Raw genomic sequence first — 56,160 nt, forward strand, 5'->3', positions numbered from 1 at the left:
GTGGGTCGGTGCGGTGCTGCAGGCCTACCTCAAGCGCACCGAGCAGGACTGCCGCGAGCTGTCCGGCCCGGGGTCGCGCGTGCGGCTGTGCAAGGGCGCCTACGCGGAGCCTTCGTCGGTGGCGTTCGAGGACAAGGCCGAGGTCGACACGTCCTACGTGCGCTGCCTGCGCGTGCTGATGGCGGGCGAGGGCTACCCCATGGTGGCCTCGCACGACCCGCGGATGATCGCCATCGCGAAGAAGCTGGCCGCCGACAACGGCCGCAAGCCCGGCGACCACGAGTTCCAGATGCTCTACGGCATCCGCCCGGAGGAGCAGAAGAACCTCGCGGCCGAGGGGCGCACGATGCGCGTGTACGTGCCGTGCGGCGACGAGTGGTACGGCTACTTCATGCGCCGGCTCGCCGAGCGTCCGGCCAACCTGGCGTTCTTCCTGCGCGGGCTCGTCACCCGCTCCTGAGGACCTGCGAAGGCCCCCTCCACCACGTCATCCGTGGTTGAGGGGGCCTTCGTCGTTCGTGACCCCTTGCTCGGGGGTGGTGCGTCAGGCCTGCTCCTGGGCGGCCTGCTCGGCCTGCTCTGCGGCGGCCTTCTTGACCTCGTCCATGTCGACCTCGCGGGCCTGGCGGATGAGGTCCTCCAGCGCCGGCTCCGGCAGCGAGCCCGGCTGCGCGTAGATCAGCGTCTTGTCGCGGATCACGGCCAGCGTCGGGATCGACCGGATGTCGAACGCGGCGGCCAGCTGCTGCTCGGCCTCCGTGTCGACCTTGGCGAAGACGATGTCGGAGTGCTTCTCCGACGACTTGTCATACACCGGCGCGAACTGGCGACACGGCCCGCACCAGCTCGCCCAGAAGTCGATCAGGACGAAGTCGTTGTCGGTCACGGTCTGGTCGAAGTTGGCGGTGGTCAGCTCAACGGTGCTCATGATGGGGTCAACGGACGGCGCCGGGCGGGAATTCCCCGGCGGCGGGTAGCGTCATGGGCCGGTTAGTACGAGGTGAGGAGGACCACCCATGGCGAACGGCGAGATCCTGGGCCGCATCGACGAGCTCATCGCGGAAGAGCACCAGCTGCGGTCGCGTTCGGTCGGTACCGGGCTGTCCGGTGACGACCAGACGAAGCTGACGAAGGTGGAGCAGGAGCTCGACCAGTGCTGGGACCTGTTGAGGCAGCGGCGCGCTCGGACGGAGTTCCACGAGAACCCGGATGAGGCGTCGGTGCGGTCTGTGGGTGAGGTTGAGGGGTATCGGCAGTAGGTTTTTGGGTGCCGGCTCGGCGTGCGGAGCGCACCATTGCCGGATATAAGGGTGTGTGGGTGGGCACCCCGATTATTAATTGTCACTACGGTCTGGGTCGGTTTGTCAAGGCGGGAAAGAGTACCTTGACAAACCGACCCAGGCCGTGTTGTGGAAAAGAATCGGGGGGCCGGCCGGGGGAAGGTTGCGGGGAGGGGATAGGTGGGCTGGTGGGTTGCGCTGCCGGGTGGTGGTTGACTGGGGGCAAGAGCGGCGCAATTCGGGTGGTGTGGTTGCCTTTGAAATCGCGCGCAGTTATGCGGCCCCGGTTCGCTCAATTCTGAGTATTTTCGCCGCTTCCGGCTGGCGATGCGCCCTTCGGCTAGCCGGACGTCTAGCGCCGAAACGCTGAGTCCCAGTCCCAGCCCATACCCTGCGCCCCGCCTGTCACCCGCCTGCACCGCACCTACCTCGGCGGCTTTTGCGACCTCTCAGTTCCCGGCCGCACATAGAACCCGCCACCCCCTCAATCCTGCGGGCTCTGGCCTCTACCCGCCTGCCTCGCGGCCGCGCGACTCACCCTCCACCCAAGCTCCCCTCGCTCTTGCCTCTACTCACCCTCAGCCCGGCGACGCAACTCACCGCCTACCTGACCTCCCCGCGTTCTTGCCTCTACCCAACCCCCACCCGGCAACGCAAACGAAGCTCTCCCAACCCCTCCCCGCAACCTTCCCCCGCCCGGCCCCCCGATCTCTACCGTAGTGACGATCAAAAATCGGGGTGCCCATCTCCGCCCCCGATATCCGGCAATGGTGCGCTCCGCGCCGAGCCGTCCCTACTTGGCTTTCCGAGAAACCATCTCCGCAATCCAGACCGGCGCATACGGCGACGTACAATTCGCCGGCGTCGGATAATCCTTCAAAACCCCCAACCGCTCCCCAATCCCCACCGCGCGACCCCTCAAACCCGGATGCTCAATCCCAATCTCCGCAAGACAATGATTCATCGCCCACTGCAACCGCTCGGGCGAATCCTTCATCTCACCCTCGATAACATCCAGCAACCCACCAAGATCCAGCCCATCAGGAGCCTTCGCCACAAGATCGGTAGTCAACGCCCACCCAGCACTGGCCACCACCGGATCCGAATCACCGAACCACGCAACCCGCAGCTCCTCAACATGAGGACTCTTCTTCACGACATACCCCACCAGCCAGTCATGCACCTTCGGCGTCCGAGCCCCGCGCAGCATCGCGTCCAACTCAACAAGCTCAAACGACTTCGGCCGGCAAATCAGCAGTGCCACCAGCCTCGCAGCACTGTCCCCAGTAGCCCAAAGCTCAACAGCAAGCTCATGCTGCGTCTTCAACCTCTTGGCCAGCGCACGCAACTTACCGAGATTCACCCCATGGTCATCACCATGTTTCTCGTTCACCGCACGAGATCTCGGGTCCTCGAGGGTGGCCAATTCGGCCAGCACCTCGGCCACAGTGCTGTCGGTCACGGTGAACCCCCTGTCAAGCCGGGCACAGAGTCCCGTCAGTCGGAACCTTCCCATCGATCAAAAACGCCTGAACAGCCGATGTCACACACGGCGACTGCCCGACCGCCCCATGCCCAGCGCCCTGCCACGAAATGGTCACCGCACTCGGCATCTGATCCGCAGCCCGCGTGGTCCCGATCTCCGGCGTCACCGGGTCAGCAGCCGTCGCAGCGACCAAAATCGGCGGCGCGCCAGGTGCCCCGGCAGCAGGCAACGGCTCCCGACGCACCGGCCACGCCCCACACCACGCGAGCTCCTGCGCAACAGCCGACCCGAACTGCGGATACTTGGCCCGCATGCCCTCGTCGACCTTGTTGATCTGATCAGCAGGCAGCCGGGTAGCCGCGTCGTTGCACCGAGTCGCCATCACGCCGCCGATCCGCGACGTACGCCCCTGCGCATCGACGATCACCGGGTCCGCGAACGACTCCAGCGCAGTCACGTCGCCGGACTTGGCCGCAGCCAGCGCATCGGCAAGCGCAGGCCACCGCGTGCGGTCAGCCAACCCGAGATACACGGCGTAAGTCGCGATACCGGGAGTCACCGTGACCCCGTCCGGAGTCGTCTCCGGCGCCGCGCGCAAGCGGTCGGTCACGGCCTTCAACGCCGCCTTCGGATCCCCCATCGAACACCCACGAGCCGCGCAATCAGCCCCGAACGCATCCAACGTCGCCTGCGCACCCGCCGCGACAGCGTCCAGCACCGCAGCACGATCCTGTCCAGGATCCGGCAGGCCGTCCAGAACCATCCGCCCCACCTGCGCGGGATAGCGCACGGCGTACTCCGACAGCACCTTCGAGCCATCACCGCGCCCGAGGGCGTTGAGGTGCGGCACGCCGAGCTGGGTCCGCAGCACCTCGAGATCGCCCGCGGTGCGCCAGCTGTCCAGCGCCGTCTGGGCCGTGTCGAGGTCGATGGCGCACTGCTGGCCGGCGCGGCGAGACGCGTCGAGGACGTCCGAGAGGTCGCCCTGGGCCGGGTCGGCGCCGAGCAGCGCTTCGCGTGCTTCCGGGGGCACGCATTGCACGCCGCCCGAAAGGCCGGTGCCGCGGCGGTCCACGCCGATCAGCGAGAACTTCTGCAGGAACGCGGGTGGCAGCTGCGAGGCCAGGCGCGCGGCGAAGACGGAGCCGGGTTCGCCGCCGATGTCGTTCACGACCACGAGCGGGATCGGGCCGTCGCCGGCCTTGAGCACGAGGATGCGCGCGAGCAGGTGCTGTGTGTCGTCGGGCGCGTCGAGCGGGCTGGTCAGGCGCGCGCACGTGAAGTGCAGCGAGTCCGGCGCGGCGGGGGAGCCCATGCGCTGGCGGGTGTCGTCGTCGCAGTCGGTCCAGCGCAGGCTGGACCCCTGCGGTTGCGCGAGCGGCGGCAGCGGCACGGGCGCGGCGCTGGGGGCCGGCGGCTGCGTGGCCTGACCGTCGTTGTCCACCACCGCCGGGCGCACCGACGGTCCCGTGGTGCAGCCCGCGACGGTCAACGCCGCCACCAGCACTGCCACCAGTGCACGCAGACGGGGGCGGCTGGTGGAACGGCGGCGCACGGGCTGGTCCTCACGTGGTGTCGGTGGAGCTGTCCGACGAGCTTGGCACGCCGGGTGTGACGCGGAAGTTAGCGGGTCCGCACGACTTCGCCGCGGAACACCGCCGACAGGTCGTAGCGCGCCGGTTCGTCCAGCTGCGCGTAGCCGCACGACGCCGGTTCCCGGTCCGGGCGCCACCGCTTGAACTGCGCGGTGTGCCGGAACCGCGCGGGCTCGCCGCCCTCGGTGTGCTCGTATCCCACCTCGACCACGCGCTCCAGCTTCAGCGGTACCCACGCGTGCTCGGTGGAGCGCCAGCGCGTGATGCCGCCCGGGATCCGCTGGCCCTCGCGCACGGCGTCGCCCACCCACGGGTGGCCCTCGCCGTCGGTGATCAGCGGGGCCAGCTCCTCGGCCAGCTCACGGCGCCGCTTGACCGGGAACGAGCCGACCACGCCAACGTGGTGCAGCAGCCCGTCGGCGTCGTACAGCCCGAGCAGGAACGACCCGACGGCCTCACCCGGCTCGCCGTCGACGTGCCAGCGCAGCCCGGCCAGCACGCAGTCCGCCGTGCGAGAGTGCTTGTACTTGAACAGCACGCGCTTGCCCGGCGAGTACGGCTCGTCGAGCGGCTTGCCGATCACGCCGTCGAGCCCCGCGCCCTCGAACAGCTCGAACCAGTGCCGCGCGGTGTCCGGGTCGGTCGTGGCCGGCGTGAGGTGCACGCCTTCACCCGCGATGCCCTCCAGTCGCGCACGCCGCGCAGACGTCGGTTCGTCCATGAACGACTCCGAGCCCAGCGCGAGCACGTCGAATGCCACGAACTCGGCGGGCGTCTCCTTCGCCAGCAGCTGCACGCGGGAGTCGGCCGGGTGGATGCGCTCGGTCAGCGCGTCGAAGTCGAGCTTGCCGCCGCGGCCCACGACCAGCTCGCCGTCGAGCACGACCTGCTCGGGCAGCGTCGCCAGCAGCCGCTCCACGACCTCCGGGAAGTAGCGGTTGAGCGGCTTTTCGGCGCGCGACTGCAGGGTGAGCTCGTCGCCGTCGCGGAAGGCCAGGCAGCGGAACCCGTCCCACTTGGGCTCGAACAGCAGCCCGCCGGTGTCGGGGATCGCCTTCGCCGGCTTGGCGAGCATGGGCTTGATCGGAGCCTGCACGGGGAGGGCCATGCGGGCATTCTGTGCGAAACGCGCGGTCAGCGCACGCGTGCCGGGCCCGTCGTGTCGAGTTCGAGCCGCACGGCCGTGGGCAGCGAGTCGAGCCCGAGCGCCTCGCGGGCGCGGGCGAGCACGTACGTGTCGAGGTCGGTCCAGATGCGCCGGACGTCGGTGCCTTCGCTCAGCCACAGCGTCACGCGCAGCGCCGGCTCGGCGGACGTGCCGACCGCGCGCGCCCTCGCCCGGGTGACGCCGGCGATGGCCTCGGCGTCGGTCTGCACCGCGCCGGCGAGCGCGCCGGCGGTCACGGTGAGCTCGGCGCCCGGCGTCTCGTCGAGCGCCAGGTCGGGACGGCGTTCGGGGCGCAGCGAGCGGAAGAACCACCACAGCCCCAGCACGAACAGCAGCACGCCGAGCACGACGGCGCCGATCCGCGCGGACAGCTGGTGCCCGGCCAGCCAGCTCACGGCCATCGGGTCGAGCAGCGGCCGCTGCGCGCGGAACTCGCCGAGCCAGCCCTGTCCGACCACGAGCGCGGCCGCGCCCGCGAGGACCGCGACCAGTCCGAGCAGGAACGTCAGCGTGCGCTCGGCGCTGTGTGAACGGGCCAGCGCACGGGCCGATGTACGGCTTGCGGTGGAGCCTGTCATCGGCGGTCCTTCGGTGAGTCGACGACCACGGACACCTTCGGCCGGCGCTCGAGCGGGACGTCGTCCAGCACCGTCGCGACGGTCTCCAGCAGCCGCGGCCGCAGCTGTTCCTCGTTCTCCAGCCGGCTGGTCGCACGCACGCGCACCTTCCGGGCGCTCGCCGTCACGCTCGCGCCGGTGACATTGGCCTGCGCGCGCACGGCGAGCCCGACCAGGCGCGCGAGTGCCCGCGGCGACGTGCTCACGCAGATCCCGTCGGCCGGGTCGGCCATCCGCACGGCCTGGCTGCCCGCGGTGAGGGCGAACAGCACGAACAGCAGCCCGGCCACGAGCACGACCACCGCCGTGACCCGCACGGACGTGCTGGTCCACGACAGCGCGGCGAGGTCTTCGCGCCAGCGTTCCCACGGCACGATCAGCGGTGCCCGGCCCGGCTGCCACCAGCGCCACCCGACCTCGATCGCCAGCAGGGCCCCGCCGACCGCGACTGCCAGACCGAGCACAGTGGACAGGAACCGCACGAGGAACCGCATCAGCGCACCCGCGCCCGGACGTCGGGCAGCAGCGCGGAAACCGTCACGGCGATCGAGCGCACGTGGTACGCCGTGATCCGCTCGACCTCCTCGGTCACCTTCGCGCGCACGTCACCCGTCACGGTCCGGACCGGCGCCGGGTACCGCAACGCGAGCTCCAGCGCCAGGTCCACGTCGTTGTCCTCGCCGTCGACCTTCGCGCTCGCGCCGGATCGGCCCCGGGTGAGGCCGGCGACGCGGCGTTCGGTCTGCACCGTGCCGGGCACGAGGTCCGCGGCGTGCTGCGCGACCTTGCGCACCACGGCGTGGGCGATGCTGAGGCTGCCGCGCTCCTCGGGTTCGGCCAGGTCGCCGCGCGGCAGGTCGACCGGGAGCGGCTGCCCGGTCACTTGTCGCGGCCCCGGCCGAAGAGGTCGCCGAGGTCGAGCTCACCGTCGACGACGCGGCCGATGACCAGCCCCACGACCCCCACGGCGAACGTGACCAGGAAGGCGGTGAACCCCTGGGTTGCGGCGAGGCCGAGAATCAGCCCGGCGAGGATCCCGGTCTGCGTTGCGTTCAACGTTTCCTCCTGGTGCTGGGTGGTCGGAGAGTCGCGCGGCGCTATTCCACGCGAGAGGACTCGGGTTCGTCGTCCTCGTCGGGCAGGTGGACGTCGTTGACCGCGATGTTCACCTCGATCACCTCGAGCGCGGTGATTTGTTCCACGGCCTCGATCACGTTGCGCCGCACGGCTCGTGACACCTCGACGATCCGCGCGCCGTACTCCACGACCAGGTCGAGGTCGATCGCCGTCTGCTTCTCGCCCACCTCCACGGCGACGCCCGCGGTGGACGTCGTGCCGGAGCCGGGAATCCGCTCCTTCAGCGCGCCGAACGCGCGCGACACCCCGCCGCCCAGCGCGTGGACGCCGGCGATCTCGCGTGCCGCGAGCCCGGCGACCTTCTGCACCACCAGCGACGAGATCGTGGTCCGGCCGGCGGACCCCTCCTCGTTGAGCGGTGTGGTGATCGCGGTTCCCGGAACATCGGTCCGGCGGGGGCTCGGCTGCACCATGGAGTTCGCTCCTCGCTGTCGGTGGGGGACGGCGCCGCTGGTGTCGGCGCCGGAAGCTTGCCCACTCCTACGATGTCCGAACCGGGGAAAAGCTCACGGCGGGTCACTCGAACGGGTGAGTTCGGCCCGGTGAGCGGTCGGTTCGGGGCGAGGGAACGACCGTGGCCGCCAGGGGATGCGGCCTCGGAACAGCGATTCGGAGATTCAGAGCTTGCGCGCCACGCCACCCGCGATGATCTGCTGCGCGATCGTCGGCTTCGTGTACCGCGGGCCGTCGGGCCACCACTCGGCCACGGGCACGATGTCGGCCTCGCCGACGGCGCTGGACGGGATGATCTCCAGCTCGTGGAACAGCTCGCGGATCTCGGTCTTGGTGCGCGCGGTGATGTCCCGCATGGAGCCCCGGCGGATGACCTCGAGGGTCGCCTGGAGCGTCGAGTCGTACTCGGAGCCGTCGTCCGGGTCGAGCACGTGGCTGATCACCACGAACGAGCCCGGCGGCAGGCGGTCGATGAACTGCTTGGTCACCTCGGCCGGGCGGCCCCGGTCGCCCTTGTAGTGGTGCAGCGCGGCCACGAACAGCAGCGCGATCGGCTGCGACCAGTCGAGCGCGCCGAGCACCTCGGGGTTGTCGAGGATGCTTTCGGGCTCGAAGATGTCGGCCCGCACGAACTTCGTGTTGTTGTTCTCCTCCAGCAGCGCGCGCCCGTGGGCGGCCACGACCGGGTCGTAGTCGACGTAGACGACCTTCGCCTCGGGGTGGATCCGCTGCACCACTGGTGCACGTTCTCGGCGGTCGGCAGGCCCGAGCCGCAGTCGAGGAACTGGCGCACCTCGGTGTTGTTCGCGAGGAAGCGGCACACGCGGGTCAGGAAGTTGCGGTTCTCCCAGGCAACGTCGGGCACCTCGGGCATCGCGGCGATGATCCGCTCGGCCTCGTGGCGGAAAGTCGACCGCGCGGGGTTGCTCCGCTTGGCCGGTGAGCGCTGGTTGTTCAGCCGGGACGCACGTCGACGACGTGGACGTTGACCCGCGGCGGCCGAGCTCGCAGCAGCCGGGTGAGCTCCGCGGTCAGGCAGTGCTGCAGCACACGCGCGGCTTCGTCGGCGATCACGCCGAACCGGATCGTGGCCAGGATCTGCAGCTCGCCGTCGGCCAGGGCGACGGCGGAAACCGTGACGCCGTCGACGTCTTCGGCTTGATCGGTGGCCACGGTGCGGGCCAAGCGGACCAGCGCGGCTTCCGAAACGGTCAGCACGCCGTCGTCGCACGGCAGCTGGAGCGGCGGGCCCTGGCGGACGGCGGTCAGCGAGCGGAGCACGCGGCCGACCAGGCCGGGCGGCGTCGCGACGTGACGGCGGGCGGCGGCACGCACGAGGTCCCAGCGAGGATCCCGTTCGGGGTCCTCCGGGCCGCCGGCGCCCTCGTCCGTCATCACCGCTCCCTCAGCTGGCCGAGCAGCGCCACCCTGGCCCGGTGCAGGCGCGAGCGCAAGGCCGGGACGCCGACTTCGAGCACTTCGGCCACTTCTTCATAGCTGAGGCCTCGAGTTCGCGCAGCACGAGCGGTACGCGCTGCGCCACGTCGAGCCGGGCGATCGCCCGCAGCACGGCGTCCACCTGCTCGGCGTGCACGACCTGGCGTTCGGGCGTGCCGTCGGCGACGAGGTCCGGTGCCTCGGCGATCGACACGCTTTCGATCGACACGGTGGGGCGGTGGCGGCGCAGCAGATCGAGGGCGCCGTTGGTGACCACGCGGTAGAGCCACGTGGACACCGCCGACTCGTGCCGGAACGTCGCGAGGGACCGCCACGCGGCCAGCCACGCCTCCTGCACCACGTCCTCGGCCTCGGCCGGGCTGCCGGTGATGCGCAGCGCGACGCGGTACATCATCGGCGTGTGCCGGCGCACCAGCGTGTCGAACGCGGCGTGGTCACCCGCCGCCGCGGCCGCGACGAGCGCCTCGCTGTCGGCCATCAGCCGCGGCCCCGCCGGTAGCGCAGCAGCGTGAAGCCGTCGTCCACGAGGATCGACGCGAGCTCCATCCGGCGCGGCGGCCGCGCGGCCGGTCCCGCCGCGATCCGGCTCGCGTCGCCGCCGACGAGCAGCGGGGCGACGGTGAGGCAAAGCTGGTCGACGAGGTCGGCCGCGATCATCGCCGCGAACAACCCGGGCCCACCTTCGCAGTCCACGCGCCGCAGGCCGCGTTCGGCCAGCATCGCCAGTGCTCTCGGCAGATCCACGTCTTCGTCACCGGCCACGAGCACGTCGGCTCCGGCCTCCCGCACCGCAGCGGTGTCGGCGCGCGAAGTGGTGACGACCAACGGCGGCACGCGCGTGTCGGTGAACAGCGGGCCCGCCGGGTCGAGTGAACCCGTCCGCGTGACGACGGCGATGGGCGGCGCCGGCGCCAGACCCAGCCGCGCGCGCCGGGCCGAGCGCACCGCGTTGGTCCGGGCGCCGCGGTAGTTCTCGGCGCGCGCGGTGCCGCCGCCGACGAGGATCACGTCGGCGAGGTCGCGCGCGAGCAGGAACACACGGCGGTCGGCCGGGTGCGAAAGGCCCTTCGACAGCTCGTCCACGGCTACCGCGCCGTCGGCCGACGCCACGAAGTTGACCTGCACGAACGGGCCGGCCAGGTCGGTCAGGTCTTCGGGGTAGCCGTAGACGCGCTCCAGATCCTCGTCGGACAAGGGCCCGGTCCCGCCCGGTGATGGTGGCCACACGCTCCGCACGTCCGCTATCCCAGCACGGGCACCGACCCCGCCCCGACCGGGGGATACGCGGGTGCGGACACCCGGACCGCCCGCGCGCGGGGCCTGGTTAGGCTCTGCAGCCATGCCCGCAGCTGCCCTGACGGACCGGTTTCCCGAGCTCGGGGCCGACGAGCTGATCTCCTCGCTGGTGCCGCCGCCGCGGTTCGGCGAGGCCCGGTTCTCCACGTACCTGCCGAACCCCGACGAGCCGAGCCAGGCCGCCGCCGTGAAGTCGTGTTCGGCGTTCGCCGGGCGCATCGGGGACCGGCCGGCGAAGAAGTCGCGGCTGCGTTCGCTCTTCGGCGGCGGCGAGGCGGCCCCGGCCGGGCCGATGGGCCTCTACCTCGACGGCGGGTTCGGGGTGGGCAAGACCCACCTGCTCGCGTCGGCGTGGCACGACGCGCCTTCGCCCAAGGCGTACGGCACCTTCGTGGAGCTCACGCACCTGGTCGGCGCGCTCGGGTTCGCCGAGGCCGTGCGGCGGCTGTCGGAGCACCGGCTGCTGGCGATCGACGAGTTCGAGCTCGACGACCCCGGCGACACCACGCTCGTGAGCCGGCTGCTGCAGGAGCTCACCGACGCGGGCGTGTACATCGCCGCGACGTCCAACACGTTGCCCGACAAGCTCGGCGAGGGCCGCTTCGCCGCCGAGGACTTCCTGCGTGAGATCCAGGCGCTCTCCCGTCGCTTCGAAGTGGTTCGCGTGGACGGACCGGACTATCGCCACCGCGGCCTGCCCGACGCGCCGCCGCCGGTGAGCGACGAGGAGCTCGACGCGTCGGCCGCCGCGCACGAGGGGTCCACTGTGGACGAGTTCGACGCGCTCGTGGCGCACCTGGCCAAGCTGCACCCGTCGCGCTACGGCAAGCTGCTCGACGGAGTGCGGCGCGTGCACCTCAAGCACGTGACGCCGGCGCCGGACCAGAACGTGGGGCTGCGGCTCGTGGCGTTCGCCGACCGGCTCTACGACCGCGCGATCCCCGTCGTGGTGTCGGGCGTGCCGCTGCCGGAGCTGTTCACCGAGGAGATGGTGAACGGCGGCTACCGCAAGAAGTACCTGCGGGCGGTCAGCCGGCTGACGGCGCTGGCACGCGACGCGGTGTGACGGCGCGCAGCCCGGTCACCACGGCGGTGGCGAAGAACGTGCCGCCGACGATGTCCGTGAGGTAGTGGTAGCCGAGGCCGATCATGCCGATCGCCGCGCAGCACAGGAGAACCACGCTGACCACGACGGTGACCACCTTCGGCTTTGCCAGCAGGATCAGCACCACGAGCACGGTCACCAGGCTCACCGTGTGGCCGCTGGGGTAGACGAGGATGTCGTTCTTCCAGCGGTCGAACAGCGGCTTGAGCACCCAGGTGTTGAGCGCGAGGGCGAGCGCCGGGCCCGCGACGGCCAGCAGCGCGTCCGTGCGGCGGCGCAGGTAGAGGCAGGTGCCGGCGATGACCACGATGGCCGGGATCAGCACGTACGGCTCGGTCGGCAGCACTAGCACGTTCAGTGTGGTGTGGCTCAGGCCGGCGATCGCTTGCGCGGCGCTCGCGTCGAGTGCGCCGGGGGAGTGCCCGCCCGCGTAGACGAGTCCCAGTGCGACGGTCACCAGCGCGCCGAGCACGGCGACGAGCGCCAGAATGCGGCTCACGGTTTCTCCCCTCCCCGGAGCGAGCCTACGCGGATGGCGGGTGGCGCCGATGGCCCGGCTTCGGCCACGATCACGGGCGGGAGCACGAGCGGAGGGAGCGGCATGCGGATCACCGTGACCGGCGGCGGGGTCGTCGGGCTGAGCTGCGCGTACCGGCTGGCCGAGGCGGGCCACAGCGTGACGGTCGTGACGGCGGGCAAACCGGCGGAGACGACGTCGGCCGTGGCGGGCGGGCTGATCTACCCGCCGGTGGTGCGGCCGGACGAGCGCGTGGTGCGCTGGACCGAGACCACCGTCGGCGTGTACCGCTCGCTGCTCGCCGCGCCCGGGATCCGGTTCCTGCCGGGCTGGATCCGCGTCCCGGAAGACGTGCCCGACCCGCGCTGGCTCACCGCGATGACCGACGTGTCACGCGAGGGCTCGGTGCTCGCCTTCACCACGGCGCTCGTGGACACGCCGGTGTACCTGACGTGGCTGGCCGAGCAGGTTGCCGCGCTGGGCGTGCGGACCGAGTACCGCACGGTCACCTCGCTGGCCGACCTCGACGCCGACGTGGTCGTGAACGCCACCGGCCTCGCCGGCGGCACCCTCGCGGGCGACGACACGCTCGTCCCGGTGCGTGGCCAGGTCGTGCACCTCGCCGACCCGGGGCTCACGTCGTGGTCGGTCGAAGAGGCCGACGGCGACCTGACGTACGTGATCCCGCACGGCCGCCACGTCGTGTGCGGTGGCACCGAGGAGATCGGCCGCAACGACCTCGAGCCGGACTCCGCCGTGGCGGCCGCGATCGTGCGCCGGTCCCGGGAGCTGGAGCCGCGGCTGGCCGACGCCGCCGTGCTCGGCACGCGCGTGGGGCTGCGGCCGGGGCGGCCGAGCGTGCGGCTGGAACGCATCGGCGACGTCGTCCACTGCTACGGCCACGGCGGCGCGGGGATCACGCTGGCGTGGGGCTGCGCGGAGGATGTGGCTTCGCTGGTCGCCTAACGCGGGCAACTTGGACTTCTACCGTCATCGCCGGGCTGCCGCGGGGATGGCGTTGTCGATGAGGACGGCAGCGATGGCGGTGGCGGCGGTGAACACGTCGGTGTTGAGGACTCGGGTGCGGGCTGCGGCGCCGTCCAGGAGCAGCGCCAGTTGCTCGCCGAGTTGTTCGGGGTTGGTGGCGCCGGCCTCTCGGGCGGTTTCGGTGAGCCGAGCGGCAAAGGCTTTCTTGTAGTCGCTGGCGTACACGCGTGCCGGGTGGCCCGGGTCGGGGATTTCGACAGCCGCCTGGATGAATGGGCACAGGGGTGCGTGCACGTCGAACACGGCAAGGAGTCGTTCGCGAGGCGTGAGGTCGGTGCGGTCGAACACTTCGGGCAGGATGTCGGGATCAAATCGGTGCAGGCATTCGGCGATCAGCTCGTCCTTGCCGGCGAAGTGCTGGTAGAGCGTGCGTTTGGATACCTCAGCCACCGCGCAGAGCTGGTCCATGCCGGTGCAGTTGATGCCCTGATCTCGGAACAGTTGTTGTGACGCGCTGAGGATGCGCTCTCGTGCGCCCCTGCCGCGGCGTAGGCCCCGCGGCCCTTTCTCCAAATCTGTCACACGCCCAGCGTAGCCCACCTGGGTACCGATCGGTGTGCATAGCTTGCGCCCTGCGCGTCGGTTCGATACGTTAAGTACGCAGATCGGTGTACATAACATCGGCAGGGCAAGTGAAATGGAGTGGTTGTGGGAAAGCTCGATGGCAAGGTAGCGGTGATCACCGGCGGATCCACCGGCATGGCACTGGCCGGCGCCAAGCTGTTCGTCGAGCAAGGAGCTCACGTCTTCATCCAGGCTCGGCGGCAGGAAGCATTGGACGACGCCGTCAAGCTGATCGGCCGCAACGTCACCGCCGTGCAGGGTGACGCAGCCGACCTGGACGACCTGGACCGCTTGTACGACACCGTCAAGCGGGAAAAGGGCTCGATCGACGTGTTGTGGGCCAGCGCCGGGACGGGCGAACCCGCCGTCCTCGGCGAGATCACCGAGGAACAGTTCCACCGCGCCTTCTGGCTCAACGCGCGCGGCACCCTGTTCACCGTCCAGAAGGCACTGCCACTGATCAACGACAACGGGTCGATCTTCATGACCGGATCCAACGCCTCACTCGGCGCCTTCCCCGGCTGGAGCCTCTACGCGGGAAGCAAAGCCGTCCAGCAGGCCTGGGCCCGCGTCTGGCTCAACGAACTGCGCGACCGCAAGATTCGGGTCAACGTCCTGACCCCCGGCCAGGTCGCCACCGCCAAACAGGAAGAACTGTTCGACGAGGCCACCAAGGCCGCATTCGAGTCCCTCATCCCCCGCGGAGAGATGGGCCGCCCGGAAGAGATCGCCACCGTCGCCCTGTTCCTCGCCTCCGACGACTCCAGCTACGTGAACGGCCTGGAACTCGTTACCGACGGCGGCGCCACCGCCATCTGACCCACACAGAAGAGAGCACACCTCATGAGCAGCATCACCCTCATCGGTACGGGAAACATGGCCCGTACCATCGGCACGCTCGCGGTGGCGGGCGGCAACACCGTCGAGGTGATCGGCCGCGACGCGGCCAAATCCGCGGCCCTGGCCAAGACACTCGGCGGCGGCGCCACGGCCGGGACATTCGGTGCCGCCCCGGCCGGCGACATCGTCATCCTCGCGGTGCTGTCCGACGGCGCCGTGCCTGTCGTCCGCGAGTTCCGGGACGCGCTGGCCGGCAAGATCATCGTCGACATCACCAACCCCTTCAACGCCACCGGCACCGGGCTGGCCGTCCCCCATAACACCTCCATCGCCCAAAGCGTGGCCGAGGCCGCGCCCGCCAGCGCCCATGTCGTGAAGGCGTTCAACACCCTTTTCCGCCACGTCCTGGCCCAAGGCGGCCCCGTGGACGTGTTCATGGCCGGCGACGATGTGCAGGCCAAGGCGAGCGTGTCAACGTTCATCGAGAGCCTCGGACTGCGCCCGCGGGACACCGGCGACCTGAGCATGGCCCACTGGGTGGAGGGAGCGGGCGTGTTGACGATGGGCTTGGCCCGCTACGGCGTGGGGAACTTCGACTTCTCCCTCGGCATCAACAACCTCGGCTGAGCTGCCGCCATCCGGCACGCGTATACGCCCACAACCACCACGCCGCCCTCTGCCTCGCCGCGGCCCTCCGCCGGCTCGACACCGGCATTGGCCGGTTCCGCCTCAGCCGGTGAACTCCGCGTGGTCAGCCTCCGTCTGATCGGCGTAACGCAGGGCGTACGCCCCGATCGCCTCGTCCAAGTCCTCGTCGTCGGCGAAATACCCGGCGAGCAGTTGGGGGTGCAGCGAGCGCGTGTGGGCGCGGGCGAGCAGGGCGCCGGCGAGGCGGCCGTAGTCGTCGAGGTGGTTCTCGCGCAGGGCGGCCGGGTCGATGGCGCCCTTGAGGTTGCGGAACTGGCGGACCACGAAGGGGATGCCGTCGATCGTCGTCCAGCCCAGGAGGATGTCGGTCTCGGCCTGGACGAGGCGGGCGCCGTCGACGATGCGGCGGCCTTCGTGGTCGGCGGGGGAGACGCCGAGGTAGGGCGCCAGCGCCGAAGGCTGCGCCTGTTTCACTTGCAACACCAGGTCTTCGTCCTCGTTGCCGTGCAGCAGCACGACGTAGCTGCGCAGCCCGACGCTGCCCGTGCCGACCACGCGGAACGCGACGTCGGCCACGCGGTAGCGAGACACGAGCGTGCGCCGCGACTCGCGCAGGGTGTCCACATAGGACGCCAGCCCGGCCACGACCGAGGCGGCCGTCGTGTCGTCGACGTGGGTGAGCACCGGCGGGTCCTCGACGAACCGGTGGCGCGCCAGGCCGGTCTCGTGGTCGTCGACGTGGCGGGTCCACTTGGCCACCACCTTGGCGCTGGTGTTGCGGCGCGCCTTCTCCTCGGCTTCGGCGAAGTCGTCGATCAGCTCGTCGGCCCGCGCCCGCGACACGGCCGACGCGTCGGGCAGCGCGTTCCACGACTGCAGGAACGGCAGCTGCGCCAGCGCGCGGATCGTGCGCCGATAGGACTTCACCGCATCCTCCGCGGCTTCGCGGCAAGCCGCCTCGCCGATCCCGCCCTCGCGCCCGGCGAGCACGAGGCTGGCCGACAGCCGTTTGAGGTCCCACTCCCACGGCCCGGGCGCGGTTTCGTCGAAGTCGTTGACGTCCATGACGATCCGGCCCTCGGGCGTGCCGTACAGCCCGAAATTGGCCGCGTGCGCGTCACCGCACAGCTGCGCCGTCAGCCCCGACGACGGCGAACCCGCGAGGTCCGCCGCCATCAATCCGGCCGCCCCGCGGAAGAACGTGAACGGCGACGCCGCCATCCGCTCGCGCCGCAGCTCCACCAGCTCGGGCAGCCGCCCCGAGTTGCTCGCCGCGAAGTACTCCTGCACGCCCGGCCGGCCCGCGCCCTCCGCCGCGTGGTCGTGCGCGTCGACCGGCGCCCGCGCCCGCAGCTGCTTGCCGCGGGCGTACAGCTGCGCCGGGTCGACGTCGTCCGTGCCGACCAGCGGTCGTTCCACCCAGTCCCCTCGTCCCATACCGGACTCAACGAGCAAACCGGGCGAAACGCTCCCGCGAGCGGACTACCCGCGCACCACCTGGGCGATCGCGTCGATGCCACGGTCCAGCTCCTCGCGGCTGATCACCAGCGGGGGAGCGATGCGCAGCGTGTGGTCGTGCGTCTCCTTGCACAGCACGCCCAGCCCGGCGAGCGCCTCGGAAGCAGCCCGGCCCGCAGGGCCGCCCGGAGCGATGTCCACGCCCGCCCACAGACCGCGGCCGCGAACCGTCGACAGGCCGTGGCCGACCAAGGCCGACAGCCGTTCATGCAGGTGCGCGCCGAGTTCGATGGAACGCTGCTGGTACTCCCCGGTCTGCAAAAGCCGCACCACGGCGCGGCCGACGGCGCAGGCCACCGGGTTCCCGCCGAACGTCGAGCCGTGCTCGCCCGGCTTCAGCACACCCAGCACGTCGCGGCTGCCGACCACGGCGGACACGGGCAGGATGCCGCCGCCGAGGGCCTTGCCGAGGGTGTAGACGTCGGCGCGCACGCCCTCGTGGTCCAGGGCCAGCACGGTGCCCGTCCGGGCGAGGCCCGACTGGATCTCGTCGGCGATGAGCAGCACGCCGTTCTCGTCGCAGGCGCGGCGCACGTCGGCGAAGTAGCCGGCCGGCGGCACGATCACGCCGGCCTCGCCCTGCACCGGTTCCAGCAGGACCGCGGCCGTGCGCGGGGTGATGGCGGCGCGCAGGGCGGCCGCGTCGCCGTAGGGGACCGTGACGAAGCCCGGCGTGAACGGGCCGAAGCCGGCGCGCGCGGTCTCGTCGGTGGAGAACGAGACGATCGTGGTGGTGCGGCCGTGGAAGTTCGAGCCGGCGACCACGATCTCGGCCGTGCCGTCGGGCACGCCCTTGACCTGGTGCGCCCACTTGCGCGCCACCTTCACCGCCGACTCCACGGCCTCGGCGCCGGAGTTCATCGGCAGCACCATCTCGGTGCCGGTCAGCTCGGCGAGCTCGCGGCAGAACAGCCCGAGCTGGTCGTGGTGGAACGCGCGCGAGGTCAGCGTGACCCGGCCCAGCTGCTCCACGGCCGCGGCGATCAGGGCGGGGTGGCGGTGGCCGAAGTTCAGGGCGGAGTAACCGGACAGGAAGTCGAGGTAGCGCTTGCCCTCGACGTCGGTCACCGTCGCACCCTCGGCTTCGGTGATCACGACGGGCAGCGGGTGGTAGTTGTGCGTGCTCCACCGCTCGTCGAGCTCGATGAAGCCGTCGGCGGAGGCAGGGATGGCGGTCTCCCGACCGGCGAGCGTTGTCATGCGTTCAGGCTAGATCCAACTGGCGGGGACTTCAGCCGGGAAACGTTGCTTTCACCCGGCGTTCGTTGCGCAGTCAGGCGGTTCGACCGGCGAATCGATGCGTGGCATTGACGGCCGTCATTGGTAAGCTGTAACTTACCGTTCGTGGCGACTTACGGAAGCAACCAGCTCTCCGCCCTCGCCGACCCGTCGCGGCGCGCGATCTTCGAAGCGCTGCGCGACGGGCCGCGCGCGGTGGGGGAGCTGGCCGCGACGTTGCCGATCAGCCGTCCGGCGGTCTCGCAGCACCTGAAGGTGCTCAAGGAGGCGGGCCTGGTCGTCGACCAGGCGGCCGGGACGAAACGGCTGTACCGGCTTCGCCCCGAAGGGATCGCCGCGCTGCGCGCCTACCTCGACGAGATGTGGTCGGACGCGCTGAGTTCGTTCGCGAAGCAAGCTGAAGCCACCGCCCCCAAGCGAGGAAGCGAAGAGCCATGACACTCGAACCGATCCGCAAGACGATCACCGTCGCCTGCTCGCGCGAGCACGCGTTCAAGGTCTACACCGAGGGTTTCGACAGCTGGTGGCCCCGCGAGCACCATCTGGGCGAGGGCTCGCTCGCCGAGGTGGTCCTCGAATCGGGAGAAGGTGGACGCTGGTACGAGCGGCTCACCGACGGGTCCGAGTGCGTGTGGGGCCACGTGCTCGTCTGGGAGCCACCCGGCCGAGTGGTTCTGTCGTGGCAGATCGACGGGGACTGGAAGATCGATCCGGACCCGACACGCGCGAGCGAGATCGAGGTTGTTTTCACCGAGGAGGGGCCCGGGACCACGCGAGTCGAGGTCGAACACCGCGCGTTCGAGCGGCACGGCGCCACCGCCGAGAAGGTCCGCGACGGCGTGAACACCGAGGGCGGCTGGAACGGACTGCTGAAGCTCTTCGCCGCGAAGGCCGCTTCCTGAGGTTATCGTCGCCGGATGGCGAAGAACGACAACGGGACCCGGGTCCGCGACGCGCTCCGTGCCACGGCGGAGCTGCCGGATCCGGGGTCCTCACCCGTCGGGCCGGGCAAGAAGGGCAAGGGCGAGAAGAAACTCGCCACCGCCGGCGAGCGGCTCGACGCCTTGCAGGAGGCGCTGTATGCCGAGGGCACGAGCGGCGGCGGCCGCAGCGTGTTGCTCGTGCTGCAGGGCATGGACACCTCCGGCAAGGGCGGCACCGTCCGGCACGTGCTGGGCCTGGTGAACCCGATGGGCGTGCGCTACAAGGGCTTCAAGGTGCCCACCCCCGCCGAACGCCGCCACGATTTCCTGTGGCGCATCCGCAGGGAGCTGCCGGCGTCGGGCCAGATCGGCGTGTTCGACCGGTCGCACTACGAGGACGTGCTCGTGCCCCGCGTGTCCGGTCTGCTGACCGCGGCCGAGCGGCGCAGCCGGATCTCGCAGATCAACGCGTTCGAGGAAGAGGTCGTGGCGGGTGGCACCACGATCGTCAAGGTGTTCCTGCACATCTCGCCCGAGGAGCAGCTGCGCCGGCTCGTCTCGCGGCTGGAACGGCCGGAGAAGATCTGGAAGTTCGCGCCGTCCGACGTCGAGGCCCGCGGCCGCTGGGACGCCTACGCGCAGGCGTACGCCGACCTGCTCGCGCGCACGTCCACCGAGCACGCGCCGTGGTACGTCGTGCCGGCCGACCGCAAGTGGTACCGCAACTGGGCTGTCGCCGAGCTGCTGATCGAGACGATGACGGAGATGGCGCCGCAGTTCCCGGAGCCGCACTTCGACGTCGGCGAGCAGCTGGCGATGCTGAAGGGTGATGGCGTGCCGGCCTGATCGTCTGGAAGAGTGCGGGCGTGACCGACTCTGCTCTCGACGACGTTCCGTTCCTCCGCCGCCAGGCCCGCACGCAGCGCTTCACCCTCGGCGCCCCCAAGCAGTTCCGCGTGGCCCCGGACGGCTCGCGCGTGCTGTTCCTGCGCAGCGAGACGGGCACGGACCCGCGGCACAGCCTGTGGTCGCTCGATCTCGCGAGCGGTGACGAGTCCAAGCTCGTCGACGCCGCAGAGCTGCTGCCCGGCGAGGAGGACCTGCCGCCGGAGGAGCGGGCGCGGCGCGAGCGCGCGCGGGAGACCGGCGGCGGCGTGGTCGCCTACGGCGTGGACGACGCGTTCACCGTCGTCACCTTCACGTTGTCCGGCAAGCTCTACACGCTCGACCTGGCCACCGGCGCGACCGCGGTGCTCGTCGACGGCTCGGTCGTCGACCCGCGGCCCAATCCGACGGGCACGCACGTCGCCTACGTCCGCGACCGCCGCCTGCGCATGATCGAGCTGGCCACGGGTACCGACCGCGCGCTCGTCGGGGAAGACGGTGACGACATCGCGTGGGGCCTCGCGGAGTTCATCGCCGCCGAGGAGATGGACCGCACGCGCGGCTACTGGTGGGCGCCGGACGGGCAGAGCCTCATCGCCGAGCGCTCCGACCGCGGCCCCGTGCCGCGCTGGACCATCGGCGACCCCGCGAACCCGGACCACCCGGCCAACGTCGTGGCCTACCCGTCGGCGGGCTCGCCCAACGCCGTGGTGTCGCTCGCGGTGCTCGGCCTGGACGGCAGCCGCGTCGACGTCGAGCGCGGCGACTGGGAGTACCTGGTCACGGTGCACTGGTCGGCCGGCGGCGCGCCGCTGCTCGCGGTGCAGCCGCGCGACCAGAAGCGTCTCACCGTGCTGGCGCTCGACCCGGCCGACGGCTCCGTGAGCGAGCTGCACACCGAGTCCGACGAGCACTGGGTCGACATCGTCCAGGGCGTGCCGGCGTGGACTTCCGACGGCCGGCTCGTCACCGCCAGCGCGGCTGACGGCGATCACCGGCTCGTGGTGGCGGGGGAGCCCGCCACTCCGCCGGGGACGCAGCTGCGCGCGGTGCTGCACGCGGGCGAGCAGGTGCTCTTCACCGCGTCGGAGGCCGACTCCACGCAGATCCACGTCTACCGCACAGGCTCCGGCGGCGTGCAGCGGCTGTCCACTCAGGACGGCGTGCACGGCGGCTCCGGCAGCGCGGAGTTGACCGTGCTCACGGAGTGGAGCCTCGCGCACAGTGGCCCGGTGGTCACCGTCCTGCGCGACGGCACCGAGGTCGGTCGGATCTCGTCGTCCACTGTGGACCCCGAGATCGACCCGAACCTCAGCTGGCTCACGCTGGGGGAGCGCGGCCTGCGCGCCGCCTTGGTGCTCCCGCGCGGCTACGAACCCAGTGAGGGCAAGCTGCCCGTGCTCCTCGACCCGTACGGCGGCCCGCACGCCCAGCGCGTGCTCCAGAGCCGCAACGCTTTCCTCACCCCGCAGTGGCTCGCCGACCAGGGCTTCGCCGTGCTCGTCACCGACGGCCGCGGCTCGCCCGGCCGCGGCCCGGCCTGGGAGCGGGAGATCGCGGGCAAGCTCGCCGACGTCACCCTCGCCGACCAGGTCGACGCCCTGCACGCCGCCGCGGCCGACCACCCGGAGCTGGACCTCGAACGCGTCGCCATCCGCGGCTGGTCCTACGGCGGTTATCTTTCGGCCCTCGCCGTGCTCCGCCGCCCGGACGTCTTCCACGCCGCCGTCGCCGGCGCGCCCGTCACCGACTGGGCCCTCTACGACACGCACTACACCGAGCGCTACCTGGGCACACCGCAGGACGCCCCCGCGGTCTACGAGCACAACTCCTTGATCGCCGACGCCGGCGAGCTGTCCCGCGCCCTGCTCATCGTCCACGGCCTCGCCGACGACAACGTCTTCCCGGCGCACTCCCTGCGCCTGTCCGGCGCGCTGCTGGCGAAGGGCCGCCCCCACGTCTTCCTTCCGTTGGCCGGGGCGACCCACATGACCCCGCAGGCCGAGGAGGTCGCGGAAAACCTGATGCGCACGCAGGTCGACTGGATCCTGCGTGAGCTCGCCGCCGTCACCGTCGACAAGGAGAACGCATGAACCGGTGGGGCCTGACCATCCCGCTCACGGGGGTGCCGCTGCTCGAGCACCGCGCCCTCGTGGAACAACTGCCCGACCTGGGCTACACCGACGCGTGGACGGCCGAAACCGCCGGCACCGACGCCTTCACCCCGCTGGTGCTGGCTTCGCAGTGGGCCCCGCAGCTACGCCTCGGCACCGCCATCGTGCCCGTGTATACGCGCGGCCCCGGCCTCCTCGCCATGAGCGCCTCGACCCTCGCCGAACTCGCCCCGGGCCGCTTCGTCCTCGGCATCGGCGCCTCCTCCCCGGTCATCGTCGAAGGCTGGAACGGCGCAGAGTTCAAGGACCCCTTCGCCCGCACCCGCGACACCCTGCACTTCCTCCGCAGCGCCCTGGCCGGCGAGAAGGTCACCGAGTCCTACGAGACCTTCTCCGTCAACAAGTTCCGCCTCGAACGCGCCCCCGACCCCGCCCCGTCGGTCATGCTCGCCGCCCTCCGCCCCGGCATGCTCCGCCTAGCCGCGGCGGAAGCGGATGGCGCCATCACCAACTGGCTGGCCGCCACCGACGTCCCCCAGATACGCAAGGTCATCGGCCCCGACGTCGAACTCGCCGCCCGCATCTTCGTCTGCCCCACCGAAGACAAAGACGCCGCCCGCGCCCTGGGCCGCATGATGATCTCCAGCTACCTCACCGTCCCCGTCTACGCCAAATTCCACGACTGGCTGGGCCGCGGCGACGCCCTCGCCCCCATGCACACCGCCTGGGCCGCCGGCGACCGCAAAAAAGCCAACGAAGTCATCCCCGACTCCGTCGTCGACTCCCTGGTCATCCACGGCAGCGTCGACTCCTGCCGCGACCAGATCCAGTCCTATGTGGACAACGGCCTCACTACCCCCATCATCGCCCTCCTCCCCACCGGCAACGACCCCTTCGACCTAGCCAAGGGCCTGGCCCCGAAGCGCTGACCCCCGCACCACCCAAACGCCCCAATGCGGCATCCGTTGCACCCACTGCACCGAGCGCCACATTGGGGCGCTTTTGTCACCCCTCAACCCCCACCCGGCAACGCAACTCGCCCACACCCCAGCTCCCCGCGCTCTTGCCTCTACCCAACCCCCACCCGGCCACGCAACTCACCGCCCCACCCAACCTCCCGCGCTCTTGCCCTCGGCAACTCCCACCCGGCAACGCAACCCACGAACTCCCCAACCCCTCCCCGCATCCTTCCCCCGCCCGGCCCCCCGATCTCTACCGTCGTGACAATCAAAAATCGGGGTGCCCATCTCCGCCCGAAAACCGGCAATGGTGCGCTCCGCGCGCCGAGCCGTCCCCAAACCGCCCTCCGACCCCCCCAATCGGCCGACGCAACAACCCCACCCGCCCCACCATCCTGAACACGCAGGAACACAGAGGACCCACCCCGTCCTCTACCACTGGGTATCCGTATTGTTGCATAGGGTAGGCAAGGTTACCCTAAGAAAGGCGGCTCCATGGGTGGAGATTCAGCGACCTGGCTGGCCGGCGGTCGCGACGGCGCAGCACACCTCACCGAACTCCTCCCCATCGCCGTCCACGGCATGGCAACAGGCATCACCGAACGCAACGGCCCCATCCCCTCCGGCGGCCCCGCCACCGTCGCCGCTTCCCTGGCCGCCTCCGGCGGCACCCAACACCTCCCCAAAACCGGCATCGGCGCCGAACAAGCCCTCCACCACTACTCAACCCTCCTAGCCGCCGGCACCGCCGACCCGTCAGACCCGGCCTGCGCCGCCCACCTCCACTGCCCCCCACTGGCCGTCTCCGTCGCAGCAGACGTAGTAGCCGCAGCCATGAACCCCTCCATGGACTCCTGGGACCAAGCCCCCATGGCCAGCGAACTCGAAGCAGAATTCCTCACCGGCATCGCCCACCTCTGCTTCCCCAACACCCCGACCGCCGACGCAGTAGTCACCTCCGGCGGCACCGAATCCAACCTCCTCGGCCTCCTCCTGGCGAGAGAATCCACGGCAGGAACCATCCGCCCAGTCTGCGGTGCGAACTCCCACCACAGCGTCGCCCGCGCCGCTTGGCTCCTCGGCCTCCCCGCGCCCGTCGTCGTCCGCTGCCAAGACGACCGCATGATCCCCGCCGCCCTCGCAGAAGCCCTGGCCCCCCTCGGCGCCTCCGCCGTAGTGGTCGCCACGGCCGGCACCACCAACACCGGCCGCATCGACCCCCTCGAGGAAATCGCCCGCATCTGCCGCCTCTCCGGCGCCCGCCTCCATGTCGACGCGGCCTACGGCGGTTTGCTCCTCTGCAGCGAATCCCTCGCCCCCCGCGTCGCCGGCCTGGAACTGGCCGACTCCGTCGCCCTCGACATGCACAAGTTCGGCTGGCAACCCGTCGCCGCAGGCCTCTTCGGCGCGAGAAACGCGGCAGATCTCTCCGCACTGACCGTCCGCGCCGAGTACCTCAACGCCGACGACGACACCGAAGCCGGTCTGCCCGACCTGCTCGGCCGCTCGATCCGCACCTCCCGCCGCCCCGACGCGTTCCGCATGGCCGTGACCGTCCGCGCGCTCGGCACCGAAGGCCTCGGCGCCCTCGTCGAACGCTGCTGCGCCACCGCGACCGAGGTCAACGAGCTGGTGGAACGCCACCCGGCGCTGCAGTCGTGGGGCAAACCGGAGCTGTCCACGGTTGTCTTCCGCCCGCGCGGCGCCGACGACGACCTCGTCGCCCGCGTCCGCCGCACACTGCTGGAAGCCGGCACGGCCGTGATCGGCCGCGGCGCCCTGCCGACCGGCCCGGACGGCGCCTCGCAGCTGTGGCTCAAGCTCACTCTGCTGCACCCGCACACCACCGCCGAGGACTACGTCGCCCTCCTCGACCAGGTCGTCGCCACGGCCGCGGCCGAGCGCGCAGTGACCGCACCGCAAAGCCCGGTCGCCTCGTGAAGCGCTTCGACCTCGCGGGCGTGGGGATCGGGCCGTTCAACCTGTCGCTCGCCGCACTGGCCGACCCGCTCGACCAGCTCGACGTGGTGCTCTTCGACGCGCGCCCGGAGTTCCGCTGGCACCCCGGGCTGCTGGTCGACGGCGCGACGCTGCAGGTCCCGTTCCTCGCCGACCTCGTGTCGCTCGTCGACCCCACCAGCCGGCACTCGTTCCTCAACTACCTGCGCGAACGCGGCCGCCTGCTGCCGTTCTACTTCGCCGAGCGCTTCCACCCGCCGCGCGCGGAGTACGACGACTACGGCCGCTGGGCCGCCGCCCGCCTGACCGCGTGCCGCTTCGGCCACGAGGTCACCGGCCTTCGCTGGGTGGCGGCGGAAGAGGCGTTCGAGCTGAGCGTGTCGGGCACTGAGCCGGTGCTGGCGTCGTCGGTCGTGCTCGGCGTCGGGACCCGGCCGAGCGTGCCTGAGCCGTTGCGGGACCTCGTCGCGGCGCCGGACGTGCTCGCGCTGCATTCGGCCGACTACCTCACCCACCGCGCCGAGCTGCTGGCCGCGGAGACGGTGACCGTGGTCGGGTCGGGACAGTCGGGCGCGGAGGTGTTCCTCGACCTGCTGCGCTCGCGGTCCACTGTGGACGGCCTGCGCTGGCTCGCGCGCACGCCCGCGTTCGCCCCGATGGAGTATTCGAAGCTGGGGCTGGAGCAGTTCACGCCGGACTACACGGCCTACTTCCACGGCCTGCCCGCGGCGGCACGCGACCGGCTGCTGCCGTCGCAATGGCAGCTGTACAAGGGGATCGACACGGAGACCATCGCCGCGATCCACGACGAGCTCTACCGCCGCAGCATCAGCGGCGGCTGGCCCGGCGCGGCGCTCACGCCGGGCGTCGAGGTCGTCTCGGCCACGGCCGGCGAAGGCGGGATCGAGCTGGGCCTGCGCCACGCCGAGCAGGGGAGCGCCGCCACGCACCGCACGGCGGCCCTCGTCTCCGCGACCGGTTACGCGGAAACGCCGACGGCTCCGTTGCTCCGGGAGCTCGACGTGCGCCGCGACGACCGCGGCCGCCTCGTCGTCGGCGCCGACCACCGCCTGGAGCTGGGCGGCGGCGTCACCGGCGCGGTGTTCGTGCAGAACGCCGAGCGCCACACCCACGGCCCCGGCGCACCCGACCTCGGCCTCGGCGCCTGGCGCGCCGCGGCGATCCTCAACGCGGTGTGCGGAAAGGCCGTCTACGACCTGCCCGACCGCACCGCGTTCACCACGTTCGGCCTGAACAACACAGGATCAGAAACCACGGAGGAGCAGTGACCCTGACCGATGCCGCCGCCTGGCGGGCCGCGGGCTCGCTCGTGACGCACAAGATGCTCGGCGAGCTGTCCTACGAGGCGATGCTGCGCCCGCGGCCCGGCGAACCGACCCGCGACGGCCACCGCACCTGGCTGCTCGACCTCCCCGGCGACGTCTCGTACCGCTTCGAGGCCCGCCGCGGCGCGTTCGAGTCGTGGACGGTCCTGCCGGGCAGCGCCGTCCGGCTCGCCGACGGCGCCGAAACGCCCGCCGACGACCCGCGCACCCTGGTCGTCGACGCGCGGGAGACCCTGGGCCTCACCGGGTTGCGCCTGGCCGACGTGCTCGCCGAGCTCACCGCCACCGTCACCAACGAGGCCGCCCGCCTGCGCCGCGCCCCGACCGCCGCCGAACTGACCACAATGGACTACAACCTCGCCGACGGTCACCTCACCGGCCACCCGCGGCTCGTGCTGAACAAGGGCCGCGTGGGGTTCTCCGCGCCTGACCGCGCCCGCTACGCGCCGGAGGCGGGCGAGGACGTCCGCCTGCGCTGGTACGCCGTGCACCGCGACCTGGCGCAGTTCCGCTCCGTCGCCGACCTCGACGCCGCCGCGCTGCTCCACCAGGAACTGGACGACGCCCAGCGTGAGGAGTTCACCACGCGGGTCGCCGCCGTCGGCGACCCGGCCGACTACGTGTGGGTGCCCGTGCACCCGTGGCAGGCCGACGAGATCCTCGGCACGCTGTACTCCGCAGAGCTGGCCACCGGGCGGATGATCGAGCTGGGGGAGAGCGCCGACGCCTACCGGCCGCACCAGACGGTGCGCACGCTCGCCAACCGCAGCCGCCCCGATCGCCACGACGTGAAAACCGCTGTGTCCGTGCGCAACACGCTGGTCTACCGCGGCCTGAACTCCGCGGCGACGCTGGCCGGGCCGTCGGTCACCGAATGGCTGCGGCGCGTCGACGCGGCCGACCCGCTGCTGTCGGAGAAGTACCGGTTCGCGCTGCTGGGCGAAGTGGCGAGCGTGTCCGTGCGCCACCCGCTGTTCGGCGCGCTCGAAGAGCTGCCCTACCGCTTCCACGAGACGCTCGGCGCGCTCTGGCGCGAGCCGCTCGTCGCGACGCTGGCCGAGGGCGAGCGCGCGATCTCGTTCGCCGCCTTGCCCTACCGCGACGCTTCGGGTGAGGCCGTGCTCACGCGGCTGATCACCCAGGCCGGCGACGGCGCCGAAGTGTGGCTGTCGTGGCTGTTCGACCTGCTGCTCACGCCGCTGCTGCAGTGGCTGCTGCGCTACGGCGTCGGGTTCTGCCCCCACGGCCAGAACCTCATCCTCGTCGTCGACGCCGACAGCCGGCCCGTGCGCGTGGCCATCAAGGACTTCGCCCAGGGCGTGGACCTGATGGACGAGGAACTGCCGTGTTACGCCGACCTCCCGCCCGAGGCCGACGCCGACATGCTCCGCTGGCCCGCCCACCTGCTCGCGCAGTCGCTGTTCAGCTCCGTGTTCTCCGGCCAGCTGCGGTTCTGGGCGGAGGTCCTACTCGACGACGTCGGCCTGGCGCGCGGCGACTTCTGGGCCCTGGTGCGCGAGGTCGTCGGCCGCTACCGCGACGAGAACCCCGACGTGGCCGAGCGCTTCGACGCGTGCCGGCTGTTCGCGCCGGACGTGGAGCGGGTCACGCTCAACCGCGAGCACTTCGCCGGGCAGGGCTTCGACAAGGTGGAGCGCGACGACGAGTTCGACGTCCGCTGGGGCCGGGTGCCCAACCCGTTGCACGCGCCGGATCCGGACGGCGCGTGGTGACGCCGTTCGACCGGCCCGTCGGCGCGCGCTCGCTCACCGTGCGCGCGGAGGCGGGCTCGGCCGCGGCGGCCGTGCTGCGGCACGTGCTGGCCGAGGAGGGCACGCGGCTGGTGCTGCTCGTGCCCGACCCGCACGCGCGGTTCGCAGCGGTGGAGCTGGAGGCGCCGTTCGCCGCGTCGGTGCTCGACGACGGCTACGGCGTGTGCAGCTACGTCTTCGCCTGGACCCCGGAGCGGGAACCGTTGCCGGACAACGGTTCGCTGAGCGCCTACCTCGGCGGGTTCGGCGACCTGCGCATGCGCGCAGACGCCGCGACGGCCGTGCCGCTGGGCGATCGCACTTGGGCCGTGGTGTGCGACGCCGAACTGCCCTCGGGCGAACCGGCGGGCCTCGCGCCGCGCACGGTGCTGCGGACGCAGCTGGCCGCGCTCGAGGAGTTCGGTCTGGTGCCGTCGGTGGGAATCGAGCACGAGGTCGTGTTCCGCGACGACTCCGGCACCCCGCTGACCGGCCACGGTGTGGACTACGCGGTGGGCGGCACCGAACGCCTGGCCCCGCTCTTGGCCGACCTGCGCTCGGCCGCCTCGGTCCTGGGCGTGGAGTCCGCCCGCGCCGAATGCCACCCCGGCCAGTACGAGGTGGTGCTGCGCCACCGTGACGCGCTCACCGCGTGCGACGACGCCCTGCTGCTCCAGCTGCTCACCCGCCGCGTCGCGACCCGGCACAACGCGAGCGCCGACTACCTCGCCGCTCCGGAGACCGGCCAGGGCAACTCGTGTCACGTTCACCTGTCACTGTCGACCCCGGACGGTCCGGCGGGTTTCCCGTTCGGCCTCGGCGCCTTCCTCGCGGGCGTGCTTCGCGACGCGCGAGCGCTGACCGCCGTATGGGCGCCGACGTGGAACAGCTACGTCCGCCTGCGCACCGCGTCGTTCTCCCCGCGCGTGCTGCGCTGGGGCCTGGACGACCGCACCGCCGCCGTCCGGCTCTGCGGCACCTCCGCGTCGCCGCGGCTGGAGTTCCGCTTCGCCGGCGCCGATGCCCAGCCGCACCTCGTCGTGGCCGCCCTGGTGGCGGCCGGTAACGCCGGCGTGGCCGACGGCCTGACGCCCCCGGACCCGGGCACGGTCGTCGGCGAACTCGCCCCGACGCCGTGGGAAGCGCTGGCGGAGCTGGAAAAGGGCCGCGTGAGCGAGCTGCTGGGGGAGGACGTCTCCACCCAGCAGCTCGCCTTGCTGCGTCAGGAACTCCACGCCGGGCTGGACGCCGTCACCGACTTCCAGCGCCGTCGCGGCTCCCTCCGTTCCTGACCGCCCAGTGCTGCGGTGCGGCCCCGACCGCCGCGCCGCAGCCACCCGGCCGGGCCGCTCACGAACCGGACGGCCGGATGTTCTGGTTGATGTGGAACAGGTTCTCCGGGTCGTACCGGTTCTTGACCTGCGCCAGCCGCTCGTAGTTGTCGCGGTAGGCGGCCTTCACGCGGTCGTCGCCCTCTTCCATCATGAAGTTGACGTACGCGCCGCCGGCCGAGGTCGGGTGCAACTCGGTCCAGTAGTCCTTCGTCCAGCGCGTGATCTTCTCCCGATTGTCGGGCGAGGGGTCGACGCCCACGATCACGCCGGACCAGCCACCGTCGCGGTAGGGGAACGCCGTGGCGTCGGCGGCGACACGGGCGGCGGCGCCGTCGATCGGGTACATGTGCATGGACGAGTGTCCGGTGGGCAGCAGATCCCCGTAGCGGCGATGGATCGCGATCGCCTCGTCGGAAATCTCCGTGGTGACGTCGGCGCGCCAGTACCACTGCAGCCCCGGCGGGTACAGCGCGTCGAACGCGGTTTGCAACACGTTGAAGGGCATCGGCTGCAGCCCCACGATGAGCGGGGAACCGAAGGAACGCACCGGCTCCAGCACCTCGTCGGCCCGGGCGTGAGGGCCCGTGTAGCACCAGACGATGCCGCAGGCCTTGCGGCCCCACAGCTCCTCCGGGAACGGCGGTGCCGGCGGGATGGTGAGCAGGCCGAACCAGCCGCTCAGCTCTTCGGGCAGCGACGGCAGCAGCTCGCGGTACCAGCGCAGCACGTCTTCGGTGTCCTCGATCGCGTACAGAACCGGGCCGCCGATGATCGTGCCGTACTCGCCGATGTCGTTGCAGCGGAAGGTGAACGACGTGACCACCCCGAAGTTCCCGCCGCCGCCGCGCAGCGCCCAGAACAGGTCCGGGTGCGACTTCTCGCTCGCGTGCACGAAGCTGCCGTCGGCGAGGACGACGTCGGCTGAGAGCAGGTTGTCCACAGTGAGCCCGAAGCGCCGCGCCAGGTAGCCGATCCCGCCGCCGAGGGTGAGCCCGCCGACACCGGTCGTGGAGAAGAACCCCGAAGGCGTGGCCATGCCGAAGGCGACTGTCGCATGATCGACGTCGCCCCACGTGCACCCGGCGTCGACGCGCACGGTGTGCGTCTCGGGGTCCACGGTCGTGCTGCGCATCGCCGAAAGGTCGATCACCAGTGCGTCGTCGGCGATACCGAGCCCGCCGGCGTTGTGCCCGCCGCCGCGCACGGCGAGGTCGATCCGGTTCTCCCGCGCGAAATTCACACACGTGACGACGTCCGCGGTATCCGCGCACCGGGCGATGGCGGCGGGGTGCTTGTCGATCATCCCGTTGTAGACGGCGCGCGCCTGGTCGTAGCCGTCGTCGCCGCGCGTCACGAGCTCGCCCCTCAGCGCGAGTGCCAGCTCGGGGAACGGTGCGGTGATGGTGGTCATGCGATTTCTCCCTGATGTGGAACGGCCTCCCGGTCGGGCTGCCTGCCCCACCGAAGTTAGGCACGGGGCGTTCGCGCAGCGTTCGGGTTCGCCGAGGGGCCCGTTCGCGGCGTTCGGGGCGACGAGTTTTTTGCCGGTGACGGGGAACGACTGCCGATCTTTTTGGCGGTCTGCAAGGACTTCTCAACGGCGCGCACCGCAGGCTGACGAGCCGACCTGGCGCGGGAGTCATCCGGTGTGCCCACCGTCGGCGTGCGCCCGACTACCGTGCCTGGGCAGGAGGCACCCCGGGATGCTCTACGTGTCGCTGCTGGGCGAGCAGTCGGTCACCCACGGTGCGACCGGGCCGGCGGTGACCCGATCGCCGCGGGCGATCGCGCTCGTCGGCTACCTGGTGACCCACGCGGGGCTGCCGCAGCCGAGGCAGCGGATCGCGTCGCTGTTCTGGCCCGATTCCTCCGATGCGCAGGCCCGCACGAACCTGCGCCGCGAGCTGCACCACCTGCGCCACGTCCTCGGCGAGGACTCGGTGCTGCTCGCGACCGCGACGGATCTGTCCTGGCAGGACACTCCCCGCTGCCGCGTCGACGTGCGCGTGTTCGACGCCGAACGCCGAGCTGCCCTGGCCGCCGGCGAAGACGAGGAAGTCCGCGCCCACGCGGGCGCCGCGCTGGCCGAGTACCGCGGCGAGCTGATGCCCGGCCTCGACGACGAGTGGCTCTTCGAACCCCGCAACGAGCTGGAACAACAGTGCGTGGCGCTGTGCGACCTGCTCGGCGACGCCCAGCGCCGCCTGGGTGACCTCGAGGGCGCCGCCGAGACGGCCCGCCGCCGCATCCGCCTGCGGCCGTTCGAGGAGCTGGGCTACCGCACGCTCATGGAGCTGCAGGCCGACCTCGGCGACCGCGCCGGGGCCGTGAGCACCTACCACCAGTGCGCGTCGGTGCTCGAACGAGAGCTGGGCGTGGTGCCCGACCGCGCCACGCAGGCGGCCTTGCGGCGGCTCCTGGCCGATGCCGTGCCCAGCCGCGAATCCCTGCTCGTCGGCCGCACCCGCGAGTTCACGCAGCTGCGGGAACGGTGGCAGCAAGCCGCGCGCGGACAGCCGTCGGTGGCGCTCGTGCGGGGTGACGCCGGCGTCGGCAAGACGCGGCTCGTGGTCGAGCTGGCCCGGCTCGCGCGCAGCCAAGGCGCGGTGGTGGCAGGGACGCAGTGCTTCGGGACGTCGGGCCGCCTCGCGCTGGCACCGGTGGCGGACTGGCTGCGCAACCCCGTGCTCCAGCCGTCTTTGGCGACGCTCGCGCCGGTGTGGCGCGCCGAAGTGGACCGGCTCGTCCCGGCCGGCAAGGACAGCGGACCGGCCCCCGTTGTGCGCACAGTGCGCGCAGTGGCCGACGCGTGGCAGCGGCACCGCTTCTTCGAAGGCCTCGCCCGCGCCCTCACCGGCGCCGGCCGGCCGACGTTGCTCGTGCTCGACAACGCGCAGTGGTGCGATCAGGAAACCCTGGCGTTCCTGCTCTTCTGCCTCGGTCTCGAACCGCGCGCGCCGCTGCTGCTCGCCGCGACGCAGCGGTCCGATCACGGCGACGGCACCCTGGCCGGCTGGACCGAACGCCTGCGCGCCACCGGCCGGCTGTCCGAAGTGGATCTGAGCCCGCTCGACGTCGACGACACCGCGCGCCTGGCCGAATCCGTCTCCGGCCTCCTGCCCACGGGCGACGAGCTCACCCTTCTGCACGTCGCGACCGGCGGCTTCCCGCTGTCCGTGGTGGAGGCGTTGCGCTCCGGCGGCCCGCCCGGCGACCTCGACGCCGTGCTCACCGAACGCCTGCGACAGCCGACCCCCGACGCCCGCGAGATCGCGGGCCTGGCCGCCGCCGTCGGCCGCGATTTCACGCTCGACCTGCTCACCGAGGCCAGCGACCTCGACGCCGAAGCCGTGGTGCGCGCCGTCGACGAGTTGTGGCGGCTGCGGATCCTGCGCGACTTCCGCGACGGCTACGACTTCTCCCACGACCTGCTCCGCGACGCCGCCTACCGGCAGGTGACCCGCGCGCGGCGTTGGTTGCTGCACCGCCGGCTCGCCCAGAGCCTCGAACTGCTGCACCCCGGCGACACCAGTTCGGTCTCCGCGCAGCTGGCCGAGCAGTACGCCCGCGGCGGCCGCCCCGATCGTGCGGTCGAGTTCTACCGCCGGGCCGCCGAGCTCGCGGCCGGCACCTTCGCCCACGGCGAGGCGATCCGGCTGCTGCGCGAAGCCCTGTCGCTGCTCGCCGGCGCCCCCGCCGGCCCCGAGACCGACCGTCGTGAGCTGGCGGTGCTCGAAGCCCTTTCCGGACCCCTCAACGCCCGGCTCGGCTACGCGTCCCCCGACCTCCAGCGGGCCCTCGAACGCTCGATTGTGCTCGCGGAACGCCTGGGGCAGCAGGATTCCACGCTCGTCGCCTTGGTCGGGCTGTGGACGTCGCGGTTCGTGCAAGGCCGCACCGCCCGCGCGCACGAGGCCGCGAAACGCGCGCTCGAACTCGTCGACGACGACCGCACCAAAGACGAGCTCAACGGCTCCGCGCACTTCGCGTTCGCCGGCTCGTCGGTGAGCCTCGGCCGGCCAGGGGAGGCGCTGCGCCACTTCGACCTCGCCGCCCGCCTCACGCGCGGCGCGCCGTCGCTGCCCATCGGCACGCGGCCCGAGGTGCACAGCCCGGCCTGGGCCGCGCACGCGCATTGGCTGCTGGGGCACGAGGACGAAGCGCTCCGCAGCAGCCGTGAAGCCGTGAGCCTGGCGCGCACGAAGACGCACCCGTACAGCCTCGCCGTGGCCCTCGCGTACGCCGGCATCACCCACCAGATGCGCGGCGACCTCGACGAAGTGAAGGAACGCTCGGCCGAGCTGCGCGAGCTCTGCGACCGCTACGGCTTCGCCTACTACCGCGAATGGGGCCTCGTCCTGGGCGGCTGGGTGCGCGGCGACGCCGACGGCCTCGCCGACATCCGCCGCGGCGTCGCCAACCTCAAGGCCGAGGGCTCGCTCGCCCGCATGCCCTACTGGCTCGCACTGCAAGCCGACCTGCTGGCCCGCCACGACCGCCCCGGCCCGGCCCGCGCCGCCCTCGACGCGGCCCTCGTCGTCGGCCAAGCCCGTGACGACCTCTGGTGGCTCCCCGAGGTGTTGCGGCTGCGCTCCGCCTACGACGGGCGCGAGCAGGGCCGGATCCGCCTGAAGACGGCGGTGGAGCTGGCTGCCGCGCAGGGGAGTACGACGCTTCGGCTGCGTTGTGAACGGGACCTCGACCGGTATTGAGAACGGTCTTTCGAGAAGGCCCCGGCGGGTCCTCGTGCGGGATCCGTCAGGCGGGTCGCTCAGGTTCACTGACCCGCTCGTGGACGAACACCCGGCACTTCTCCAGCGCGTCCTGGAGCCTCTGCGCTCGCTCCAGCACGAGTTCGAGCTCCAGGACCGTCGGCACCGTGGTTTCCCTGAGCCGCCACACGATTCCGGACATCTTCAGCGACAGCCCCCACGTGACCGCGTCGGCCGCGTCGACCAGCTCCTGCAACGCTCGACGCTCACCGGCCGGAAGCCCCGGCCGATGTGCAGGACTGTCCCCGGACGTGGGGGCCCTGCCGCCACCCGACGTGGCGGCAGGGGTCTGGGCGTGAGCAGCCACGGCTCAGCACTTCACCTTCGGCCGCTGACGGTCCTCGTAGTCCTCCAGCACCAACGGCTCCGCGTTGTCGCGCGACGCCAGCGGGATCCCCAGGGCTTTTCGGATCTTGTAGTCGCACCCCGCGCACGTCGGATCGAGCCACGGCTTGTCCGGCGTGTGCACATCCGCCTCGCCGACCTCCAGCCGGTAGCCGCACAGCGTCTTGAACGTCGCGCCGAGGTCCAGCACCCCGCGATGCACGGCCTGCCTGGCGTGCCGTTGTCCCGCTGCTTGCTGCCACACGTACATGAAGCCCTCCCCGGCTGATCAGCTGCAGGCCATCGTTGCATGCAGCAAACCTAGAATGCGATGCATGCATCGGTTGCGCAACCCTCGCGCAGGCCGCGATCGGGTGAATAACCGACTACTCTCAGCCGCTACTATCTGCTGCATGGCCAGCAACATGCCCACCCCGCGATCGCGCGAGTTCGGTTCGATCCTGCGCAATGCCGCCCAGGCGAAGGGGTATTCGACCAGGCACCTCGGGACCCTGATCCGGCGCAACGGCTCGCATGTCTCGCGCTACTTCCAGGGATTGCTCATCCCCTCGGAAGCCGAGACTGGCGCGATCTGCGTGCACCTCGGCATCGAAGGCGAGGCTCTCGAGGCCCTGCTGCAGATTCGGCTGGAAGCCGCCGACCCCAACTGGGTCACCGGGGTCAACCGGCAGCTCGCCGTGCTGAGTGAATACGAAGCGGCGGCATCTCAGATCTTCACTGCCCAGGCGCAGCGGATTCCCGGGTTGCTTCAGGCTCGGACCTACGCTGAAACCTTGATGCGCGCAACGGGTGCTGCGGAGGAGGACATCAAGTCCGGCGCCGACTTTCGCATGGGGCGGCGGGAGAAGGTGCTCGCCTCGAAGGTCGAAGCCACTTTCGTCATCGGCGAGTATGCGCTGCGCTACCCGGAGAGCGACGATGCGGCGTGGACCGAGCAGCTGCGGTTCCTGGTCGAAGTCGCGCAGCTGCCTCAGATCACGATCCAGATCGTTCCCATGGCCGCGCTGTACACCCCGCTTCGCGATGGTGGGTTCGTGTTGATCGAGGGTGCCGAACCCGGCGCCGATGTGGTTTACCTGGAGCAGTACGCGAGCAGTTCCACATTGACTGCGGACCAGTACGTCCGCGGGTACAAGGAGGCGGCGGAACAGCTCCGCCGTGAGGCGATGAGTCCTGACGATTCGGTCAGGCTGATCCGCGAGTTGATCGAGGAGGTGGAGAAAAGAGATGACAAGTGACTTCCACTGGCGGAAGTCGTCGTTCTCGGGGAACCCGCAGCAGGAATGCGTAGAGGTCGGGTTCCCTGTGGCTGGTCCGCTGGATGAGGTGGCTGTCCGGGACTCCAAGGATCCCGACGGGGGACACTTCGAACTCTCGGCGGCAGGCTGGCGAGGGTTCCTGGCGAAGCTGACCCAGAACGCGTCCGTCCGCTAGACGCCATCGACAGTGGTGCCCCAGCTTCCCGACGATGCTGGGGCACCGCTGTTTTCGCCACCGGATCTTGGGCCGTTCGGGTCGGCCGCGCGCGAACACAGCGTTAATGCGGCGTGGCGGGCGCGGGCCAGGGCTTGCGGCGCGGGGAGTGAGTGCGCAGGCTCACACGGTGAGCGAACACGACTACGACCTGATCGTCATCGGCTCGGGCCCGGGTGGGCAGAAGGCCGCCATCGCGGCCGCGAAGCTGGGGAAGAAGGTGGCGGTCGTCGATCGCCACGACATGGTGGGCGGGGTGTGCGTCAACACCGGCACCATTCCGTCCAAGACACTGCGCGAGGCGGTCCTCTACCTGACGGGGATGAACCAGCGCGAGCTCTACGGCGCGAGCTATCGCGTGAAGCAGGACATCACCATCGCCGACCTCATGGCGCGCACCCAGCACGTGGTGGGGCGCGAGGTCCAGGTGGTCCGGGCCCAGCTGCTGCGCAACCACATCGACCTCGTGCCGGGCACGGGGTCGTTCGCCGATCCGCACACAGTGCTCGTCGAGGGCAAGCACGTCGGCGACCGGCGCACGGTGTCGGGCGACAACATCGTGATCGCCACGGGCACCCGGCCCGCGCGCCCCGCGAACGTCGACTTCGATGCCGCGCGCGTGCTCGACTCCGACGAGATCCTGCGGCTCGAGGCGATCCCGTCGTCGCTCGTGGTGGTGGGGGCGGGGGTGATCGGGATCGAGTACGCGTCGATGTTCGCCGCGCTCGGCTCGCGCGTGACGGTGGTCGAGCAGCGCGACCAGATGCTCGACTTCTGCGACCCGGAGATCGTGGAGTCGCTGAAGTTCCAGCTCCGCGACCTCGGCGTCACGTTCCGGTTCGGGGAGAAGGTGGCGAACGTCGCGGTCTCGGACGAGACGACCGTGACCACGCTCGTCAGCGGCAAGCGCATCCCGGCCGACGGCGTGATGTACTCCGCCGGCCGCCAGGGCATGACCCACGAGCTCGCCCTGGAGAACGCCGGCCTGCTGGCCGACCAGCGCGGGCGCCTGTCGGTCGACGAGCACTACCGCACCGAGGTGGAGCACATCTACGCCGTCGGCGACGTCATCGGCTTCCCCGCACTCGCCGCCACCTCGATGGACCAGGGCCGGCTCGCCGCGTACCACGCGTTCGGCGAACCCGCGAACGGCCTCGGCGCCCTGCAGCCCATCGGCATCTACACGATTCCGGAGATTTCCTACGTCGGCGCCACCGAGGCCCAGCTGACGTCGTCCTCGGTGCCGTACGAGGTCGGCATCTCCCGCTACCGCGAGCTCGCGCGCGGCCAGATCACCGGCGACAGCTACGGCATGCTGAAACTCCTGGTGTCCACAGTGGACCGCAAACTGCTGGGCGTCCACGTCTTCGGCACGGGCGCCACGGATCTCGTCCACATCGGCCAGGCCGTCATGGGCTGTGGCGGCACCGTCGACTACCTGGTGGACGCGGTGTTCAACTACCCGACGCTCTCGGAGGCGTACAAGGTCGCGGCCCTGGACGCGACGAACAAGATCCGGGCGCTGGATCGGTTCCCGATCTGAGGTCTTGGGGGGGGTTTGCGGGCGCCGCCGGGTTTTCTCCCGGCGGCGCTCACCGCCGAGGTGACCAGCTCAGTGAAGCCTTGCGCGACGGGTTGCTGCTCGGATCCGTGCCGACGAGAAGGATGTGCACGTCCGAGCTCGGCGAGCCGGCCGGCTGTCGTTGGCAGGCATAGACAACTGCTTTGCTGTCGACTGGTTTGTGGTGGCCCGCCCACTCGAGGGGTTCGGTGGCCTCGCAGTTCGTCAGCTCGTACTCGGCCAGACTCCATTGTTCACCGCTGTCGGGCTCGGCAACCCTTGTCCAAAACTCGATCAAGTAGACCGGCGACTCGACAGTCACGACGTTCCCCGAGCCGTGGTAGCCCTCGGATACCTTCATCGGATGATCCTAGGCTCCGCAGGAAAGCGTCGCCTGTGGGCTGTCGACCGTGGCGGCCTGGGGGATGCCGTGCCATACCGCGCTCACCGTCGCCCGTCCGAACGACGTGGTCGTTGTGGTGTCAGACCAGCTGAAACCGATTCGCCTGTTTTCGACTGACACTTGGCCGACATTGGTGGAAGTCGGCCCATCGCCGCGAGCGGTCGGGCTTCCGTCGGCGATGGCGAACATCTGCCCGGTCAGCGAGATCGTGTCCATGGGTTCAGGTCAGGTGAACTTCGGCTTGAACCCGACGACCTTCTTCGCCCCGGAGGTTCTCAGGTAGGTATTGCCCGTTTGCAGCTCACAGTGTGGAGCGGGCGCGGCGGTGGAACGGTTGCCGGCGCGGGGCTCAGCGAAAAGAGTAGCGCCACAGCGGAGAACGTCTCTTTGATCATGAAACTCACGTTAATGATCTTGGTGGCACTCGGGTCTCAGTCTGCCGAGATCGCCGCTTGCGTGTAACGGCCGTTCACGCTGTGTGCCCTCCTGGCGCGGCCGGGCTTGGCCGGCGTGAGCGTTCGAACACCTGTTTGACACACAATAGAACATGTGTTCGACTGGACGGGTGCGATGGGAACGACAACGTGCAGGGGAGGGCGAGCCGATCCTGCCTGGTCTGGACGGGCTGGTGCGGTCCGTGCGGTCACCGGAGTTCGACGGCGTCACCTTTCACGAGGTGCACGCCAAGTCCGTGCTGAACCGGGTGCCCGACGGGTCGCAGGTGCCGTTCCGGTGGACCGTGAACCCGTACCGCGGGTGTTCCCACGCGTGCACGTATTGCCTTGAAGGCGGCACACCCGTGCTGATGGCCGACGGGCGCGCGAAGCCGATCGCCGACCTCCAGGTGGGGGAGCGGATCCTCGGCACGCGCGGCCACGGCGTCGCGCGGCGGCTGGTGCCCACGGAGGTGCTGGCGCACTGGACGACGGTGCGCGAGGCGTACCGCGTGACGCTCGACGACGGCACCGCGCTCGTCACCGGGCCCGACCATCGGTTCCTCAGCGCGCGCGGCTGGAAGTACGTCACGGGCAGCAAGCTGGGCGCGGCGCAGCGGCCGCACCTGGTCGAGGGCACGGAGCTCGTCGGCGGCGGCAAGTTCGTGCGCACACCCGACGACACGCTCGGCTACCGAGCCGGCTACCTGTGCGGGATGTTGCGCTCCGGCGGCTTCGCGACGGAGAAGGACGCGGCGGCGCGGGCGGTGCGGTACCTGCCCGATTTCGGTTCGTCCGTGGGTTTCATGAGCCTGCCGGCGAAGCCCGACGCGCACTGGGCGCGCGGGTTCCTCGCCGGGCTGTTCGACCTGGCGGGCGCGTACCGGCGCGGGGTGCTGTCGATCGCGCACGACGAGACCGACGTGGTCGACGCGATGTTCGCCGCGCTGGACCGGTTCTCGTTCGAGCACGAGACGGTCGGCCACCGCGAGTACGCCGGCCGGCGCCAGGCGCGGCTGACCGGCGGTGCCGGGGAAGTGTTGCGGTTCCTGCATCTGACCGATCCGGCCGTCGCGTGGAAGCGCTCTCTCGACGGCACGACGATCGGGTCCGTGCGGCGCGTCGTCACGTCCGTCGAGTCGCTCGGCCTGGAGCTGCCGCTGTTCGACATCACCACCGGCACCGGCGATTTCGTGGCCGACGGCATGGTGTCCCACAACTGTTTCGCCCGCAACACCCACACCTACCTCGACTTCGACGCGGGCCACGACTTCGACACCCAGGTCGTGGTGAAGGTCAACGCCCCGGAAGTCCTTGCCGCGCAACTGAAACGCCCCAGCTGGCAGCGCGAGCACGTGGCCATGGGCACCAACACCGACCCGTACCAGCGCGCCGAAGGCCGCTACCAGCTCATGCCCGGCATCATCCGCGCCCTGGCCGATTCGGGCACGCCGCTGTCGATCCTGTCGAAGGGCACGGTCCTCACCCGAGACCTGCCGCTGCTGGAGTCGGTCGCCAAGGACGTCCCGGTCAGCCTCGCGGTGTCCATCGCGTTGCTCGACCGCGAGCTGCAGCGCCGTCTCGAACCCGGCACCCCGAGCCCGCAGGCGCGGCTCGACCTCGTGCGCAAGGCGCGCGCGGCCGGCCTGCCGTGTTCCGTGCTCGTCGCGCCGGTGCTGCCGTACCTCACCGACTCGGTCGAGGCCCTCGACGCGCTGTTCACCGAACTCGCCGACGCGGGCGCCGACAGCGTCAGCGTCATCCCCCTCCACCTGCGCCCCGGCGCGCGCGAGTGGTTCGCGTCGTGGCTCGGCCGCAACCACCCCGCGCTGGTGCCACGCTACAAACGCCTCTACGCGCGCGGCAGCTACGTCGACCGCGCCTACCGCCAGCAACTCGGCGAACGCGTCGGCCCGCTGCTGCGCCGCCACGGCCTGGCCCCCAAAACGGGCTACAACCCCCGCACAGCCGCCGAACCGGAAGTCCCGGAGCCCCGGGTGGAAGCCCCACCACCCGCCGAACAGCTCCGCCTGCTCTGAGCGCGCCACCCGGCCTTCCCCGACCGGCGCGGTCAGCAGCGGTGACCCGGCCGCGCCGCCCCCCGAACGGCCGGGTCACCGTCCCCCTCTCGCGCTCGGGCCTGCTCTCCCGGCGGTCGGCGCGCTCCGCGCATGACCGCCGGCGGAGTTGTCCACACCTGCCCCGAGATGTGGACAGCTCGGTGGCCCAGCGGCGTTCTCGCCGTTTTTGTCGGGGGTGCCGGATAGACTGGACAAGGGACGCCCCCCGGGGAGGGCGGGGTGTGTCTTCCCCCGGCCGATGCCCACAACCGGCTCTCCGCCATCCCGGCTCACGGCGACTCAAACTGAGAGTCAAACCTGGTCGCCGCGCTCTCCCCACCATTCGTTAGCCTCTGTGTTCGGCGAAAACCCGTCGACGAACCCGTGAACCCGTGGGCTAAGGAGAGCAGTCGCAGTGCTCCGCACTCATCAAGCCGGCACCCTGCGTGCCGAGCAGGCCGGTCAGACCGTCACCCTCACCGGCTGGGTGGCGCGGCGGCGCGATCACGGCGGAGTCATCTTCATCGACCTCCGCGACGCCAGCGGGGTCGCCCAGGTGGTCTTCCGCGAGGGCGAGATGGCCGAGCGCGCGCACGCGCTGCGGTCGGAGTTCTGCGTGAAGATCGTCGGCGAGGTGTCGAAGCGGCCCGAGGGCAACGCGAACGCCGAGATCCCCACGGGCGAGATCGAGGTCCTCGTGACCGAGCTCGTGGTGCTGTCCGAGGCCGCGCCGCTGCCGTTCCCGATCGACGACCGCGTGGACGTCGGCGAAGAGGTGCGCCTGAAGTACCGCTACCTCGACCTGCGCCGCAGCGGCCCGGCGGCCGCGATGCGCCTGCGCAGCCAGGTCAGCCGTGCCGCGCGCGCCGTGCTCGACGAGCAGGACTTCGTCGAGGTCGAGACGCCGACGATGACCCGCTCCACCCCCGAGGGTGCCCGCGACTTCCTCGTGCCGGCGCGCCTCAAGCCCGGTTCCTGGTACGCGCTGCCGCAGTCGCCGCAGCTGTTCAAGCAGCTGCTCATGGTCGGTGGCCTCGAGCGCTACTACCAGATCGCGCGCTGCTACCGCGACGAAGACTTCCGCGCCGACCGCCAGCCGGAGTTCACGCAGCTCGACATCGAGATGAGCTTCGTCGACCAGGACGACGTGATCAAGCTCGGCGAGGACATCGTGTCCGCGCTGTGGAAGCTGATCGGCCACGAGATCCCGCGCCCGATCCCGCGCATCACCTACCACGAGGCCATGGCCAAGTACGGCTCCGACAAGCCGGACCTGCGCTTCGACCTCGAGATCACCGACATGACGGAGTTCTTCGCCGACACTCCGTTCCGCGTGTTCCAGGCACCCTACGTCGGCGCGGTCGTGATGGCCGGCGGTGCCGACCAGCCGCGCCGCCAGCTCGACGCGTGGCAGGAGTGGGCCAAGCAGCGCGGCGCGCGCGGCCTCGCGTACATCCTCGTGAACGAAGACGGGACGCTCGGCGGCCCGGTCGCGAAGAACCTGTCGGAGACCGAGCGCGAGAACGTGGCCAAGGCCGCCGGCGCGAAGGCCGGCGACTGCATCTTCTTCGCCGCCGGCAAGACCGCCACGACCCAGGGGCTGCTCGGCGCCGCGCGCGACGAGATCGGCAAGCGCCTCGGCCTCATCGACGAGGACGCCTGGTCGTTCGTGTGGGTCGTCGACGCGCCGCTGTTCGCGCCGGTCGAGGACATCGGCGACGACGTGGCCGTCGGCTCGGGCAAGTGGACCGCCGTGCACCACGCCTTCACCTCGCCCACGCCGGAGTGGGTCGACAAGTTCGAGCAGGACCCGGGCGCCGCCCTGGCCTACGCCTACGACATCGTCTGCAACGGCAACGAGATCGGCGGCGGCTCGATCCGTATCCACCGCGGCGACGTGCAGAGGCGCGTGTTCGCGCTGATGGGCCTCGGCGAGGAGGAAGCGCAGGAGAAGTTCGGCTTCCTGCTCGACGCCTTCGCCTTCGGCCCGCCGCCCCACGGCGGCATCGCGTTCGGCTGGGACCGCATCGTGATGCTGCTGGCGAAGGCCGACTCGCTGCGCGACGTCATCGCCTTCCCCAAGACCGGCGGCGGCTACGACCCGCTCACGGCCGCGCCCGCGCCCATCACGGCACAGCAGCGCAAGGAAGCCGGCATCGACGCCAAGCCCCAGGGCGCGAAGTCCGAGAACGCCAAGCCCCAGAACGCCGAGGCCAAGTCCCAGGCCGCCGAGCCCCAGAGCGCGAAACCGGCACAGCCCCAGGGCTGATGCTCCACCTCAGGGCCTTGTGCCCGCCGGATCGGACCCCCGAGGTGCTCGCGTACCTGCGAGCACACTCCGGGACCGCACACCTCGTGGTGCACCACGGGGTCGCCCTCGTGCCCGAGGGCGACCTCGTGGAGGCCGACGTCGCCCGTGAAGCCGCGGGCGACATCGTCGACGCGTTGTGCGCGCTGCACCTCGACCGCACGGGCGGGATCACGCTCGAGAACCTCGACACCGCGGTATCCGACGCGGCCGACGCCGCCGAGGAAGCCGCGCCCGGCGAGGGTGCCGACGCGATGGTGTGGCAGGAGCTGCTCGGCCGCACGGGCGAGGAGTCGCGGTGGAGCGTCACGTTCCAGGCGTTCCTGACGATCGCCTGCCTGCTCGCCGCCACGGGCGTGATCACCGACTCGCCGATCACGGTCGTCGGCGCCATGGTGGTCGGCCCCGAGTTCGGCCCGCTGGCCGCCGTCGCCGTGGGCCTGGTCCTGCGGCGCTGGGACCTCGTCCGCCGGGCGGCGATCGCGCTGGCGGTGGGGTTCCCGGTGGCGATGGTGATCACGGGCGTGGCGGTGCTGCTGGGGAGCGTGTCCGGGTTCTTCGACCCGACGAGCATCGTCGACAACTACAACGTCGACTTCGTCTACCAGGTCGGCGCGGCGTCGTTCGTGGTCGCGCTGCTCGCCGGCGCCGCCGGGATGCTCGCGATGACGTCGGCGAAGTCCGCCGCGCTGGTCGGGGTGTTCATCTCCGTGACCACCGTGCCGGCCGCCGGCTACGTGATGGTCGCGGCGGTCGCCGGACGCTGGGACCGCGCGGGATATTCGCTGCTGCAGCTGTTCGTGAACCTGCTCGGGATCGTGCTCGCTGCGGCTATTGTGCTGATACTTCGACGGCGCAAGCAACGTTCCGGCGCCCTGTTACGTCCGCTTTCACGCGGGTGATGAACTACGCGTCGGTTCGCGTGTTCTCGCCCGGATCACTGTGGTCATGGTTGCTCAGTCACGAGTAGGGTCGGTGCCAATGACAGTCGACACCTCCTCCGCCGGCGACGCGGGCGTCGGGGCAGGAGCCGGGCAGCTCGCTGTTGCCGCGGCGGTCGCGGCGGGCGAAGCGGTGCTCTCGCGCCGCTTCGGTAGCGCGATCACCCTGGTGTCACCGGAAGGACTCGAGGGCAGCGGACCGGCCACGGTCGTGCGGGCCCGGGTCGTGTCGTCGTCGTTCGCGCTGCCGCGCACGCTGGTCATCAAGTACTACCCCGACCCGCCCGAGCCCGGCGAGGCCGACCCGTTCGCGCAGGAAGCCGTGAGCTACCAGCTCTTCACGGCGTTGGCGCCCGACGAGCGCATGTGCCCCGAGCTGCTCGCCCACGACGGTCGTCACCGCGTGCTCGTGATCGAGGACCTCGGCCGTGCGCCGACGTTGCAGGACAAGCTCGCCTCGCGTGATTCCCGCGCGGCCGAGCGCGCGCTGCTGTCGTGGGCCCGCTCGCTCGGGCGCCTGCACGCGAGCACCGCCAGCCGCGAAGCCGACTTCAACGCGCTGCTGCGCCGCCTCGGCGGCCCGGTGCGCAACCAGGACGCGGGTCTCGCCGACTTCACCGCGGAGGTGCCGCCGATGCTGGCGGACCTGCTCGACGTGGTGGTCGCCGAGCCGGTCCACGACCGCGTCGCCCAGGCGGTCGCGCAGGCGCGCTCGGCGTCGTTCCGCGCGTTCAGCCCCGTGGACCTGAGCCCCGACAACAACCTCGTGACCGGCTCCGGCGTGCGGTTCCTCGACTTCGAACGCGGCCGTGTGCGCACGGCCCTGGTCGACGCCGCGTACCTGCGCCTGCCGTTCGCCTCCTGCGAAGACGCGCTGGCCCTGCCCGCAGGCATGAGCGAGGCGATGATCGCGGCCTGGCGCGCCGAGGTCGTGTCCGTGTGGCCCTCGTTCGCCGACGACGAGGAGCTCGCCGCGCAGCTCACGATCAGCGAGCTGCTCATGGTCTGGCTCATCACGCGCGAGACGCTGCCCAAGCTCGACCTCAGCCGCCACGCCACGCCCGTGAGCCGCGAGGCGGCGCTCGTCACGTGGTGGCGCGAGCTGGCGAAGCACGCGGGTTACGCACGCCTCACCGACATCGCCGAGCATGCACAGCGCGTGGCGGCGGCGCTCGGCGCGCGGCTGGGACCGCACGCGGACCTCGCGTTCTACCCCGCTTTCCGCTAGCCCGCCACCACCATCACCGGCGGCACACGGGGCTGGGTCGAACTACCCGGATCGGCTCACCGAGGCGCCTGACCATGCGATCGGCGACTCCCGCGGCGGTGGGGGATGGCCCGATTTACCCGAAAGATCCCGTTTCGCGCGGGTGAACACGGGAACCGGCAATCCCGACCCCGCCGGGCGGACAGGACATGCCAAGAGTTTCAGCCCCCGTCCATGCCGCGTTACCTGGTCATCACCGCAGGTGAGTTTCGGTGCCGGATGGTCTTCTGCGTGACCGTGATCAGCGTCGAAGTCACCCGCTTCCCCGAACCCGCCGATCCCGCGCCGCAGCGGCAGACCACCGACGCCGCGCCGGCCGACGAGCCGCGCCGCGCGCGCCGGCTGGCCATGCTGGGGGACTCCACCGCCGTGGGTCTGGGCGATCCGCTGCCGAACCGAGGCGGCTGGCGCGGGGTGGGGCCGCTGGTCGCCGCCGCGCTCGGGGTGGACGAGGACGGGTACCTCAACCCGTCGTTCGAAGGCGCGCGGATGAAGGACGTGCTGACCCAGCAGCTGCCGGCGGTGCTGGAGTTCCGGCCCGAGGTCGCGCTGCTCGTGGTCGGCATGAACGACACGCTGCGGCCCGATTTCGACGCCGAGCAGATCGCCGCCGACCTCACCGAGCTCATCCGCACGCTCGCCGCCCATGGCACGCTGCTGGTGCCGGTGCGCTTCCACGACCACGGCAAGGTGTTCCGCCTCCCGCCGTCGATCAAGCGCGCGCTCAGCGCCCGCGTCGCGGAGCTCAACGAGGTCATCGACGCGGTCGTGGCCGCCGAATGCGTGCCGTGCCTGGACCTCGACGCGATGCCCGGCGCCTACGACCTGCCGTCGTGGAGTGTCGACCGGCTGCACCCGTCGGAGCTGGGCCACCGGATGCTGGCGCTCGGCTACACCGCACTGCTGGCCGAAGCCGGGTTCGCGGTGCCGGAACCCGTGAGCCTGACCTGCTCGGGCGGCGTCCAGCCGAGCACCGCGAGCCACGTCGTGTGGCTCGTCGCGCGGGGCGTGCCGTGGCTATGGCGCCGCGGGCGCGAGTTCCTGCCCTACGCGGTGGCGATCATGTGGCGGTCGTTCCGCGAGCGCGTGGACTGAACACGCGCAACGCTTCCGCGTCCGACACCGGGTTGCTCACGAAGTAGTCCGCCCATTCTTCGATGTCGGCGTACCCCGAGCCAGCCAGCACTTCGCACGCTTTCGCGGTGTCGTAAGGGGTTCGGCGCAGCTGCACGCCGGGGCCGAGCAGGGCCCAGTGCGCACCCGTTGTGCCGTACGGCATTCCGACACTGCCGGGGTTGACGATCCGCGTGCGGTCCGCGAGCCGCACGAACGGCATGTGCGTGTGGCCGCACACCACGGTTTCCGCTGTGACGCCGCCGAGCACCTCCGCCCAGCGGGACAGCGGGCTGTCGACGAGGGCGACTTCCTCGTCGTCGCGTGGGGTCGCGTGGCAGAACAGCACCTCGCCGAGCCCGTCGACGTTGAGCGTGACGGTCAGCGGCAGCGCGGCGAGCAGCTCGACCTGGTCCGGGCGCAGCTGAGCTGCGGCCCACGGCGCGATCGGGTCGGGGATCTGCGTGGTGCCACCGCCGGCCAGTGACACGAGTTCGCGGTCGGCGTTGCCGCGCACCCACACCGCACGTTCGCCGAGCGCCCCGAGCCGGTCGAGCGTCTGCCGCGGCAGGGGACCAGCGGCGTGATCGCCGCACAGCACGACCACGTCGGCCGCCGCGACGTCCGGCTCCGCGAGCACGGCGTCGAGCGCGGGCAGCACCCCGTGGATGTCCGAAAGCACGGCGATCGAGGAGACCATCACCTCAGTCTGCCCGCCGGGACGCCGCCGGCGAGCGGTGTTCGCCGGCGGCGCAACGGTCCAGACGCGCAGATCGTCAAACGCTCAGCGGCAGCTTCGTCACGCCCGTCATCGCCGGGTTGGGCTGGAACGCCGGCGGCTCACCGGGAATCGTGCGCAGCGAGGGGTAGCGGTCGAGCAGGATGTTCAGCGCCGTGCGGCCTTCGAGCCGCGCGAGCGGCGCGCCGATGCAGAAGTGGATGCCGCGCCCGAACGCCAGGTGCGCGTGGGCGATGTCCTCGCGCGTCGGGTCGAACGAGTCCGGCTCGGCGAACACGCGCGGGTCGCGGTTGGCCGCGGCCACCCAGATCATGAGCATCTGGTCGGCCGGGATCGTGGTGCCGCCGACTTCCACCTCGCGGTTGGTCACGCGCGCCACGGCCCCGAACGGCGACAGGTAGCGCAGCGACTCCTCGATCACCGGCGCCAGCAGCGAACGGTCCGCCCGCACGCGCTCGTCCCACTCGGGGAACGCGTCGAGGCACAGCACGGTGTTGCCCAGCAGCATCGTTGTGGTGATGTGCCCGGCCAGCAGCAGCACCTGGGCGAAGTTCACGATCTCCGAACGCGTCAGCCGTTCTCCGTCGACCTCCGCCTCGACGAGCTTGGTGAGCAGGTCTTCGCGCGGGTTGCTGCGGCGTTCGTCCGCGTGCTCGCCGAGGTAGTCGGTGAACTTGCGGCTCACGGCAAGCTGTTCCTGCAGCCGCTTCTGCTGTTCCTCGGAGTCGTCGGTGAGCGAGAACTGCTCTGGGCTCTCGAACAGCCGGTCCACCCACTCGCGGAACAGGTGGCGGTCGCTCGCCGGCACGCCGAGCAGCTCGGCGATCACGATCACCGGCAGCGGGTAGGCAAGATCGGCGACGAGCTCGAGGTGGTCGCGCCCGGCGGCCTCGTCGAGCAGCTCGTGGGTCAGCTCGGCGATCCGCGGCTCGAGGTCGGCCACCACCTTCGGTGTGAAGGCGCGGCTCACGAGCTTGCGCATCTTGTTGTGCAGCGGGGGATCCAGCTGCAGCAGGTTGCCGGCCGAGAGCTCCTTGGTGTCGCCTAGGGTCTTCTCGGGCAGCAGCCGCGCGGTGTCGGAGGAGAACGTGGCCGGGTCGGACAGGATGGCGTGGGCCTCCGGGTGGCCGTAGACGTTCCACGTGCCCAGCTCGGGCTTGAACTCCACGGCGTTTTCGGGACGGTGGCCCCGCAGCCAGAACTGTTCCTTGTGGATGGTCCAGGCTTCGGGAAGTGCGGTGCTCATGGTGCGACAGCCCCAATCTGTCTTCAACTACTGGCCGGGATCAGCCGGCGCCGGTGGTGGGTTTCCCCGGGTAGATCACCGCGCGGGCGGCCGAGGCGTAGGCCTCGAACACCGTGCGGAGCTCGTCGGCCGCCTTCTCGACCATCCCCGGGTCGGGTTCGCCCGGCGGTTCGAAGGCGGCGCGGATCACGCGGGCCAGCGCGTCGGCCCTGGCCTCGAGCGGCGTGTCCGCGAACTCGGGATTGATGTTGCCGTAAAGGTAAAAACCGCTGGAGGCGGCGCCGAGCGCGAAGCGCACATCCGGGATGTCACTGCGCAGCAGGCCGCTGCCGAGGAACAGCTCGAAGGTGCGCTCGACCGCCTCCGCGGCCTCCCGCTGGGTCTCGGCCGCGCTGATCGCGTAGTCGCCGAGCAGCTCCGTGTCGTTCGCGAGCATCGCCGACAGCAGCGGGTCTCGCGTCGTGAGCAGGAACGTCGAGCGGAAGTAGCGGTGTGGCACGACCGTGTGCGGGTCGGCACGCAGCTCGGCCACCGACGCTTCGAGCAGCCGCACCGAAGCGCGCATCAGCAACGCGCCGAACAGTGAGTCTTTGGTGCGCCAGTGCAGGTAGACGGTGCCCTTGCCGATGCCGGCGCGGCGCGCGATGTCCTCGATCGTGACCTTGCGCGAGCCCCAGCGCACCAGCAGCTCGGCCGCCGCGTCGAGGATCCGGTCCGCGCGGTCGCGGTTCGGCTCGTCCGGCACCTTCGTCTCCCTTGATCGTTGACTCCGTGACCAGATTTGCTCATCTGGTCACGGAGTCAACGGTAGCGCGGGTACGCGGGCCGGGCAAGCGGAGTTGTCGGGGTGGTCGGTTAACGTCAACGATGTGGCACAGGACGAACTCTTCACGGTGAACCCCGACCTGGGGCCGCCGCCGGAACCGACGCGCGCTGGTTCGTCGGCCGAACCGCAGGCCGACCCGGCGAGCTCGCCGCTGGCCGTGCGGATGCGGCCGCGCACGCTCGACGAGGTGGTCGGGCAGCAGCACCTGCTGCGCGAGGGCGCGCCGCTGCGTCGCCTCGTGGAGGGGGCCGCGCCGGCGTCCGTGCTGCTCTACGGTCCGCCGGGCACGGGCAAGACCACGCTGGCGAACCTCGTCTCGATCGCGACCGGCCGCCGGTTCGTCGCGATGTCCGCGCTGTCGGCGGGCGTCAAGGAGGTGCGCGGCGTCATCGAGGAGGCGCGGCGGCGCCGGCAGTACAACGCCGAGAACACCGTGCTGTTCATCGACGAGGTGCACCGCTTCTCCAAGACGCAGCAGGACGCGTTGCTGGGCGCGGTCGAGGACCGCACGGTGCTGCTGGTGGCCGCGACGACCGAGAACCCGTCGTTCTCCGTCGTGTCACCGCTGCTGTCTCGGTCGCTGGTGCTTCAGCTGCGGCCGCTGACCGACGAGGACATCGTGAAGCTGCTCGACCGCGCGCTGACCGACGAACGCGGCCTGGGCGGCTCGCTCAGGTTGACCGACGAGGCGCGCGACCACCTCGTGCGCCTGGCCGGCGGCGACGCGCGCCGCGCTCTGACGGCGCTGGAGGCCGCCGCCGACGCCGCGTCGGCAACCGAGGCCAAGACGATCGACCTCGCCACCGTTGAGTCCACTGTGGACAAGGCGGCCGTGCGCTACGACCGCGACGGCGACCAGCACTACGACGTGATCAGCGCGTTCATCAAGTCCATCCGCGGCTCCGACGTCGACGCCGCGCTGCACTACCTGGCCCGCATGATCGAGGCGGGGGAGGACCCGCGCTTCCTCGCGCGGCGGCTCGTGGTCCACGCGAGCGAGGACGTCGGCCTGGCCGATCCGACCGCACTGCAGGCGGCGGTGGCGGCCGCCCATGCCGTGCAGTTCATCGGCATGCCCGAAGGCCGCCTCGCCCTCGCGCAGGCCACCATCCACCTCGCCACGGCGCCGAAGTCCAACGCCGTGGTCACCGCCATCGACGCCGCCCTGGCCGACGTCCGCGCCGGTCTGGCCGGCACTGTGCCCCCGCCCCTGCGCGATGGCCACTACGCGGGCGCCAAGAAGCTCGGCAACGCGCAGGGCTACCGCTACCCGCACAACGTCCCGGAAGGCGTCCTGGCCCAGCAGTACCCGCCGGACGAGCTCGTCGGCCGCGACTACTACGAACCCACCCAGCGCGGCGGCGAACGCCCCCTGGCCGAGCGCGTGCCCCGCCTGCGCCGCACCATCCGCGACGAGCGGCAGTAGGGCTCACTCGGTCCGGATGGAGTCGGGCCGCATCGCGGTGCGCAGGGCGGGCAGCGCGAGCGCAGTCACGAGGAAGACGAGGGCGACGCCGGTGCCGGCGAGCGTGGTGATGGTGGCCCAGTCGACGGTCACCGACGCGCCCAGTAGCCGCGTCACCAGCGCGACGAGGCCGATGCCGGTGCCGATCGCGGCGGCCACGGCCAGCACGAGCGGGACCGCAGTCTGCCAGAGCAACGACTTGGTCAGCACCGTCCCGCGCAGCAGCACCTCCGTGCATTCGGCCGAAGCGTTCATGCTTGCCCTCCCTCGGGTGATCTGTGCGAAGTCTGCGTGGCGGCGAGCCGGTCGAGACGGGCCGCGGCCAGCTCCAGCCAGCGCAGGTCGGCTTCGAGGTGGAACAGGGCGTAGTCGCCGATCAGCGCGTCGACGAGGTCGCCCGCGCGCTTGCGCCGGGTCAGCTCGCGCATCACGCGCAGGTGCTCGGCGCGCTGGACGTCGAGCACGTCGGCGGCGTCGCGGCCGGACAGCAGCGCGAGCACGACCTTCGTGTAGAGGATGTTCTGCAGGTGCGCGACCGGCTCTTCCGGCGTGCGCAGCCACGTCTCGACGTCGGTGATCCCCGCGTCGGTGATCGTGTAGCGCTTGCGGTCCGGCCCGCCACCGGCCTCGACACCCGCGGCTTCGACGAGCCCGTTTTTCAACAGCCGCGACAACGTCGAGTAGACCTCCCCGTAGCGCAGTGGCCGGTCCTGGCCGAACCGTTCGTCGTAGGTCCGCTTGAGGTCGTAGCCGTGGCGCGCGCCGGCCTCCAGCAGCCCGAGCAGAGCGTGACTGATCGACATGCCGGCGACTATGCATGCCAGGTATACCCGCGATGTATAGTCGAGTTTGCGCAGTTCACCGCACGTGGAGTGATCATCTGCCCCGCCAGGGCAGTGTTGGTTCCCCCTTCGATCCCGCTCGGTGAAACTCCCGTGAACGTCGCCACGTTCTTCCGTATAACGGCGAGAGCGGGAATGTCCGGCCGTCAGGTCGGTTGATTCCCGGTGACGGAGGGGGTGGCGATGACGCTGCTGACGGTGTGGCCCGACGACCAGCCCGGGCACGTGCTGCTGAGGACCGAGGACCCGGGGACGATCACGGCCGAGCTGGCCCGCGTCGGGGTCGAGTTCGGACGCTGGCCGGTGGACGGGCCGCTGCCCGGCGCCAGTGAGTCCGAGGTGCTCGCCCGTTTCCAGGACCGCATCGACTCGCGCACCACGGCCGTGGGTTACCACGCCGTCGACGTGCTGACGGGCGACTTCGGCGCGGCCGAACGCAGCCTGCCGCGCGACGAGGACCGGTTCTTCGTGACCGGCTCCGCCGTCTGGTACCTGCACGCGGGCCGCCAGGTCCACGCCGTGCTGTGCGAGCCCGGCGACCTGCTCGGCATCCCGGCGCACACCCGCCACTGGCACGACGGCGGCTCGAACCCCGGCCACGTGACCGTCCGCGTGCGCCACCCGGCGTCGGGCTCGGGGACGGCGTCGGCCGAGCCGTTGCGCGCCACCGGGTTCCCCGGCTTCGACGAGCTGGTGGCCGGGCGGGCGTCGACCTGGCCCGCGCTGAGCCACTGACGGCACTGACCCCATCTGCGGGCCGGGGTACCGACGGGCACGATGGAGCCATGACCACTGTCGCCTTCCTGGGCACCGGAATCATGGGCCACCCGATGGCCGCCAACCTCGTCCGCGCCGGCGTCTCGCTGCGCGTGTGGAACCGCACGCGGGGCAAGGCCGAGCCGCTGGCCGCCGACGGCGCCACGGTCGCGGACACCCCGGCCGAGGCCGCGGCGGATGCCGACGTGCTCGTCACGATGCTGTCCGACGGGCCCACGGTCGCCGAGGTCTTCGCCGCCGCGGAAGTCAAGGCCGGCACGGTCTGGCTGCAGATGAGCACGGTCGGCACGGAGTGGATCGCCACGCTGGCCGAGGCCGCCGAGAAGGCGGGTGTCGTGTTCGTCGACTGCCCGGTGATGGGCACGAAGGTCCCCGCCGAGCAGGCGCAGCTGCAGGTCCTGGCCGCCGGGCCGGACGACGTGCACGAGACCGCCGCGCTGATCTTCGACGCCGTCGGCTCGCGCACGCGCTGGCTGGGCACCGTGCCGGGCACCGCCACGCGGCTGAAGCTCGTGATGAACGCCTGGGTGCTCGCGCTGACCAACGGCACGGCCGAGAGCCTCGCGCTCGCCCGCGCTCTCGGCGTCGACCCGCAGCTGTTCTTCGACGTGATGGAGGGGACCGGCTTCGACGTCGGCTACGCGCGTATGAAGGGCCCGCTGATGCTCTCGGGCGACTACCCGACGAGCTTCCCCGCCGCGCTGGCCGCCAAGGACGCGCGGCTCGTGGTGGAGGCCGCGGGAGACGCGGTCGACGTGGCCGGGGCCGCGGCGACGCTCGCCCACCTGCAGGCCGCCGTCGACGCCGGCCACGGCGAGGAGGACATGGCGGTGCTGTACCGGGCGGTCGCCAAACAGGACGACTGATCACCACCACCCGAACGCTGCGCCGGCTCGCCCGGTGGAGGTTCCGCACGGGGCACAACCGCAGGTCGGAACCGGTTCGGCTGCGCTGAGTGACCGACCGGCGGGGCGACACCGCCGAACGGCTGGCCAGGCGGTAACCTCACTGACACCGAAGACCCGTGCAACCCCGAGGAGGGCCCGTGTCGGCAGGGCAGATCGCCGCGCTGATCGCCGCAGGAGCATTCGTGGTGCTGGTCTTGCTGCTGGCGATCCCGCTGCTCAAGCTCGGCCGGACGCTGGACGAGGCGACGATCGCGATCCGCAAGGCCCACGAGAACACCGACCCGATCCTGCTGGGTGCCAACGAGACGATCACGCACGTGAACACCCAGCTCGAGCGCGTCGACGGGATCACTGCCAACGCGCAGGCCGTCACGGGCAACGTCTCGGCCCTGTCCTCGGTGTTCACCGCGACCCTCGGCGGCCCGCTCGTGAAGACCGCCGCGCTGTCCTACGGGATCAGCAAGGCGATCCGCGCGCGCCGCAAGAAGCAGGAAGCGAAGGCCCAGCGACCCGCTCGCCGGAGGAAGAAGTGAAGCGTCTGTTCTGGCTCGGCGTCGGCGTGCTCGCCGGCGTCGCGCTCACCCGCAAGGCCGGCGAGACGGTTCGTCAGGCCACGCCCTCGGGGTTAGCATCGAACCTGGGCGAGGCCGTGCGCGAGCTGGCCGGCGCCGTCGGTTCGTTCGGCGCCGAGGTGCGCGCCGGGATGAGCGAACGGGAGCAGGAGCTGCACGACATGGTCGAGGAACGGACCGGCTACATCGCGCCGCCGGGTGGCGCGGGCCGGCACGCCGCCGCGCGCCCGGTCCGGCGAGCTCGCCGGGCGGAAGGCTGATCTTCTCGCGTCCGCGAGCAGTGCCTTCCGCCGTCGCCGCCTCCCCCTTTTCCCGGTCCGATCTTCGCGCCGAGCGGTGCGCGGACCCCAGCCCGAGGACACACCCGTGGACACACACGAGATCACCGAACGATTCCTGCGCCATTACGAGGAGAAGGGGCACACCCGCGTGCCCAGCGCCTCGCTGATCCTCGACGATCCGAACCTGCTGTTCGTGAACGCCGGCATGGTGCAGTTCAAGCCGTACTTCCTCGGTGAGGCGCCGCCGCCGTACTCGCGCGCGACCAGCGTGCAGAAGTGCGTGCGCACGCCCGACATCGACGAGGTCGGCAAGACCACGCGGCACAACACGTTCTTCCAGATGGCGGGCAACTTCTCGTTCGGCGACTACTTCAAGGAAGGCGCCATCGAGCTGGCCTGGGAGCTGATCACCGGGCCGCAGTCCGAGGGCGGCTACGGGCTCGACCCCGACCGGATCTGGGCGACCGTGTTCGAGGACGACGCCGAAGCGGCGGGGCTGTGGCGCAAGCTCACCGGCCTGCCATCCGAGCGCATCCAGCGGCGCGGCATGGAGGACAACTTCTGGTCCATGGGCATCCCCGGCCCGTGCGGCCCGAGCTCCGAGATCTACTACGACCGCGGCCCCGAGTACGGCCGCGAGGGCGGGCCCGTCGCGGACGAGGACCGCTACATCGAGATCTGGAACCTGGTGTTCATGCAGAACATCCGGGGCGAGGGCGCGGGCAAGAAGAGCTTCCCGATCCTCGGTGACCTGCCGGCGAAGAACATCGACACCGGCATGGGTGTCGAGCGCGTCGCGACGATCCTGCAAGGCGTCGAGAACGTGTACGAGACCGACCTCGTCCGCCCGGTGATCGGCCGCGCCGAAGAGTTCTCCGGCCGCCGCTACGGCGCCAACCACACCGACGACGTCCGCTTCCGCGTGATCGCCGACCACGCGCGCACCGGTGTGCTGCTGATCGGCGACGGCGTGACGCCGGGCAACGACGGCCGCGGCTACGTGCTGCGCCGGCTGCTGCGCCGCATCGTCCGCTCCACGCGCCTGCTGGGCGTGCAGGAGCCGGTGCTGCAGGCGTTCGCCGAGGTCGTGCGCGACACGATGGGCCCGACGTACGCGAACCTCGTCACGGACTTCGACCGCATCTCCGAGGTCGTGCGCGTGGAGGAGGAGGCGTTTCTCGCCACCCTCACCAGCGGTTCGCGCATCTTCGACCTCGCGGCGGCCGAGACGAAGAAGTCCGGCGGCGACCTCCTCGCGGGCGACAAGGCGTTCCAGCTGCACGACACCTACGGGTTCCCGATCGACCTCACCCTCGAGATGGCGGCCGAACAGGGCCTGACCGTCGACGAGGACGGGTTCCGCACGCTCATGGAAGAGCAGCGCACCCGGGCGAAGGCCGACGCGGCCCAGCGCAAGCACGGCCACGGCGACCTGTCGGAGTACCGCAAGCTGCTGGAGCGCAACGGCGAGACCGAATTCCTCGGCTACACCGACCTGCAGGCCTCGGCCAAGGTCGTCGGCCTGCTCGAAGACGGGCAGCCGGTGCGCAGCGTCGCCGCGGGCCACAAGGCCGAGCTGGTGCTCGACCGCACGCCGTTCTACGCCGAGAGCGGTGGCCAGGTCGCCGACATCGGCGTGCTGCTCGGCAACGGCGTGAAGATCAACGTGCTCGACGTGCAGAAGGTCGTGCCGGGTCTGTTCGTGCACCGTGTCGAGGTCGCCGAGGGCGAGGTCGGCATCGGCACCGAGCTCACCGGCTCGGTGGACGGCGCGCGTCGCCTCTCGATCGAGCGTTCGCACTCGGCGACGCACCTCGTGCACGCGGCCGTGCGCGGGGCGTACGGCAAGCGCGCGGCGCAGGCCGGCTCGCTCAACTCGCCGGGCCGGATGCGGTTCGACTTCACCACGCCCGCCTCGGTGTCGACCGACATCCTCACCGAGGTCGAGGAAGAGGTGAACGACTACCTGCAGACCGACGTCGAGGTGCAGAGCTACATCACCACCAAGGACAAGGCGCTCGAGCTGGGCGCGGTCGCGCTCTTCGGCGAGAAGTACGGCAACGACGTGCGCGTCGTCGACATGGGCGACTACTCGCGCGAGCTGTGCGGTGGCACGCACGTGGACCGCATCGGCCAGCTGGGCCTGGTGAAGCTCGTGGGCGACTCATCGATCGGGTCTGGTGTGCACCGCGTCGAGGCGCTGGTCGGCCCGGACGCGCTCAAGCACGTGCGCAAGGAACAGCTGCTCGTGTCGCAGCTGGCGAACACGTTCAAGGTGCCCACCGACCAGCTGCCCTCGCGCATCGAGGACGTGCTTTCGCGGCTGAAGAACGCGGAGAAGGAGATCGAGCAGCTGCGCACGCAGCAGGTGCTCGGCTCGGCGGGCGCGCTCGCCGACAAAGCGCAGGACGCCGGCGGCGTGTCGGTGGTCGCGGAGGTCGTGCCGGACGTCGACGGCAACGGGCTGCGGGCGCTCGCGTCCGACGTCCGGGGCCGGCTGGGCGCCCGGCCCGGCGTGGTGGCGCTGTTCGCGCCGTCGGGCGACAAAGTGGCGTTCGTCGTCGCGACTACGGCCGCGGCGCGCGACC

At 71.1% G+C, this 56,160-nt stretch carries 55 protein-coding genes and 2 pseudogenes (2 of these 57 cut by a window edge); 30 read left to right on the forward strand and 27 right to left on the reverse strand.

Translation table 11 applies throughout. The features are described from left to right. On the forward strand, positions 1-460 hold the end of the coding sequence (locus AB0H62_RS38030; protein ID WP_220238389.1) for a proline dehydrogenase family protein. It extends 470 nt beyond the left edge of the window; only the last 460 of its 930 coding nucleotides appear in the window; its start codon lies beyond the left edge, outside the window; it ends in the stop codon at positions 458-460. A gap of 84 nt (positions 461-544) precedes the next feature. Here AB0H62_RS38030 and trxA read toward each other — a convergent pair whose 3' ends face one another. Beyond that, positions 545-928, reverse strand: a complete 384-nt coding sequence (gene trxA, locus AB0H62_RS38035; RefSeq protein ID WP_360591515.1) for a thioredoxin — start codon at positions 926-928, stop codon at positions 545-547. A gap of 88 nt (positions 929-1,016) precedes the next feature. On the opposite strand from trxA, the gene AB0H62_RS38040 reads away from it, so the two are divergent. Further along, a complete protein-coding gene (locus AB0H62_RS38040; RefSeq protein ID WP_220238391.1) occupies positions 1,017-1,259 on the forward strand; it encodes a DUF2630 family protein in 243 nt (80 codons plus the stop codon). Between the two features lie 814 nt (positions 1,260-2,073). Here the strand turns inward: AB0H62_RS38040 and AB0H62_RS38045 are convergent. From AB0H62_RS38045 to AB0H62_RS38100, 12 genes and pseudogenes are all read right to left on the reverse strand, one after another. Further along, the gene (locus AB0H62_RS38045; RefSeq protein ID WP_360591517.1) at positions 2,074-2,742 is read right to left on the reverse strand and encodes a DNA alkylation repair protein; all 669 of its coding nucleotides are present in this window, start codon (positions 2,740-2,742) and stop codon (positions 2,074-2,076) included. A gap of 13 nt (positions 2,743-2,755) precedes the next feature. Further along, positions 2,756-4,321, reverse strand: coding sequence for an alpha/beta hydrolase (locus tag AB0H62_RS38050; protein WP_220238393.1), 1,566 nt, complete (start codon positions 4,319-4,321; stop codon positions 2,756-2,758). Positions 4,322-4,389: 68 nt separating this feature from the next. Beyond that, the gene (locus AB0H62_RS38055; RefSeq protein WP_360591520.1) at positions 4,390-5,469 is read right to left on the reverse strand and encodes an ATP-dependent DNA ligase; all 1,080 of its coding nucleotides are present in this window, start codon (positions 5,467-5,469) and stop codon (positions 4,390-4,392) included. 26 nt (positions 5,470-5,495) lie between these two features. Then, positions 5,496-6,107, reverse strand: coding sequence for an alkaline shock response membrane anchor protein AmaP (locus tag AB0H62_RS38060; RefSeq protein WP_360591522.1), 612 nt, complete (start codon positions 6,105-6,107; stop codon positions 5,496-5,498). Next, complete coding sequence (locus AB0H62_RS38065) at positions 6,104-6,640, reverse strand: DUF6286 domain-containing protein (protein WP_220238396.1); 537 nt, start codon at positions 6,638-6,640, stop codon at positions 6,104-6,106. Before AB0H62_RS38065 ends, AB0H62_RS38060 begins: the two co-directional genes overlap by 4 nt. Beyond that, positions 6,640-7,029 (reverse strand): Asp23/Gls24 family envelope stress response protein, encoded by a 390-nt coding sequence (locus tag AB0H62_RS38070; protein WP_255637697.1) that lies wholly within the window; start codon positions 7,027-7,029, stop codon positions 6,640-6,642. The genes AB0H62_RS38065 and AB0H62_RS38070 overlap by 1 nt, the downstream gene beginning before the upstream one ends. After that, complete coding sequence (locus AB0H62_RS38075; RefSeq protein WP_220238397.1) at positions 7,026-7,202, reverse strand: hypothetical protein; 177 nt, start codon at positions 7,200-7,202, stop codon at positions 7,026-7,028. Before AB0H62_RS38075 ends, AB0H62_RS38070 begins: the two co-directional genes overlap by 4 nt. 41 nt (positions 7,203-7,243) lie before the next feature. After that, positions 7,244-7,696, reverse strand: a complete 453-nt coding sequence (locus tag AB0H62_RS38080; RefSeq protein ID WP_220238398.1) for an Asp23/Gls24 family envelope stress response protein — start codon at positions 7,694-7,696, stop codon at positions 7,244-7,246. 204 nt (positions 7,697-7,900) lie between these two features. Beyond that, positions 7,901-8,610, reverse strand: a pseudogene (locus AB0H62_RS38085) (SAM-dependent methyltransferase). 80 nt (positions 8,611-8,690) lie between these two features. Further along, positions 8,691-9,131: a hypothetical protein gene (locus AB0H62_RS38090; RefSeq protein ID WP_220238399.1), complete on the reverse strand. Its 441-nt coding sequence runs from the start codon at positions 9,129-9,131 to the stop codon at positions 8,691-8,693. Further along, positions 9,131-9,672 (reverse strand): annotated as a pseudogene (locus AB0H62_RS38095) (sigma-70 family RNA polymerase sigma factor). The gene AB0H62_RS38090 and the pseudogene AB0H62_RS38095 overlap by 1 nt, the downstream one beginning before the upstream one ends. Continuing rightward, the gene (locus AB0H62_RS38100; RefSeq protein WP_255637700.1) at positions 9,672-10,430 is read right to left on the reverse strand and encodes a pyrimidine reductase family protein; all 759 of its coding nucleotides are present in this window, start codon (positions 10,428-10,430) and stop codon (positions 9,672-9,674) included. The pseudogene AB0H62_RS38095 and the gene AB0H62_RS38100 overlap by 1 nt, the downstream one beginning before the upstream one ends. A 103-nt stretch (positions 10,431-10,533) precedes the next feature. On the opposite strand from AB0H62_RS38100, the gene zapE reads away from it, so the two are divergent. Next, positions 10,534-11,556: a cell division protein ZapE gene (zapE, locus tag AB0H62_RS38105; RefSeq protein ID WP_360591525.1), complete on the forward strand. Its 1,023-nt coding sequence runs from the start codon at positions 10,534-10,536 to the stop codon at positions 11,554-11,556. Here zapE and AB0H62_RS38110 read toward each other — a convergent pair. Further along, on the reverse strand, positions 11,519-12,094 hold the full coding sequence (locus tag AB0H62_RS38110; RefSeq protein ID WP_360591527.1) for a phosphatase PAP2 family protein: 576 nt from the start codon (positions 12,092-12,094) through the stop codon (positions 11,519-11,521). The two genes, zapE and AB0H62_RS38110, sit on opposite strands and share 38 nt — an antisense overlap. A gap of 102 nt (positions 12,095-12,196) precedes the next feature. On the opposite strand from AB0H62_RS38110, the gene AB0H62_RS38115 reads away from it, so the two are divergent. After that, a complete protein-coding gene (locus AB0H62_RS38115; RefSeq protein WP_220238402.1) occupies positions 12,197-13,078 on the forward strand; it encodes an FAD-dependent oxidoreductase in 882 nt (293 codons plus the stop codon). 24 nt (positions 13,079-13,102) lie between these two features. On the opposite strand, the gene AB0H62_RS38120 is transcribed toward AB0H62_RS38115, so the two are convergent. After that, entirely contained in the window at positions 13,103-13,681 is a 579-nt protein-coding gene (locus tag AB0H62_RS38120) for a helix-turn-helix domain-containing protein (RefSeq protein WP_360591530.1), read from the reverse strand. A gap of 126 nt (positions 13,682-13,807) precedes the next feature. Here AB0H62_RS38120 and AB0H62_RS38125 point away from each other — a divergent pair, with 126 nt between their 5' ends. Beyond that, positions 13,808-14,542: an SDR family oxidoreductase gene (locus AB0H62_RS38125; protein WP_220238404.1), complete on the forward strand. Its 735-nt coding sequence runs from the start codon at positions 13,808-13,810 to the stop codon at positions 14,540-14,542. A 24-nt stretch (positions 14,543-14,566) separates the two neighbouring features. Continuing rightward, complete coding sequence (locus tag AB0H62_RS38130; protein WP_360591532.1) at positions 14,567-15,190, forward strand: NAD(P)-binding domain-containing protein; 624 nt, start codon at positions 14,567-14,569, stop codon at positions 15,188-15,190. A 102-nt stretch (positions 15,191-15,292) separates the two neighbouring features. On the opposite strand, the gene AB0H62_RS38135 is transcribed toward AB0H62_RS38130, so the two are convergent. Continuing rightward, positions 15,293-16,648: a DUF2252 domain-containing protein gene (locus AB0H62_RS38135; protein WP_220238406.1), complete on the reverse strand. Its 1,356-nt coding sequence runs from the start codon at positions 16,646-16,648 to the stop codon at positions 15,293-15,295. Positions 16,649-16,693: 45 nt separating this feature from the next. Beyond that, positions 16,694-17,929, reverse strand: a complete 1,236-nt coding sequence (gene rocD, locus AB0H62_RS38140) for an ornithine--oxo-acid transaminase (RefSeq protein ID WP_220238407.1) — start codon at positions 17,927-17,929, stop codon at positions 16,694-16,696. Between the two features lie 144 nt (positions 17,930-18,073). Between rocD and AB0H62_RS38145 the strand changes: the two genes are divergently transcribed. The 9 genes from AB0H62_RS38145 (at position 18,074) to AB0H62_RS38185 (ending at position 29,197) form a co-directional block, all read left to right on the forward strand. After that, positions 18,074-18,406, forward strand: a complete 333-nt coding sequence (locus AB0H62_RS38145) for a metalloregulator ArsR/SmtB family transcription factor (RefSeq protein WP_220238408.1) — start codon at positions 18,074-18,076, stop codon at positions 18,404-18,406. Further along, entirely contained in the window at positions 18,403-18,870 is a 468-nt protein-coding gene (locus AB0H62_RS38150) for an SRPBCC family protein (RefSeq protein ID WP_360591535.1), read from the forward strand. The genes AB0H62_RS38145 and AB0H62_RS38150 overlap by 4 nt, the downstream gene beginning before the upstream one ends. A 15-nt stretch (positions 18,871-18,885) precedes the next feature. After that, complete coding sequence (locus tag AB0H62_RS38155) at positions 18,886-19,737, forward strand: PPK2 family polyphosphate kinase (protein ID WP_220238410.1); 852 nt, start codon at positions 18,886-18,888, stop codon at positions 19,735-19,737. Positions 19,738-19,757: 20 nt separating this feature from the next. Then, complete coding sequence (locus tag AB0H62_RS38160) at positions 19,758-21,869, forward strand: prolyl oligopeptidase family serine peptidase (protein WP_360591537.1); 2,112 nt, start codon at positions 19,758-19,760, stop codon at positions 21,867-21,869. Beyond that, on the forward strand, positions 21,866-22,819 hold the full coding sequence (locus AB0H62_RS38165; RefSeq protein WP_220238412.1) for an LLM class F420-dependent oxidoreductase: 954 nt from the start codon (positions 21,866-21,868) through the stop codon (positions 22,817-22,819). The genes AB0H62_RS38160 and AB0H62_RS38165 overlap by 4 nt, the downstream gene beginning before the upstream one ends. 525 nt (positions 22,820-23,344) lie before the next feature. Further along, a complete protein-coding gene (locus AB0H62_RS38170) occupies positions 23,345-24,790 on the forward strand; it encodes an aminotransferase class V-fold PLP-dependent enzyme (RefSeq protein ID WP_220238413.1) in 1,446 nt (481 codons plus the stop codon). Further along, a complete protein-coding gene (locus AB0H62_RS38175) occupies positions 24,787-26,097 on the forward strand; it encodes a SidA/IucD/PvdA family monooxygenase (protein ID WP_220238414.1) in 1,311 nt (436 codons plus the stop codon). Before AB0H62_RS38170 ends, AB0H62_RS38175 begins: the two co-directional genes overlap by 4 nt. Continuing rightward, positions 26,094-27,887 (forward strand): IucA/IucC family protein, encoded by a 1,794-nt coding sequence (locus AB0H62_RS38180; RefSeq protein WP_360591540.1) that lies wholly within the window; start codon positions 26,094-26,096, stop codon positions 27,885-27,887. Before AB0H62_RS38175 ends, AB0H62_RS38180 begins: the two co-directional genes overlap by 4 nt. Continuing rightward, positions 27,884-29,197, forward strand: a complete 1,314-nt coding sequence (locus AB0H62_RS38185; protein ID WP_220247515.1) for a glutamine synthetase family protein — start codon at positions 27,884-27,886, stop codon at positions 29,195-29,197. The genes AB0H62_RS38180 and AB0H62_RS38185 overlap by 4 nt, the downstream gene beginning before the upstream one ends. Before the next feature lie 58 nt (positions 29,198-29,255). Here AB0H62_RS38185 and AB0H62_RS38190 read toward each other — a convergent pair whose 3' ends face one another. Beyond that, positions 29,256-30,650, reverse strand: a complete 1,395-nt coding sequence (locus tag AB0H62_RS38190; RefSeq protein ID WP_360591541.1) for an FAD-binding oxidoreductase — start codon at positions 30,648-30,650, stop codon at positions 29,256-29,258. Positions 30,651-30,942: 292 nt separating this feature from the next. Here AB0H62_RS38190 and AB0H62_RS38195 point away from each other — a divergent pair, with 292 nt between their 5' ends. Continuing rightward, a complete protein-coding gene (locus AB0H62_RS38195) occupies positions 30,943-33,951 on the forward strand; it encodes a BREX system ATP-binding domain-containing protein (RefSeq protein ID WP_360591543.1) in 3,009 nt (1,002 codons plus the stop codon). Positions 33,952-33,997: 46 nt separating this feature from the next. Here the strand turns inward: AB0H62_RS38195 and AB0H62_RS38200 are convergent, their stop codons facing one another. Both AB0H62_RS38200 and AB0H62_RS38205 read right to left on the reverse strand, forming a co-directional pair. Then, positions 33,998-34,207 (reverse strand): hypothetical protein, encoded by a 210-nt coding sequence (locus AB0H62_RS38200; RefSeq protein ID WP_220238418.1) that lies wholly within the window; start codon positions 34,205-34,207, stop codon positions 33,998-34,000. Between the two features lie 114 nt (positions 34,208-34,321). After that, positions 34,322-34,606 carry a zinc finger protein gene (locus AB0H62_RS38205; RefSeq protein ID WP_360591545.1) on the reverse strand — a complete coding sequence of 95 codons (285 nt, stop codon included), beginning with the start codon at positions 34,604-34,606 and terminating at the stop codon, positions 34,322-34,324. A 142-nt stretch (positions 34,607-34,748) separates the two neighbouring features. On the opposite strand from AB0H62_RS38205, the gene AB0H62_RS38210 reads away from it, so the two are divergent. The 3 genes from AB0H62_RS38210 (at position 34,749) to sthA (ending at position 37,372) form a co-directional block, all read left to right on the forward strand. After that, positions 34,749-35,594: a DUF5753 domain-containing protein gene (locus AB0H62_RS38210; protein WP_360591547.1), complete on the forward strand. Its 846-nt coding sequence runs from the start codon at positions 34,749-34,751 to the stop codon at positions 35,592-35,594. Further along, entirely contained in the window at positions 35,584-35,790 is a 207-nt protein-coding gene (locus AB0H62_RS38215) for a DUF397 domain-containing protein (RefSeq protein ID WP_360591549.1), read from the forward strand. The genes AB0H62_RS38210 and AB0H62_RS38215 overlap by 11 nt, the downstream gene beginning before the upstream one ends. Positions 35,791-35,959: 169 nt before the next feature. Further along, complete coding sequence (gene sthA / locus AB0H62_RS38220; protein WP_220238422.1) at positions 35,960-37,372, forward strand: Si-specific NAD(P)(+) transhydrogenase; 1,413 nt, start codon at positions 35,960-35,962, stop codon at positions 37,370-37,372. Positions 37,373-37,421: 49 nt separating this feature from the next. On the opposite strand, the gene AB0H62_RS38225 is transcribed toward sthA, so the two are convergent. Continuing rightward, positions 37,422-37,751, reverse strand: a complete 330-nt coding sequence (locus AB0H62_RS38225) for a hypothetical protein (protein ID WP_360591551.1) — start codon at positions 37,749-37,751, stop codon at positions 37,422-37,424. A gap of 9 nt (positions 37,752-37,760) precedes the next feature. After that, positions 37,761-38,009, reverse strand: a complete 249-nt coding sequence (locus tag AB0H62_RS38230; protein WP_360591553.1) for a hypothetical protein — start codon at positions 38,007-38,009, stop codon at positions 37,761-37,763. 331 nt (positions 38,010-38,340) lie between these two features. Between AB0H62_RS38230 and AB0H62_RS38235 the strand changes: the two genes are divergently transcribed. The 5 genes from AB0H62_RS38235 (at position 38,341) to AB0H62_RS38255 (ending at position 45,898) form a co-directional block, all read left to right on the forward strand. After that, positions 38,341-40,266 (forward strand): intein-containing Rv2578c family radical SAM protein, encoded by a 1,926-nt coding sequence (locus tag AB0H62_RS38235; RefSeq protein ID WP_255637705.1) that lies wholly within the window; start codon positions 38,341-38,343, stop codon positions 40,264-40,266. Between the two features lie 436 nt (positions 40,267-40,702). Next, positions 40,703-42,556: an aspartate--tRNA ligase gene (gene aspS / locus AB0H62_RS38240; RefSeq protein ID WP_255637707.1), complete on the forward strand. Its 1,854-nt coding sequence runs from the start codon at positions 40,703-40,705 to the stop codon at positions 42,554-42,556. Then, on the forward strand, positions 42,556-43,497 hold the full coding sequence (locus tag AB0H62_RS38245; RefSeq protein ID WP_220238426.1) for a DUF389 domain-containing protein: 942 nt from the start codon (positions 42,556-42,558) through the stop codon (positions 43,495-43,497). Before aspS ends, AB0H62_RS38245 begins: the two co-directional genes overlap by 1 nt. Before the next feature lie 79 nt (positions 43,498-43,576). Further along, positions 43,577-44,764 (forward strand): phosphotransferase, encoded by a 1,188-nt coding sequence (locus AB0H62_RS38250; RefSeq protein WP_220238427.1) that lies wholly within the window; start codon positions 43,577-43,579, stop codon positions 44,762-44,764. Positions 44,765-45,022: 258 nt separating this feature from the next. Beyond that, on the forward strand, positions 45,023-45,898 hold the full coding sequence (locus tag AB0H62_RS38255; RefSeq protein ID WP_220247516.1) for an SGNH/GDSL hydrolase family protein: 876 nt from the start codon (positions 45,023-45,025) through the stop codon (positions 45,896-45,898). Here AB0H62_RS38255 and AB0H62_RS38260 read toward each other — a convergent pair. The 3 genes from AB0H62_RS38260 to AB0H62_RS38270 all read right to left on the reverse strand — a co-directional run bounded on the left by AB0H62_RS38260 (position 45,864) and on the right by AB0H62_RS38270 (position 48,646). After that, on the reverse strand, positions 45,864-46,616 hold the full coding sequence (locus AB0H62_RS38260) for a metallophosphoesterase family protein (protein ID WP_360591556.1): 753 nt from the start codon (positions 46,614-46,616) through the stop codon (positions 45,864-45,866). The genes AB0H62_RS38255 and AB0H62_RS38260 overlap by 35 nt on opposite strands. Before the next feature lie 76 nt (positions 46,617-46,692). After that, positions 46,693-47,901: a cytochrome P450 gene (locus AB0H62_RS38265; RefSeq protein ID WP_220238429.1), complete on the reverse strand. Its 1,209-nt coding sequence runs from the start codon at positions 47,899-47,901 to the stop codon at positions 46,693-46,695. Between the two features lie 40 nt (positions 47,902-47,941). Beyond that, positions 47,942-48,646 carry a TetR/AcrR family transcriptional regulator gene (locus AB0H62_RS38270; protein WP_360591559.1) on the reverse strand — a complete coding sequence of 235 codons (705 nt, stop codon included), beginning with the start codon at positions 48,644-48,646 and terminating at the stop codon, positions 47,942-47,944. A gap of 124 nt (positions 48,647-48,770) precedes the next feature. Between AB0H62_RS38270 and AB0H62_RS38275 the strand changes: the two genes are divergently transcribed. After that, a complete protein-coding gene (locus AB0H62_RS38275) occupies positions 48,771-50,153 on the forward strand; it encodes a replication-associated recombination protein A (RefSeq protein WP_220238431.1) in 1,383 nt (460 codons plus the stop codon). A gap of 3 nt (positions 50,154-50,156) precedes the next feature. On the opposite strand, the gene AB0H62_RS38280 is transcribed toward AB0H62_RS38275, so the two are convergent. Beyond that, positions 50,157-50,447, reverse strand: a complete 291-nt coding sequence (locus AB0H62_RS38280; protein WP_360591561.1) for a hypothetical protein — start codon at positions 50,445-50,447, stop codon at positions 50,157-50,159. Beyond that, positions 50,444-50,995 (reverse strand): PadR family transcriptional regulator, encoded by a 552-nt coding sequence (locus AB0H62_RS38285; protein WP_360591563.1) that lies wholly within the window; start codon positions 50,993-50,995, stop codon positions 50,444-50,446. The genes AB0H62_RS38280 and AB0H62_RS38285 overlap by 4 nt, the downstream gene beginning before the upstream one ends. A 222-nt stretch (positions 50,996-51,217) precedes the next feature. Between AB0H62_RS38285 and AB0H62_RS38290 the strand changes: the two genes are divergently transcribed. The 5 genes from AB0H62_RS38290 to alaS all read left to right on the forward strand — a co-directional run. Further along, positions 51,218-51,769 (forward strand): cupin, encoded by a 552-nt coding sequence (locus AB0H62_RS38290; protein ID WP_220238434.1) that lies wholly within the window; start codon positions 51,218-51,220, stop codon positions 51,767-51,769. Between the two features lie 50 nt (positions 51,770-51,819). Beyond that, positions 51,820-52,677: an NAD(P)-dependent oxidoreductase gene (locus AB0H62_RS38295; RefSeq protein ID WP_360591565.1), complete on the forward strand. Its 858-nt coding sequence runs from the start codon at positions 51,820-51,822 to the stop codon at positions 52,675-52,677. Positions 52,678-52,856: 179 nt separating this feature from the next. Beyond that, a complete protein-coding gene (locus AB0H62_RS38300; RefSeq protein WP_220238436.1) occupies positions 52,857-53,252 on the forward strand; it encodes a DUF948 domain-containing protein in 396 nt (131 codons plus the stop codon). Further along, positions 53,249-53,551: a hypothetical protein gene (locus AB0H62_RS38305; RefSeq protein WP_220238437.1), complete on the forward strand. Its 303-nt coding sequence runs from the start codon at positions 53,249-53,251 to the stop codon at positions 53,549-53,551. The genes AB0H62_RS38300 and AB0H62_RS38305 overlap by 4 nt, the downstream gene beginning before the upstream one ends. Before the next feature lie 106 nt (positions 53,552-53,657). Next, on the forward strand, positions 53,658-56,160 hold the 5' portion of the coding sequence (gene alaS / locus AB0H62_RS38310; RefSeq protein ID WP_220238438.1) for an alanine--tRNA ligase. 161 nt of this gene lie beyond the right edge of the window; only the first 2,503 of its 2,664 coding nucleotides appear in the window; the start codon lies at positions 53,658-53,660; its stop codon lies off the right edge, out of view.

Origin of the sequence: Amycolatopsis sp. NPDC050768 (assembly GCF_040654155.1) — a bacterium.
Lineage (GTDB): Bacteria > Actinomycetota > Actinomycetes > Mycobacteriales > Pseudonocardiaceae > Amycolatopsis.

Bases quoted from the DNA above. Each gene is read 5' to 3' on its own strand.
- AB0H62_RS38150 (WP_360591535.1), top strand. From the start codon at position 18,403: ATGACACTCGAACCGATCCGCAAGACGATCACCGTCGCCTGCTCGCGC.
- AB0H62_RS38155 (WP_220238410.1), top strand. From the start codon at position 18,886: ATGGCGAAGAACGACAACGGGACCCGGGTCCGCGACGCGCTCCGTGCC.
- AB0H62_RS38060 (WP_360591522.1), bottom strand. From the start codon at position 6,107: ATGACAGGCTCCACCGCAAGCCGTACATCGGCCCGTGCGCTGGCCCGT.
- AB0H62_RS38115 (WP_220238402.1), top strand. From the start codon at position 12,197: ATGCGGATCACCGTGACCGGCGGCGGGGTCGTCGGGCTGAGCTGCGCG.
- AB0H62_RS38090 (WP_220238399.1), bottom strand. From the start codon at position 9,131: ATGACGGACGAGGGCGCCGGCGGCCCGGAGGACCCCGAACGGGATCCT.
- AB0H62_RS38130 (WP_360591532.1), top strand. From the start codon at position 14,567: ATGAGCAGCATCACCCTCATCGGTACGGGAAACATGGCCCGTACCATC.
- AB0H62_RS38235 (WP_255637705.1), top strand. From the start codon at position 38,341: ATGTGTTCGACTGGACGGGTGCGATGGGAACGACAACGTGCAGGGGAG.
- AB0H62_RS38165 (WP_220238412.1), top strand. From the start codon at position 21,866: ATGAACCGGTGGGGCCTGACCATCCCGCTCACGGGGGTGCCGCTGCTC.
- AB0H62_RS38265 (WP_220238429.1), bottom strand. From the start codon at position 47,901: ATGAGCACCGCACTTCCCGAAGCCTGGACCATCCACAAGGAACAGTTC.
- zapE (WP_360591525.1), top strand. From the start codon at position 10,534: ATGCCCGCAGCTGCCCTGACGGACCGGTTTCCCGAGCTCGGGGCCGAC.
- AB0H62_RS38055 (WP_360591520.1), bottom strand. From the start codon at position 5,469: ATGGCCCTCCCCGTGCAGGCTCCGATCAAGCCCATGCTCGCCAAGCCG.
- AB0H62_RS38260 (WP_360591556.1), bottom strand. From the start codon at position 46,616: ATGGTCTCCTCGATCGCCGTGCTTTCGGACATCCACGGGGTGCTGCCC.
- AB0H62_RS38080 (WP_220238398.1), bottom strand. From the start codon at position 7,696: ATGGTGCAGCCGAGCCCCCGCCGGACCGATGTTCCGGGAACCGCGATC.
- rocD (WP_220238407.1), bottom strand. From the start codon at position 17,929: ATGACAACGCTCGCCGGTCGGGAGACCGCCATCCCTGCCTCCGCCGAC.
- AB0H62_RS38065 (WP_220238396.1), bottom strand. From the start codon at position 6,640: ATGCGGTTCCTCGTGCGGTTCCTGTCCACTGTGCTCGGTCTGGCAGTC.
- AB0H62_RS38230 (WP_360591553.1), bottom strand. From the start codon at position 38,009: ATGGACACGATCTCGCTGACCGGGCAGATGTTCGCCATCGCCGACGGA.
- AB0H62_RS38190 (WP_360591541.1), bottom strand. From the start codon at position 30,650: ATGACCACCATCACCGCACCGTTCCCCGAGCTGGCACTCGCGCTGAGG.
- AB0H62_RS38250 (WP_220238427.1), top strand. From the start codon at position 43,577: ATGACAGTCGACACCTCCTCCGCCGGCGACGCGGGCGTCGGGGCAGGA.
- AB0H62_RS38195 (WP_360591543.1), top strand. From the start codon at position 30,943: ATGCTCTACGTGTCGCTGCTGGGCGAGCAGTCGGTCACCCACGGTGCG.
- AB0H62_RS38285 (WP_360591563.1), bottom strand. From the start codon at position 50,995: ATGTCGATCAGTCACGCTCTGCTCGGGCTGCTGGAGGCCGGCGCGCGC.
- AB0H62_RS38295 (WP_360591565.1), top strand. From the start codon at position 51,820: ATGACCACTGTCGCCTTCCTGGGCACCGGAATCATGGGCCACCCGATG.
- AB0H62_RS38210 (WP_360591547.1), top strand. From the start codon at position 34,749: ATGGCCAGCAACATGCCCACCCCGCGATCGCGCGAGTTCGGTTCGATC.
- AB0H62_RS38205 (WP_360591545.1), bottom strand. From the start codon at position 34,606: ATGTACGTGTGGCAGCAAGCAGCGGGACAACGGCACGCCAGGCAGGCC.
- AB0H62_RS38135 (WP_220238406.1), bottom strand. From the start codon at position 16,648: ATGGGACGAGGGGACTGGGTGGAACGACCGCTGGTCGGCACGGACGAC.
- trxA (WP_360591515.1), bottom strand. From the start codon at position 928: ATGAGCACCGTTGAGCTGACCACCGCCAACTTCGACCAGACCGTGACC.
- AB0H62_RS38170 (WP_220238413.1), top strand. From the start codon at position 23,345: ATGGGTGGAGATTCAGCGACCTGGCTGGCCGGCGGTCGCGACGGCGCA.
- AB0H62_RS38280 (WP_360591561.1), bottom strand. From the start codon at position 50,447: ATGAACGCTTCGGCCGAATGCACGGAGGTGCTGCTGCGCGGGACGGTG.
- AB0H62_RS38215 (WP_360591549.1), top strand. From the start codon at position 35,584: ATGACAAGTGACTTCCACTGGCGGAAGTCGTCGTTCTCGGGGAACCCG.
- AB0H62_RS38290 (WP_220238434.1), top strand. From the start codon at position 51,218: ATGACGCTGCTGACGGTGTGGCCCGACGACCAGCCCGGGCACGTGCTG.
- AB0H62_RS38245 (WP_220238426.1), top strand. From the start codon at position 42,556: ATGCTCCACCTCAGGGCCTTGTGCCCGCCGGATCGGACCCCCGAGGTG.
- AB0H62_RS38255 (WP_220247516.1), top strand. From the start codon at position 45,023: ATGGTCTTCTGCGTGACCGTGATCAGCGTCGAAGTCACCCGCTTCCCC.
- AB0H62_RS38040 (WP_220238391.1), top strand. From the start codon at position 1,017: ATGGCGAACGGCGAGATCCTGGGCCGCATCGACGAGCTCATCGCGGAA.
- AB0H62_RS38225 (WP_360591551.1), bottom strand. From the start codon at position 37,751: ATGAAGGTATCCGAGGGCTACCACGGCTCGGGGAACGTCGTGACTGTC.